The sequence below is a fragment of the Pseudomonas sp. SDO5591_S426 genome (assembly GCF_054070755.1).
Genome location: NZ_JBSVXD010000008.1, coordinates 1 through 57,671 on the forward strand (window position 1 = coordinate 1; position 57,671 = coordinate 57,671).

Sequence of the window (57,671 nt, forward strand, 5' to 3'; positions counted from 1 at the left end):
GAGCTGCCGAAGGCTGCGATCTTTTGATCTTATGCAGGCTGTGCGGCGCCGAACGCTCCCTGCCGCGACACCAGAATCACCAGACCAAACGCCCCCGCTGCCATCAACAACGGCAACGCATGCCCGCTGATCCATTGGCTGCCGGCACCGGCGATCAACGGCCCGAGCAGGCAGCCGACGCCCCACAACTGCGCGATGTGCGCGTTGGCCCGAACCAGCGCATCGTCACGATAACGCTCGCCGATCAGAATCAATGACAAGGTAAACAAACCGCCGGCACTGGCGCCGAACAACACCCACAACGGCCAGATCAGCAGCGTGTCGATCAGCAGCGGAATCGCCAGACTCGACACCAGCAGGACGACCGCGCAGCCCGTAAACAACGAGCGCCGCGACACGCGATCGGCCAGCGCGCCAATCGGCAATTGCAGCAAGGCATCGCCGACCACCACCGTGCTGACCATCGCCAAGGCGATTTCCGTGGTGAAGCCCTGGCGCAGGCAATACACCGGCAACAGCGTCAGGATCATCGCTTCAAACGCCGCGAACAGCGACACCGCCCAAGCAATCGCCGGCAGGCCACGGCAGAACGTCAGCAGATCGCCAAAGGTCACACTGCAGGCCTCACTGCTGGGCGCACCGCTGCGACCCAGCAACAGGAACGGTGCCGCTACCAGCAAACCGACTCCGACCCAGAAACCGTAATCGTGCTCGGTGCCCAGAACACCTAACAGGATCGGCCCGGCCAACTGACTCAACGCATAACTGCTGCCGTACAGCGCCACCAACCGACCGCGCCACTCCTCGACCACCAGTTGGTTGATCCAGCTTTCGCCGAGGATGAAAACCAGGGTCAGGATCACGCCGATCATCAAGCGCAGCACCAGCCAGATCGGATAGCTCGGCAACAGCGCCAGCAAACCGATGGACACGGCACCCGCCCACAGGCACAGGCGCATCAGATTGGCCGTGCCCAGGCGCGCTGCCAGATGGCTGGAAATCTTTGCGCCCAGCAACACGCCAATGGCCGGCATCGCCGCCATGACACCAATGGCAAACGAGCCGTAGCCCCAGCTTTCCAGGCGAAACGACACCAGCGGCATGCTGACGCCCAAGGCCAGGCCAACACTCAAGACAGACGCCAACACGGCGAAATACGTCGCCCAACGCATGTTCCACGCTCCTGTGGATATTATTTTTCAGACGGCACAAAACACTGTGGGAGCGAGCTTGCTCGCGATAGCGGTTTCACATTCAACATTGAAGTCGACTGTTACACCGCTATCGCGAGCAAGCTCGCTCCCACAGGGGATCAGCGTCGTTTGGGAGCCTGATTTGGAGCAGGCTCCCTCACTGACTTACAACTTGATCCAGGTCGCCTTCAGCTCGGTGTACTTGTCGAACGCGTGCAGCGACTTGTCGCGACCGTTGCCGGACTGCTTGAAGCCACCGAACGGTGCCGTCATGTCGCCGCCGTCATACTGGTTGACCCACACGCTACCGGCACGCAATGCGCGGGCGGTGAGGTGAGCCTTGGAGATGTCGGCAGTCCAGACCGCAGCGGCCAGACCGTACGGCGTGTCGTTGGCGATCGCGACGGCTTCTTCAGCGTTGTCGAAGGTGATGACCGACAACACTGGCCCGAAGATTTCTTCCTGGGCGATTTTCATCGCGTTGCTCACACCGTCGAAAATCGTCGGCTCAACATACGTGCCGCCCGTTTCCTGCAGGATGCGCTTGCCGCCAGCGACCAGTTTGGCGCCGTCGGTGTGGCCCGACTCGATGTAAGACAGCACGGTGTTCATCTGCTGGGTATCCACCAGCGCACCGACGTTGGTCGCCGGGTCCAATGGGTTGCCCGGCTTCCAGGTTTTCAGCGCCTCGATCACCAGCGGCAGGAATTTGTCCTTGATCGAACGCTCCACCAGCAGGCGCGAGCCGGCGGTGCAGACTTCGCCCTGGTTGAAGGCGATGGCGCCGGCAGCGGCTTCGGCCGCTTCTTGCAGGTTCGGCGCATCGGCGAACACGATGTTCGGGCTCTTGCCGCCGGCTTCGAGCCAGACGCGCTTCATGTTCGATTCGCCGGAGTAGATCAGCAGCTGCTTGGCGATCTTGGTCGAACCGGTGAACACCAGGGTGTCGACGTCGTTATGCAGGGCCAGGGCCTTGCCGACGGTGTGACCGTAACCTGGCAGTACGTTCAGCACGCCTTTCGGGATGCCGGCTTCAACGGCCAGCGCCGCGATGCGGATGGCGGTCAGCGGCGATTTTTCCGACGGTTTGAGGATCACCGAGTTACCGGTGGACAGTGCCGGGCCGAGTTTCCAGCACGCCATCATCAGCGGGAAGTTCCACGGCACGATGGCGCCCACCACGCCGACCGGCTCGCGGGTCACCAGACCCAGCTGATCGTGCGGAGTAGCGGCTACTTCGTCGTAGATCTTGTCGATGGCTTCGCCGCTCCAGCTCAGGGCTTGCGCCGCGCCGGGAACGTCGATGTACAGGGAGTCGCTGATTGGCTTGCCCATGTCCAGGGTTTCAAGCAGGGCCAGCTCTTCGGCGTGCTGCTTGAGCAGGCCGGCGAAACGGATCATGGTGGATTTGCGCTTGGTCGGCGCCAGGCGCGACCAGACGCCGGAATTGAAGGTGGCGCGAGCGTTTTCCACAGCGCGCTGGGCATCGGCGGCGTCACAGCTGGCAATCTTGCCCAGCAGACGGCCATCGACCGGGCTGATGCACTCGAAGGTCTCGGCGGAGACAGCGTCGGTGTATTCGCCGTTGATGTAGGCACGGCCTTCGATCTTCAGATCGCGAGCACGTTGTTCCCAGTCGGCACGAGTCAGGGTGGTCATGCGAGTGTCCTCCTCTTATTGAATACGACACCCGCGATCTTCGCGGGCGCTGTCAGGAATTCTGCCCGGCCAGCCTGCTTTCGGCCCAAGGCAACCGTCACCCTAAACCAGCGGCAGGTGAAGTTTCAATATATTTGACATATCGCCGGCAAACGGCCTTGCGATGTTCATTTTAATAAACATAGACTTTGCGCTGACCAACCACTCGCGCCGTAAATACGGGAGATAAAAACAATGAGCATCCAGAACGTCGTCGACTTCAGCCAAGCCACCACCGCCGCCGAGCGCTACCGCCCGGACCCGGCCAAAGTGCTCAAGGGCGACCCGGAGCAAGCGGTCTACAACCACTACAACAGCCCGTGCGGCCAGTTGAACGCAGGTGTGTGGGAAGGCGCCGTCGGCCAGTGGACGGTGAATTTCACCGAGCATGAATATTGCGAGATCGTGCAGGGCGTTTCCGTGCTGCGTGACAGCGATGGCAATAGCAAGACCCTGCGCGCGGGCGATCGCTTCGTCATCCCGGCTGGCTTCAAAGGCACCTGGGAAGTGCTGGAGCCGTGCCGCAAGATCTATGTGGCGTTTGAGCAAAAGGCATAAGCCGCCGCCAATCGAAACAGGCGCTCATATTCTGCCGCTGGCCAATTCAAGCGGCACCGGATAAGACTACGCGCAGGCGCCACGCAGTTCATCGCCGGGATGGTTTGCACAGGACGTGCAGCCACCGGGCGAAGTGAGCGACCTGCCCCAATAAATTTGCAAGGAGGCAAACATGCCCGTCTTACCTGATCAATGCGATCTCGCCATCGCCCAATACACCATCGGCCAGAAATGCACCCCGCAGCTTCTCGAAGAAGTGCGCGCCCTGGCCAATGGGGCTCCCGTGCGCGCCACAGGACCGAAGTACCCTTCGAGCTGGGACCTGCGCCCGCGGCGCATCAACCTGCATACCAATGCCGATCGAATCATTGTCAGCATCAACTGTGGCTGATCCCTGATCAACACTGACGAAACACCTTGATCCACGCGCAACAAAAAAGGCCCGTATCTCGCGATACGGGCCTTTTTCGTAAGAGGGAAAAATCAATTACTTGATTTTGCCTTCTTTGTAGATCACGTGCTTGCGAACAACCGGATCAAATTTCTTGATCTCGATTTTGTCCGGCGTAGTGCGCTTGTTCTTGTCGGTAGTGTAGAAGTGACCAGTACCGGCGCTCGAAATCAAACGAATCAATTCACGCATGATTAGCTCCCTTAGATCTTGCCAGCTTTGCGGATTTCGGCCAGCACGGCAGTGATGCCACGCTTGTCGATGATACGCATGCCTTTGGCAGATACGCGCAGACGCACGAAACGTTTCTCTTCTTCAACCCAGAAGCGGTGATGCTGCAGGTTCGGCAGGAAACGACGACGGGTTTTGTTGTTTGCGTGGGAAATGTTATTCCCAGTTACCGGACCCTTACCGGTAACTTGACATACTCTAGACATGCCTCAGCCCTCTAAAACCACATGCCCAACCCGGCATGGGTTGGCCGCTTAATCTCTCAGTCATTTGGCGCCAGGCGCCGCGTTTCTTTAGAGGTCTTACCGGCTACACCTACAGTGAAGGAACCGGGCCCCTAGAAAAGAGCGCTGCTTTATACCAGAAAGACTGGAGAGCAACAACATTCGCTGTGCCTTGAATGGATAAAAACCCCACTTTTCGCGCGTCAGGCGCTTTGGATAAAGGCTGTCGTCGATTCCGACCGCTCGTCGCAGAGAAACGCTCGACACGCCAATCCAGGGTTTTTCCAATCGAGGCACACTCAAATCAGGCGCCTATAGTCCCCTCAAAATGAAAAAGGGGATAGTCATTTGCAAAGGAGCCCACTAGGGTAAGCCTTTTCCAGACTGCACTTGCAGATGGGCCTTCGATCTGTAAAGGAATCCGACCATGCGCCTCGCTGCCTTACCGCTGTTGCTTGCCCCGCTTCTGCTGAGCCCACAGGCCTTCGCCGCCGCCCTGAGCGTCTGCACCGAGGCCAGCCCGGAAGGGTTCGACGTGGTGCAATACAACTCGCTGACCACCACCAACGCCTCGGCCGACGTGCTGATGAATCGCCTGGTGGACTTCGACACCGCCAGCGGCAAAGTGGTCGCCAGCCTCGCCGATAGCTGGGAAGTCAGCCCTGACGGCCTGGTCTACATCTTCAAACTGCATCCGCAGGTGAAATTTCACCGCACCGAGTATTTCAGCCCGACGCGCGAGTTGACCGCAGAAGATGTGAAATTCAGTTTCGACCGCATGCTCGACCCCGCGCACCCGTGGCACAAAGTCGCCCAGAGCGGGTTCCCGCACGCTCAGTCGATGCAATTGCCGGCGCTAATCAAGAAAATCGACGCACTGGATCCGCTGACTGTGCGCTTCACCCTGGATCACCCCGACTCGACGTTCCTGCCAACCCTGAGCATGGGCTTCGCCTCGATCTACTCGGCCGAATATGCCGACAAACTACTCAAGGGCGGCACGCCGGAAAAGCTCAACAACCAGCCAATCGGCACCGGCCCGTTCGTCTTCACACGATTCCAGAAAGACGCGACGATCCGCTACAAGGCCAATCCCGATTACTTCCGAGGCAAGCCCGAGGTCGATCCGCTGATCTTCGCCATCACCCCGGACGCCAACGTGCGTTTGCAGAAGTTGCGCCGCAATGAGTGCCAGATCGCCCTGTCGCCCAAACCACTGGACGTACAGGCCGCGCTGAAAGAACCGACCTTGAAAGTCGAAAAGACTGACGCCTTCATGACCGCGTTCGTCGCCCTCAACAGCCAGCACCCACCGCTGGACAAGCCAGAAGTGCGCCAGGCGATCAACCTCGCCTTCGACAAGGCCAATTACGTCAAAGCCGTGTTCGAAGACACCGCCGAACCCGCCAGCGGACCGTACCCGCCCAACACCTGGAGCTATGCCAAAGGTTTGCCGGGCTATCCCCATGACGTTGAGAAAGCCAAGGCGTTAATGGCCAAGGCCGGGCTCAAGGACGGTTTCCAGACCACCATCTGGACCCGCCCGTCGGGCAGCTTGCTGAACCCCAACCCGAGCCTCGGCGCCCAACTGCTTCAGTCCGATCTCGCCGAGATCGGCATTCAGGCCGAAATCCGTGTGATCGAATGGGGTGAGTTGATCCGTCGCGCCAAGGCGGGCGAGCACGACATCCTGTTCATGGGTTGGGCCGGCGATAACGGCGACCCGGACAACTTCCTCACGCCGCAGTTTTCCTGCGCGGCGGTCAAGTCCGGCACCAATTTCGCCCGCTACTGCAACCAGGATCTGGACAAGCTGATCAGCGCCGGCAAGACCACCGGCGAGCAAGGTGTGCGGACCAAGCTCTACGAACAGGCACAGGCGCAGATCCAGCAACAGGCGCTGTGGTTGCCGCTGGCCCATCCGACGGCTTTCGCGTTGACGCGCAAGGATGTCGAAGGTTACTCAGTCAGCCCGTTTGGGCGGCAGGATTACTCGAAGGTCAACATCAAATAACCCGCTATACACAAAACTTGTAGGAGTGAGCCTGCTCGCGATTGCTTTCTTTCAGTTACCGTCCAAGTGACTGACACGACGCCATCGCGAGCAGGCTCACTCCTACACTGGATTTGTATTCTCCCTTCAGATCTACATCCACCCATACTCCGCCATCGACAACGGATCGCCGTCCCCGATGATGAAATGGTCGAGCACCCGAACATCGATCAACTCCAGCGCCTTTTGCAAACGCTTGGTCAGCACCCGATCAGCCTGACTCGGATCAGAATTGCCCGACGGGTGGTTGTGACAGAGGATCAACGCCGCGGCGTTGTTGGCCAAGGCACGCTTGACCACCTCTCGCGGATGAACACTGGTGTTGTCGATGGAACCGCGAAACAGCGTCTCAAACGTCAGCACCTGATGCTTGGAGTCGAGAAACAGGCAGCCAAAAACCTCATGTGGCTCATGACGCAGCATCGACTTCAGGTACTCGCGAACCGCATGCGGATTTTCCAGTGCCGACTTTTGGCGCGCCCGCTCGGCCAAATGCCGCCTGCTCATTTCTTGAGCAGCCTGCAACTGGGCAAATTTCGCCGGTCCGAGCCCCAACTGCTTGCTGAACGTTTCCTGATCGGCCTCAAGCAGCGAACGCAGGCTGCCAAACTCGTTCAACAGATGTCGCGCCAGATCTACGGCGCTTTTACCCACTACGCCTGTTCGCAAGAAAATCGCCAGCAACTCGGCATCAGAAAGACTTCCCGAGCCCTGTTCAAGCAACCTCTCCCGCGGCCGCTCAGCCGCCGGCCAATCACGAATACTCATAGCACCTCCCTGTCTGTGGGCGCCGCTGTTCCGTAGCGGTCGCTGTGATATCGTAGCCCATCTTTTTTGCGGGCGAATTCACTCCTGGGGAGGGGGTTTCGCCACGCAGTCATCAACGAAATGAAAGGCAGGCCTATGCAGCGGCTGTATCGGAAACGCATTGTTCTGGGCGTCGGCGGCGGCATCGCTGCCTACAAGAGCGCCGACCTGGTTCGCCGCCTGATGGACCAGGGCGCCGAAGTGCGCGTGGTCATGACCCGTGGCGGTGCCGAGTTCATCACCCCGCTGACCATGCAGGCATTGTCCGGGCACCCTGTGCACCTGAACTTGCTGGACCCTGCGGCCGAAGCCGCCATGGGCCACATCGAACTGGCCAAATGGGCCGATCTGGTATTGATCGCCCCGGCCACTGCGGACCTGATCGCGCGTCTGGCCCAAGGCATTGCCGATGATTTGCTGACCACATTGGTGCTGGCCACCGATGCGGTGGTCGCCGTCGCCCCAGCCATGAACCAGGCCATGTGGCGCGACCCGGCCACCCAGGCCAACCTGCAAACCCTTGAAAGCCGCGACCTGAAAGTCTTCGGTCCGGCCTCCGGGAGCCAGGCCTGCGGCGACGTTGGCCTGGGGCGCATGCTCGAAGCCACCGACCTCGCGCAACTCGCGGCGGACTGCTTCCAGCGTCAGGCACTGACCGGCAAACACGTGGTGATTACCGCAGGCCCGACCCAGGAAAACATCGACCCGGTGCGCTACATCACCAACCACAGCTCCGGCAAAATGGGCTTCGCCCTGGCCGAAGCCGCGGTAGAAGCCGGCGCCCGAGTCACCCTGATCAGCGGCCCAGTGCACCTGCCGACCCCGGATCGCGTCACGCGCATCGACGTAGTCAGCGCCCGCGACATGCTCGCCGCGTGCGAATCCGCGATCCCCTGCGATGTGTTCATCGCCTCGGCTGCGGTCGCGGACTACCGTCCGGAAGTCGTTGCCCCGCAAAAACTCAAGAAAGACCCTACAAGCGGCGACGGCTTCGTCCTGCAAATGGTGCGTAACCCGGACATCCTGGCCACCATCGCGACCCGTCCCGACCGTCCGTTCAGTGTCGGTTTCGCCGCCGAAACCGAACACTTGCTCGACTACGCTGCCCGCAAGTTGAAAGACAAGAACCTCGATTTGATCGTCGCCAACGACGTCGCCAACCCGAGCATTGGCTTCAACAGCGAAGAAAACGCCTGCAGCGTGATCGACCGTGAGCTTCACGCCACACTTTTCGCCCAGACCAGCAAGAGCAAGATTGCTCGCCAGCTGATCACTTTTATCGCCGAACGTCTGAACCAGGTTTAATTTACATGCACGCTATGCAAGCCAAGATCCTCGACCCACGCATCGGTACCGAATTCCCGCTGCCGCAGTACGCCACGCCAGGCTCCGCCGGCCTCGACCTGCGCGCCATGCTGGAAAAAGACACCGTGATCAAACCGGGTGAAACCGTACTGATCCCTACCGGCCTGTCGGTTTACATCGGTGACCCGAATCTCGCCGCACTGATCCTGCCGCGCTCGGGCATGGGCCATAAGCACGGCATCGTGCTGGGCAACCTGGTCGGCTTGATCGACTCCGATTATCAGGGCCCGTTGATGGTTTCCTGCTGGAACCGCGGCCAGACCGAATTCACCATGCCGGTCGGCGAGCGCCTGGCACAGCTAGTGTTGGTGCCGGTGGTACAGGCTCACTTCGAGATGGTTGAAGAGTTTGTTGAAACCGAGCGCGGCACTGGCGGTTTTGGCCATACCGGCACTCGCTGATCCGACACGCTGCATTCCTGTAGGAGCTGCCGCAGGCTGCGATTTTTTGATTTTGTTTTTTAAAGTTCAAGATCAAAAGATCGCAGCCTGCGGCAGCTCCTACAGGGGCCTTGCCCTGCCCTCTGGGCTGTCATGGCCCTTTCGCACCACGAACTCTCTGTGGAAAACGCCGTCATACCCTTCAGTTTGAACGTGTCGCCAAATATTTCGGCGACCTGTCCAGCCACTTTCAAGATGGAGCATTTCCACAGATGAGCACCCCCGCCCGCCTCGCCCCCAAGTTCCCCGACAGCATTTTCCGCGCCTATGACATTCGCGGCACCGTCCCGGAGTTTCTGAACGCTGAAACGGCTTACTGGCTCGGTCGCGCCATCGGTGCCCAAACCCTGGCCCAGAATGAGCCGAATATTTCCGTTGGCCGTGACGGTCGCCTGTCCGGCCCGGAGCTGGTGGAGCAATTGATCCAGGGCCTGGCCGACAGCGGTTGCCACGTCAGCGACATTGGCCTGGTGCCGACCCCGGCGCTGTATTACGCCGCCAACGTGTTGGCCGGCAAATCCGGTGTGATGCTGACCGGCAGCCACAACCCGTCGAACTACAACGGCTTCAAGATCGTCATCGCCGGCGACACCTTGGCCAACGAGCAGATCCAGGCCCTGCACGACCGCCTCAAGACCAACAACCTGAGCAGCGGCAAGGGCAGCATCACCAAAGTCGAAATCCTCGACCGCTACACCACCGAAATCGTCCAGGACATCAAACTGGCCCGACGCCTGAAAGTGGTTGTGGATTGCGGCAACGGCGCGGCCGGCGTGATCGCCCCGCAATTGATCGAAGCGCTGAACTGCGAAGTTGTCCCGCTGTTTTGCGAAGTCGACGGCAATTTCCCGAACCACCACCCGGATCCGGGCAAGCCTGAAAACCTCGTCGACCTGATCGCCAAGGTCAAGGAAACCAACGCCGACATCGGCCTGGCCTTCGACGGCGACGGCGACCGCGTTGGCGTTGTGACCAACACTGGCAGCATCGTCTATCCGGACCGCCTGCTGATGCTGTTCGCCCGCGACGTCGTGGCGCGCAACCCTGGTGCCGAGATCATCTTCGACGTCAAATGCACCCGTCGCCTGACACCTTTGATCAAGGAATACGGTGGTCGGTCGTTAATGTGGAAGACCGGTCACTCGTTGATCAAAAAGAAAATGAAACAAACTGGCGCCCTGTTGGCCGGCGAAATGAGCGGGCACATCTTCTTCAAGGAGCGCTGGTTCGGTTTCGACGACGGCATCTACAGCGCCGCGCGGTTGCTGGAGATCCTCAGCAAGGAAAAATCCTCGGCCGAAGAGCTGTTCGCAACCTTCCCGAACGATATTTCTACGCCGGAAATCAATATCCATGTGACCGAAGAGAGCAAATTCAGCATCATTGATGCATTGCATGACGCGCAGTGGGGCGCAGGCGCCGACCTGACCACCATTGACGGCGTGCGAGTCGACTATGCCAAAGGCTGGGGCCTGGTGCGCGCCTCCAACACCACACCGGTGCTGGTGCTGCGTTTCGAGGCCGATGACGAGGCTGAATTGCAGCGCATCAAGGACGTATTCAAAGTCCAGTTGAAGCGTGTTGCACCTGATCTCCAACTACCGTTCTGATTCACCCGGAGCCCTGAATGACCCTCGAACGCGAAGCCGCCGCCAACACCGCCAAGGTCCTGTCCGAAGCGCTGCCTTACATTCGCCGCTATGTCGGCAAGACGCTGGTGATCAAATACGGCGGCAACGCGATGGAAAGCGAGGAGCTGAAAACCGGCTTCGCCCGCGACATCGTGCTGATGAAGGCCGTGGGCATCAACCCGGTGGTCGTTCACGGCGGCGGCCCGCAAATCGGTGACCTGCTCAAGCGTCTGTCGATCGAAAGCCATTTCGTCGACGGCATGCGCGTCACCGACGCCGCCACCATGGACGTGGTGGAAATGGTCCTCGGTGGCCAGGTCAACAAGGACATCGTCAACCTGATCAACCGTCATGGCGGCAGCGCCATCGGCCTGACCGGTAAAGACGCCGAGCTGATTCGTGCGAAGAAGCTCACCGTCACCCGCCAGACGCCGGAGATGACCACCCCGGAAATCATCGACATCGGCCACGTCGGCGAAGTGGTCGGGATCAACACCGACCTGCTGAACCTGCTGGTCAAAGGTGATTTCATCCCGGTGATCGCGCCAATCGGCGTCGGCGCCAACGGTGAGTCGTACAACATCAACGCTGACCTGGTAGCCGGTAAAGTCGCCGAAGCGCTGAAAGCCGAGAAGTTGATGCTGTTGACCAACATCGCCGGCCTGATGGACAAGTCGGGGACGGTCCTGACCGGCCTGACGACCCAGCAGGTCGACGATCTGATCGCCGACGGCACCATCTACGGCGGCATGCTGCCGAAGATCCGCTGTGCACTGGAAGCGGTCCAGGGCGGCGTGGGCAGCTCGCTGATCATCGATGGTCGCGTGCCGAATGCGATCCTGCTGGAAATCTTCACCGACACCGGCGTGGGCACCCTGATCAGCAATCGCAAGCGTCACTGATTCAAAACCTCAAAAAAGATCGCAGCCTTCGGCGGCACCTACGGATGTACGAAAATCCTGTAGGAGCTGACGAAGCCTGCGATCTTTTTTATGCGCGCAGGAATCGTCCGACTTAAGTAAGCGAAACGTCCGACATCCAGAAGGTATCAATCTGCATAGGATCTTCCCTGAATCCACAGGAGATCTTCCCCATGCAAAAAGACCACGTTCCCTACGGCAGCGATGTTTCAGCAGGCACCTATGAGTGCGCAGACTGCGGACGCGAATACACCAATCAGTCAAAGACTTCGCTTCCGCCGTGCCCTGACTTCAAACCAGGCACACACGTGCTCAATGGCTGGAAGATCCTGACCGGCCAAGGCGACGCCGTGGCTGATCCATACCCAAACGAGTCTTCCAAGTGACCACGGGGGACTGAACCATGCAGATCTCGTTCACGATTGATGCCCAGGCCTTCGACCTCGAGCAAAAGGAGCCGGTCAAAAAGACGTTGCGGATTTCCGACGCCGAAATCACCCATGCCCTACAGCGAATAGCCAAGGCGAGCCTGACCGAATACCTGAAAATGCTGGTCGAAGGCGGCATGCCCAGCAGGGCCGATGAAGCTAAACAGGATCGCTTGCTGTACCTGATTCAAAGCTATTTCGGGCAGACCCTGCCGACCGAATCGCAGATATCGACGATTTTCCAGCTGACCCAGAGCCAAAGCAAAACCCTGTTGAAAAACACGGTTTCACGCTTCCGCAATCAATTGGACGAGATCCTGCAGCACAGCATGCGAGCCGTGATCGAGTCTGCGGAGCACGCTCAGACCGTGTATCTGGTGGTGATCAGCTCGGACGTCATTCGCGATGAACTGAACATGCTGATCACACAGAATGAGCCAACGTTCAAACCCATCGTCAAACGCAAAGGCAGCGCCGGGCAGTTCGAAATCAGCGAGGATTCCCACGCGCTGCTCTGCCAGACACTGGGCCTGAATGCCGTTCAGTGACATCGTCGCGGTCAGCGGCTTGCTGCTGACCCTGACCACGTTCATGTTCAATCTGGCTTGGCCCAAGCTGGATGAAGCGCTGGCACTGGATGAAAAACAACCAGGCCCGCTGGCCAGGAAGCGCAGCCAAAGGAAAGTAATGAGCGTTTTGCTGGGCTGCGCGATGCCGCTGACTTGCGCCTTCATGGCGCTGTTTTACGTCAATCTTCCCGCCGCTGTGCGAATCATGAGCAACAGCACGCTGGACCTGTGGAATTTCGACGTAGATCGCACGTTGTATGTGATGCTCGTCTGCGCGCTACTGGTGTTTGTAGCGCTCAACGTTTGGCTGACCATTCGATTGATCGCAAAATGGCACCACCTGCGTTAAGACACCGCCCAAAGAAAAGGCCCTGTAAACAGGGCCTTTCTTATTGGACTAAATCAGACACCGAACTGTGCCCGATAGGCCTCAACCGCTGGCAAATGCTGCTTGAGCTGTGGATCATCGGCCAGGAATTCCAGCACCTGGTTCAACGACACAATGCTGATCACCGGGATGCCAAAGTCACGCTCCACTTCCTGGATCGCCGACAACTCGCCGTTGCCACGCTCCTGACGGTTCAGGGCAATCAATACGCCTGCCGCTTTGGCGCCGTCCTGGGAGGCGATGATCTGCATCACTTCGCGGATCGCGGTGCCGGCGGTGATCACGTCGTCGATGATCAAAACTTCACCCGTCAGCGGTGCGCCGACCAGGCTGCCGCCTTCGCCGTGGGCCTTGGCTTCCTTGCGGTTGAAGCACCAAGGCAGGTCACGGTTGTGATGTTCGGCCAATGCCACGGCGGTGGTCGCCGCCAATGGGATGCCTTTGTAGGCAGGACCAAACAGCACGTCGAAGGAAATGCCGCTCTCGGCGATGGCTGCGGCGTAGAAACGGCCGAGCTGCGCCAGGGCCGAACCCGAGTTGAACAGGCCCGCATTGAAGAAGTAAGGACTGGTGCGCCCGGACTTCAGGGTGAACTCACCGAAGCGCAAAACGCCGCGATCGATGGCAAAACGAATGAAATCGCGCTGATACGCTTGCATGAAAAAAACCCCAAATACCACGGATTTAGCTAATTAGCTTGACGCCGTGTATCATACACGCACGCGATTTTTGGGGCCATTTATGCGGATCATCAGTGTGAACGTCAATGGTATTCAGGCTGCAGTCGAGCGGGGTTTGCTCAGTTGGCTGCAAGCACAGAATGCCGACGTCATCTGCCTGCAGGACACCCGTGCCTCCGCCTTTGAACTGGACGATCCAGCCTTCCAACTGGATGGATACTTCCTTTATGCCTGCGACGCCGAAGTTCCCGCCCAAGGTGGTGTGGCTTTGTACTCGCGGTTGCAACCGAAGGCTGTCATCAGCGGTCTCGGTTTCGAGACGGCCGACCGCTACGGGCGCTACCTGCAAGCCGATTTCGACAAAGTCAGTATTGCAACCTTGTTGCTTCCGTCCGGCATGAACGGCGATGAAGACTTGAACCAGAAATTCAAGCTCATGGACGACTTCGCCAAGTACCTGGACAAGCAGCGGCGCAAACGCCGCGAGTACATTTATTGTGGCTCGCTGTACGTGGCGCAACAGAAACTGGACATCAAGAACTGGCGCGACAGCCAGCAATCTCCTGGCTTCCTGGCGCCTGAACGTGCCTGGATGGACGAGATTGTCGGCAACATGGGTTATGTCGATGCCTTGCGCGAAGTCAGCCGTGAAGGCGACCAGTACAGCTGGTGGCCGGATAACGAACAGGCCGAAATGCTCAACCTCGGCTGGCGTTTCGACTACCAGATCTTGACGCCGGGCCTGCGCCGCTTTGTACGCAGCGCACGCCTGCCACGTCAGCCACGGTTCTCGCAGCATGCGCCGCTAATCGTGGACTACGACTGGACGCTGACGATCTAAACGTTGTCGCTCATAAAAAAATGCCCGTATCGCAAGATACGGGCATTTTTTATGAGCTGTATTTCAGTGACCTGAACTTCAAGCAGCGGCAAAGAATGGTAGCGCGAGGTACAACTTGATCACGATGACATTGATGATGTCGATGAAGAAAGCGCCCACCATAGGCACCACCAGAAACGCTATCTGCGAAGGCCCGTAACGCTGCGTCACCGCTTGCATGTTAGCGATGGCCGTTGGCGTTGCACCCAGCCCAAAACCGCAATGTCCTGCCGCCAGTACTGCCGCATCATAATTGCTGCCCATCACTCTAAACGTCACGAATATCGCAAACAGCGCCATGACCAGCGTTTGCGCCGCCAGAATAATGAAGAAAGGTAATGCCAGTGCAGCCAGATCCCACAACTTGAGTGACATCAGCGCAATTGCCAGGAACATCGACAAGCTGACATTTCCCAGTACAGAAACTTCCCGTTCAAACACCTGATACAAGCCAAGTGCTGAAAGGCTGTTTCGCAAAAGCACACCCACGAACAATACGCAAACGAACGTCGGCAACTCAAATGCGGTTTCGCGGAGCGCGCCATTCATGAGGTTACCCACCATCAAGCTGACGGCAATCAACGCGAGTGTCTCTATAAACGAAAATGGCGTGATCGAACGCTCTTTATTCGGCTGTTCAAAACCCTTTGGCAGTCGTGGCTTATCTTGATTAGAACAACCGGGAACCTGTGTGCGCTTGATAAGCAGCCGGGCGACCGGCCCACCAATCAAACCGCCCAGCACCAGACCAAACGTTGCAGAGGCCATTGCAAGCTCAGAGGCGGAAGCCAAGCCGTACTTTTCACTGAACGTCGCGCCCCAGGCAGCACCGGTTCCGTGACCACCTGCCAACGTCACCGAGCCTGTAAGCAGCCCCATCAAAGGGTCGAGCCCCAAAGCCGTTGCAAGCCCGATTCCCATGGCATTCTGAACCACCAACAACCCGGTGACCGCTAATAGAAACACCCCCACTACGCGTCCGCCCTTCTTCAGGCTGGCGAAGTCTGCACTCAATCCAATAGTGGCGAAGAACGCCAGCATCAAGGGTGTTTGTAGCGAGGTGTCAAACCGCACTTCAATATCGAACAAGCGCAAAGCCAAAAGAACCAAGGCAACCATCAGGCCACCCGCTACAGGTTCAGGGATGTTGTAAGCGCGTAAAAAACCGACCCGTGTGACAAGCCCGCGCCCCAGTAAGAGGACTAAGGACGCGGCGACGAGTGTTCCATAAAAATCGAGCTGAAACATTGGGATATTCTTGGATTATTCATTCAGGGGCGAACTGTTTACCTGGACACGCCTCTTGAACAGGCTGATTGTTCTCAACGCTGATTGTTCTCAACGCTGATTGTTTTAATTTCAGGATCCGTCAATGGTCTGAATATATCGAAATATTTCTAATGAATATTACTTGGGGCAACTTTAACAACCGCCCAGCCTCATTGCCAAGGATATGGAGAGCAATGCGGATATACAGTTGTGACTAAAAGTGTAGGGAAGTAAGCGTAGTTGTCTGGAGAAATAACTTGATAACAAAAAAGCCCCGACGAGTCGGGGCTTCTTTCAATCTCATTGCCTGGCTTACTTAATCAACCGCCATGTGAATGGATACCGATAAGGAAACCCTTCATTGGCTTTCACGCCCGCAATGATCGTCAGCACCAACGCGCCAATGGCGATCAGGCCAAACAGGAAGAACCCGATAATCACCACCATCAGCAGGAAGCAAATGGCGGAGGCAATGGCGACGGTGATCTGAAAGTTCAGCGCCTCCTTGCCTTGTGCGTCGATGAACGGGTCCATCTCGCGCTTCATTTGCCACAGGATCAGCGGGCCGATCAGCGTACCGAACGGAATCCAGATCCCCAGCAAGGCGGACAAGTGACAAAACATCGCCCACTGCCGAACTTCTTTGCTCGGGGTGGGAAGCAACTGTTGCTCGTCACTCATGGCGTCCTCCTTGTCTGTGGCAATCCAGTCAGTCCGCCAGTGCAGCCGTTTGCAGATCGAAGATTTCGTTCATGCCTTTCTTGGCCAGTTCCAGCATCGCGTTCAGCTCTTCAGGCTGGAACGGTGCGCCTTCGGCAGTGCCCTGAACTTCGATGAAGCCGCCAGTGCTGGTCATCACTACGTTAAGGTCGGTCTCGGCAGCCGAGTCTTCCAGGTAGTCGAGGTCGAGTACCGGCTCGCCTTGGTACATGCCTACCGAAACGGCACCGATCATTTGCTTGAGCGGGTCGCCGCCTTTCAGGCCGCCACGCTTCTTGATCACTTTCAACGCATCGACCAGGGCAACCATGGCACCGGTGATGGACGCGGTGCGGGTGCCGCCGTCGGCCTGGATCACGTCGCAGTCGACGTACAGGGTCACATCGCCCAGCTTGGACATGTCCAGCGCAGCGCGCAGGGAACGACCGATCAGACGCTGGATTTCCAGGGTGCGGCCGCCTTGCTTGCCGCGGCTCGCTTCACGCTGGTTACGCTCGCCGGTGGCGCGCGGCAGCATGCCGTACTCGGCGGTCAACCAGCCTTGGCCCTGGCCCTTGAGAAAACGCGGCACACCGTTTTCGACGCTGACCGTGCAGATGACTTTGGTGTCACCGAACTCGACCAGTACAGATCCCTCGGCGTGTTTGGTGTAGTTGCGGGTAATGCGGATCGAGCGGAGCTGATCGGCAGCGCGACCACTTGGACGTTTCATAAGGGATACCTGTACGGGGACGGAAAACTGCGGAGCATTATAGAGCTGCCAGCCACGACTGGGCACTTCTAAAAAAATCCTCTGACGAGCGAAGGCTCTGAACAGCCCGTACCCGACGACCTGCAGCCGTTTGTCACACCGTGTGTTTGGGCGCATCCGCGCCACTGCGCTACAATCCTGCGCCTTTGCTGCCAGTCGGCTTTAATTCATTGATAGCGGATTGCCGGAACGTCAGTTCCGCGCCGATCCGCATTGCGAGGTACCCCCATGGTGCACAGCATGACCGCCTTCGCCCGCGTCGAGAAAGCAGGCGTCCAGGGCACCCTGAGCTGGGAACTGCGCTCGGTCAACAGCCGCTACCTGGAACCCCACCTGCGCCTGCCGGACTCCTTTCGCGACCTCGAAGGCGCCGTCCGTGAAGCCCTGCGCCAGGGCGTATCGCGGGGCAAGCTCGAATGCACCCTGCGCTTCACCGAAGAAAACGCCGGCAAAGCGCTGCAAGTGGATCAGGACCGCGCCGCACAACTGGTTGCCGCCGCCGAGACGATCGCCAGCCTGATCAAGAATCCGGCCGCACTGAATCCGCTCGAAGTCCTGGCCTGGCCCGGCGTGCTGGTGGGTGATGCGACCGACCCGCAAGCCTTGAACGCCGAAGCACTGGCGCTGTTCAACGAAGGCCTGAAAGAACTCAAGGCTGGCCGCGAGCGCGAAGGCGCGGAGCTGGCACGGTTGATCAACGATCGCCTGACGTCCATTGAAGAAGACGTGGTGACCCTGCGCGAACTGGTTCCGCAGATGCTCGCCACCCAGCGCCAGAAGGTCCTCGACCGTTTCGCCGACATGAAGGCCGAGATGGACCCGCAGCGACTGGAGCAGGAAATGGTCATGCTCGCGCAAAAAAGCGACGTCGCCGAAGAACTGGATCGCCTGAGCACTCACATCATCGAAGTTCGCCGGGTGCTCAAGTCCGGCGGCGCTGCCGGGCGACGCCTGGACTTCCTGATGCAGGAGCTCAACCGCGAGGCTAATACACTGGGCTCCAAAGCCTTCGACCCGCGCAGCACCCAAGCGGCGGTCAACCTCAAGGTGTTGATCGAGCAGATGCGCGAACAAGTGCAGAATATTGAGTAAGGCAACCCTGACATGACCCACAGCACCGGCACCCTGTACATCATCTCCGCCCCATCGGGCGCGGGCAAAAGCAGCCTGGTCAAGGCCCTGACCGACGCCAATCCGGAGATCCGCGTTTCGGTCTCCCACACCACCCGCGCCATGCGCCCGGGCGAAGTGGACGGCGTGAACTACAACTTCGTCGCGCGCGAACAGTTCGTGAAGATGATCGAACACGGGGATTTCCTCGAGCGCGCCGAAGTCTTCGGCAATCTCTACGGCACCTCGCAAAGCCACTTACAGCAGACCCTGGATGAAGGCCACGACCTGATCCTGGAAATCGACTGGCAAGGCGCCGAGCAAGTACGCAAGCTGATGCCGCAGGCCCGTTCGGTCTTCATTCTGCCGCCGTCATTGCAGGCCTTGCACCAGCGCCTGACCAATCGTGGCCAGGATAGCGACGAGATCATCGACGGCCGGATGCGCGAAGCCGTCAGCGAAATGAGCCACTATGTCGACTACGACTACCTGATCATCAACGACGATTTCGCCCACGCCTTGCACGATTTGAAGGCGATTTTCCGTGCCAATCAGCTGCAACAAAAGCGTCAGCAGCAGCGCCACGGCAAATTACTGGCTGAATTGCTCGGTTGATCCGCTCTTCCCAAAACAGCTGCAAGAGCTTTACATTGGCACTTGCAGCGCGTTGAAGGGCTTGATCAAAAAATCAGCGCTTCCCTAATCGCTGGTGATTTTTTAAACTGTTGAGTCCGCTCGCCCATCCGGGCAGCGCGCATATTGCATTTGCTACGAGGAAGACCATGGCCCGCGTAACCGTTGAAGACTGCCTAGAACACGTGGATAACCGCTTTGAGCTGGTCATGCTCTCTACCAAGCGTGCCCGTCAACTGGCCACCGGCGGCAAAGAGCCGAAAGTAGCATGGGAAAACGACAAGCCTACCGTTGTCGCCCTGCGCGAAATCGCTGAAGGCCTGATCGACTACGCAGCTATTGCCGAAGCCGAAATCGTTGAAGATGAACCGCTTTTTGCTGCATTTGAGGACGAGTCCAACGAGGCCGTCTAAGCCTATGCCTGGTCGACGTAGCACGGCGCGGGATAAAAGCTTACGGCAGGAGACATCATGCCGAGCATAGACGCCCTCGCCGATCGCTTATCGACCTACCTCGGCAATGACCAGGTCAACCTGGTCCGCCGAGCGTATTTCTACGCCGAACAAGCGCACGACGGCCAACGCCGCCGTAGCGGTGAGGCGTACGTCACGCATCCTCTTGCCGTAGCCAATATTCTTGCCGACATGCATATGGACCATCAGAGCCTGATGGCGGCCATGCTGCATGACGTGATCGAAGACACCGGTATTGCCAAGGAAGCGCTGCAAGCGCAGTTCGGCGAAACCGTAGCCGAACTGGTCGACGGGGTCAGCAAACTGACCCAGATGAACTTCGAGACCAAAGCCGAAGCCCAGGCCGAAAACTTCCAGAAAATGGCCATGGCCATGGCGCGCGATATTCGCGTGATCCTGGTCAAACTGGCCGACCGCCTGCACAACATGCGCACGCTGGAAGTGCTGTCCGGCGAGAAACGCCGACGCATCGCCAAGGAAACCCTGGAAATCTATGCGCCCATCGCCAATCGGCTGGGCATGCACGCCATCCGCATAGAATTCGAAGACCTCGGCTTCAAGGCCATGCACCCGATGCGCTCCGCGCGGATCTACCAGGCCGTCAAACGCGCCCGGGGCAACCGCAAGGAAATCGTCAACAAGATCGAAGAATCCCTCAGTCACTGTCTGGCCATCGACGGCATTCAGGGCGAGGTCAGCGGTCGCCAGAAACACCTCTACGGCATCTACAAGAAAATGCGCGGCAAGCGTCGGGCCTTCAACGAGATCATGGACGTCTATGCGTTCCGGATCATCGTCGACAAGGTCGATACCTGCTACCGCGTGCTGGGTGCTGTGCATAATTTGTACAAACCGTTGCCGGGGCGCTTCAAGGATTACATCGCGATCCCCAAGGCCAACGGCTATCAGTCGCTGCACACCACGCTGTTCGGCATGCACGGTGTGCCGATCGAGATCCAGATCCGCACCCGCGAAATGGAAGAGATGGCCAACAACGGCATCGCCGCCCATTGGCTGTACAAATCCAGCGGTGACGAGCAGCCGAAAGGCACTCACGCCCGCGCCCGCCAGTGGGTCAAGGGCGTGCTGGAAATGCAGCAACGCGCCGGCAACTCGCTGGAGTTCATCGAAAGCGTGAAGATCGACCTGTTCCCGGACGAGGTCTACGTGTTCACGCCCAAAGGCCGGATCATGGAGCTGCCCAAGGGCTCCACGGCGGTCGACTTCGCTTACGCGGTGCACACCGACGTGGGCAATAGCTGCATTGCCTGTCGGATCAATCGTCGTCTCGCGCCGCTGTCCGAACCGCTGCAAAGCGGCTCCACGGTCGAGATCGTCAGCGCCCCCGGCGCGCGGCCGAACCCGGCGTGGCTCAACTTCGTGGTGACCGGCAAGGCCCGTACGCACATCCGCCATGCGCTGAAGCTGCAACGCCGCTCCGAATCCATCAGCCTGGGCGAACGCCTGCTGAACAAGGTTCTCAACGGGTTCGACAGCGCGCTGGAGAAGATCCCGGCCGAACGCGTCAAGGCAATGCTCGTCGAGTACCGCCTCGAACTGATCGAAGACTTGCTCGAAGACATCGGCCTGGGCAATCGCATGGCCTATGTGGTGGCACGCCGACTGCTTGGCGAAGGCGAACAGTTGCCGAGCCCTGAAGGCCCGCTGGCGATTCGCGGGACCGAAGGCCTGGTGCTCAGCTACGCCAAGTGCTGCACGCCGATTCCGGGCGACCCGATTGTCGGCCACCTGTCTGCGGGCAAAGGCATGGTGGTGCACCTGGACAACTGCCGCAACATCAGCGAAATCCGCCACAACCCGGAGAAATGCATCCAGCTCTCGTGGGCCAAGGATGTCACCGGCGAATTCAACGTCGAGCTGCGCGTCGAGCTGGAACACCAGCGCGGCCTGATCGCCCTGCTGGCCAGCAGCGTCAACGCAGCCGATGGCAATATCGAAAAAATCAGCATGGATGAACGCGATGGTCGCATCAGCGTGGTCCAGTTGGTGGTCAGCGTGCACGACCGTGTGCACCTGGCCCGCGTGATCAAGAAACTGCGCGCCCTGACCGGGGTGATCCGCATCACCCGCATGCGTGCTTAAGCCCACTTACAAGGAGTCATTCATGACCAAGACTGTTATCACCAGCGACAAGGCCCCGGCCGCCATCGGTACTTACTCCCAGGCGATCAAGGCTGGCAACACCGTTTACATGTCGGGTCAGATTCCTCTGGACCCAAAAACCATGGAACTGGTTGAAGGCTTCGAAGCCCAGACCGTCCAGGTGTTCGAGAACCTCAAAGCCGTGGCTGAAGCTGCTGGCGGTTCGTTCAAGGACATCGTCAAACTGAACATCTTCCTCACCGACCTGAGCCACTTCGCCAAGGTCAACGAGATCATGGGCAAGTACTTCGACCAGCCTTACCCAGCCCGCGCCGCCATCGGCGTAGCAGCCCTGCCAAAGGGTTCGCAGGTTGAAATGGATGCCATCCTGGTCATCGAGTAATGTGTCCGGCGCAGCCTCGCGCTGCGCCGACTGCTCTGCAGCAAAGTAAGTTTGAAAGGATTCCACCATGCGCAAAGCGCTTGCTCTCTCGCTGCTCGCCCTGTTTTTGGGCGGTTGTGCCAGCAACCCTGCCGACCGTGATATCAGCGGCACCTGGATCAACCAGGTAGCAATCGATGCCGCATCCAAAGGCGTTCCCCTGCGCGAAGCGCTCCAGGCCTATGGCCCGAACCTGGAATGGGACGTCAACACCAAGGCCGGTCAGGCCCGCTACACCAATGGTTTTGAAAATGTCGACGGCAAGCTGCTGGGCGAAGAGTCCGGCGCCTGGAAAGTCGACTTTTATGGCAGTTCCGGTAGTGAACTGAAGCGCGACGGCAAACAATTGAGCCAGGCCGCGACCGAAAACGAACCGGCCCAAGTCTTCGACCGCGCCTTGATCCCGGTGCCGGATGGCGCACCGATTGGCGCCAGCTTCGAACGCGCACTGTATTCGGCGTACATGGGCGGCAGCTGGAAAGTTGTCAGCGGCCCCGGCGAAGGCAGTAGCGTGCAGTTCCAGGCCGATGGCCAAGTGACCGGCCTGCCGGGTGCTGATCGCTATGCGCTGTGCCTGGCCGGCGACTGCGCGTCGATGAGTGGCGGCAACGACAACATGTGGCTGCAACTCAACGGGCAGGGAAACCCCTGGATCTTCGCGCGCAAAGGCAAAGAGCTGGAAATCTTCCAGGCCGTGAACACGGCACAGGCAGACGAAATGCCGCAGTTCACCCCGGGTGATCGCAAGTGGTTGCTGGAAAAGCAGTAAGCAACGCATAACCCATGTGGGAGCGAGCCTGCTCGCGATGGCGATGTAGCAATCAACGAAGATGTTGAATGTTATGGCCTCATCGCGAGCAGGCTCGCTCCTACAGTTGTTTTAGGGTGACTGAAAGTCAGCAGCGCCCTTCAAGGATCGCCGCATACCCTTCGCGAAAACTCGGATACTTCGGCATCCAGCCCAACGCTTTCGCCCGTGCATTACTGCAACGCTTGCTGCCCGTGCGGCGCACGCTGGCGTCATCGGCCCATTCGGTCACGCCCAGATACTCGCGCAACCAGCCCACCACATCCGCCAACGCTGCCGGCGCGTCATCGACACCGATGTAAATATCATCCAGCTTCACCCCACGCCGATCCGCCTCAAGCAGGCACGCCATCAACCCTGCGGCGTCATCGGCATGAATCCGGTTGGCGTATAGCGGTGGATCGACCGCCACGCGATAACCCCGGCGGACCTGAGTCAGCAGCCATTCGCGGCCGGGACCGTAAATACCGGTCAATCGCACAATGCTGGCGGGGATGCCGCTGTTGAGGGCAATTTGCTCGGCTTCGAGCATCACCTGTCCGGAATAGCCAGCCGCTACGGCAGGCGACGTCTCATCAACCCACTCGCCCTCCTGCTGGCCGTGAACGCTGCTGCTGGAAACGAACAGCAGTCGATTGGGCACCTGCCCATAGTCTCCCAGCCACTCCAGCACATGCCGCAAACCCTGGACATAAGCGGCGCGATAGCCGGCTTCATCGTGATCGGTGGCAGCCGCGCAATAGACCAGGTAATCCACCGCGCCGACCGGCCAGGTCTCCGGGCAGTCTTTATTGAACAAGTCGCCGGCAACGCCAATCACGCCCTCGGGCAGGCGCGAGACGTCACGCCGCAGGCCATGAACTTCCCATCCCGCAGTCAACAATTGCGTGGCCAGACGGCTGCCGACATCACCGCAACCGGCGATCAAAACAGAAGGCGCGGACATCAGAAAACTCCCCTTGGAAACGGACAGACTAGCGCTGGCAATGGACGAGCGGCTAGCAATGCAGGAAAAAAAGATACTCTATTACTTCTGTTAACAAGAATTACTTGCAATAATACGCGCCACTTTTGTTCTCGGCCTTTCGAGGCCTGGAAGAACATCACCCGTTTTTTTCTCTCAGGTCCGGCCAGCATGACACGCAATCAATTCCCCGCTTCGCCAACCAAACGACCTCGCGCCTGGAGCGCGGTGGCCGCCCTGCTGCTCAGCTTGATGCTGGCGCCTGTCGCCGCTTTCGCTGACGCACAAGCGCCAGCTACTCCGACCGCTGCCGCTGCACCCGCCGACCACGCCGCCCCGGCCGTGGCGCCTGCCGCGACCGACCCGGCCCACGCAGCACCTGCTGACGAAGCCATCGGCGAAGACGTCCCTGAAGTCCTCGAAGCCGACAACACCCTGGGCATGGCCCATGACCTGTCGCCGTGGGGCATGTACCAGAACGCCGACATCATCGTGAAAATCGTGATGATCGGCCTGGCCATCGCTTCGATCATCACCTGGACCATCTGGATTGCCAAAGGCTTTGAGCTGATGGGCGCCAAGCGTCGTCTGCGCACCGAAATCGTCCACCTGAAAAAAGCCGCCACGCTTAAAGAAGCCAGCGCTTCGGCAACCAAACCAGGCACCTTGGCCAATCTGCTGGTGCATGATGCTCTGGAAGAAATGCATTTGTCGGCCAGCGCCCGCGAAAAAGAAGGCATCAAGGAACGCGTCGCTTTCCGTCTTGAGCGCCTGGTAGCAGCCTGCGGCCGCAACATGAGCAGCGGCACCGGCGTACTCGCCACCATCGGTTCCACTGCGCCATTCGTCGGCCTGTTCGGTACCGTATGGGGCATCATGAACAGCTTCATCGGCATCGCCAAGACCCAGACCACCAACCTCGCCGTCGTGGCTCCCGGCATTGCCGAAGCCCTGCTGGCGACAGCATTGGGTCTGGTCGCGGCGATTCCTGCGGTAGTGATCTACAACGTGTTCGCCCGCTCCATCACCGGTTACAAGGCGCAGGTAGCCGACGCGTCGGCAGAAGTCCTGCTGCTGGTCAGCCGCGACCTCGATCACCAGCCTGAGCGCAGCTCGCAACCGCACATGGTGAAAGTGGGGTAATCGGCCATGGGCCTGCATTTGAAAGAAGGGGCAGACGACGATCTGTCCGAGAACCACGAAATCAACGTCACGCCGTTCATCGACGTGATGCTGGTGCTGTTGATCATCTTCATGGTGGCGGCTCCGCTGGCCACCGTGGACATCAAGGTCGACCTGCCCGCCTCCACCGCCAAACCGGCGCCGCGGCCAGAGAAACCGGTGTTCCTGAGCGTCAAGGCTGATCAACGCCTGTTCCTCGGCGAAGACGAAGTGAAGGCCGAAGCACTCGGCGCCACGCTCGACGCCAGGACCCAGGGCAAGAAAGACACGACGATCTTCTTCCAGGCCGATAAAGGCGTGGATTACGGCGACCTGATGAGCGTGATGGACAACCTGCGCTCGGCCGGTTACCTGAAGGTCGGTCTGGTCGGACTCGAGACGGCAGTCAAAAAATGATCACGACGCGCCATAAGCTGACGCGTTACAGCGGTAGCCTGGCCGTGGTGCTGGGCGTTCACGCGCTGGCCATCGCGCTGGCCGTGAACTGGACCGCCCACCCGCCCATCGAATTGCCGCCTCAGGCAATGATGGTCGAGCTGGCGCCGGTTCCGGCCCCGCCACCGCCTGCACCGCCGAAGGTCATAACGCCGCCACAGCCACCGGCACCGGTGGAAGAACTGCCGATACCGAAGCTCGCCGAAGCACCGAAGGCCGAGATCGCGGTGCCCAAACCGGTCAAGCCCAAGCCGAAGCCTCAGCCGCCCAAGCCTGTGGAGAAAAAACCGGAGCCGCCGAAGGAAAAGCCGTCCGAGGCAAAACCGAGCGAAGCGCCACCGACTCCGTCACAAACTGAGAAATCCGCTCAGCCTGTACCGGGTCCATCGGCTGCTCAGGTCGCGGCCAAGGCCAGTTGGCAAGGCACCCTGCTCGCGCATTTGGCCAAGTACAAAAAGTACCCGGCCAGCGCGCAGGCGCGGGGCAAGCAAGGCACGAACCGTCTGCGTTTCGTAGTGGATGCCGAAGGCAACGTGCTGTCGTACGAACTGGTAGGCGCGTCCGGCACTGCGGATCTGGATCGGGCCACGCTCGATATGATCCGCCGCGCCCAGCCGTTGCCAAAACCACCGGCCGACATGCTGAACAACGGCTCCATCGAAATCGTTGCACCGTTTGTTTACTCGCTGGAAAACCGCCGGCGCTGATACAAGCCGCAACACTGCAAAGGCACCGAAAGGTGCCTTTTGCTTATCTACCAGCGGCAAACACGCATTGCCCGGTGTCACTCGACACACACAGTCTGATAACGTGCGTCTATCGATTGCAGCCGGTATGCTTGGCGCGCAACTTCATGGACGCTTGCTATGACTCTCACAGAATTACGCTACATCGTTACCCTCGCCCAAGAGCAGCATTTCGGCCACGCGGCCGAGCGTTGCCACGTCAGCCAGCCGACTCTGTCGGTGGGTGTGAAAAAGCTTGAAGACGAACTCGGTGTGCTGATTTTCGAGCGCAGCAAAAGCGCCGTGCGCCTGACCCCGGTTGGCGAAGGCATTGTGGCCCAGGCACAAAAAGTCCTGGAACAGGCCCAAGGTATTCGCGAACTGGCCCAGGCCGGCAAGAACCAACTGACCGCACCGCTGAAAGTCGGCGCGATCTACACGGTCGGCCCCTACCTGTTCCCGCACCTGATCCCACAACTGCACCGGGTTGCCCCGCAGATGCCGTTGTACATCGAAGAAAACTTTACCCACGTGCTGCGCGACAAACTGCGCAACGGCGAACTCGACGCGATCATCATCGCCCTGCCGTTCGGCGAAGCCGACGTCCTGACCTTGCAGCTCTACGACGAGCCGTTCTACGTCCTGATGCCGGCCCAGCACCCGTGGACGCAAAAAGAGTCCATCGACGCCAGCCTGCTCAACGACAAGAGCCTGCTGCTGCTCGGCGAAGGTCACTGCTTCCGCGATCAAGTGCTGGAAGCCTGCCCGACGCTGACCAAAGGCAACGACGGCGCCAAGCACACCACGGTCGAATCCAGCTCGCTGGAAACCATTCGGCACATGGTCGCATCCGGGTTGGGCATTTCGATCCTGCCGCTGTCGGCGGTCGACAGCCATCACTACGCCCCTGGCGTGATCGAAGTCCGGCCATTGTCGGCACCGGTGCCGTACCGCACCGTGGCCATCGCCTGGCGTGCAAGTTTCCCGCGTCCGAAAGCCATTGAAATCCTCGCTGACTCCATTCGCCTGTGCTCGGTGGCCAAGCCGTCCGCGCAGGTGGTGGCGGGCTAAGCAAGCGTCATGACCGAGTTGTCGCAAGTGTCGGTGACGGCACTCAAGGGTGTCGGCGAAGCCATGGCCGAGAAGCTGGCCAAGGTCGGCCTGGAGAATCTTCAGGACGTGCTGTTTCACCTGCCCCTGCGCTATCAGGACCGCACACGTGTGGTGCCGATCGGTGCGCTGCGTCCAGGGCAAGATGCCGTGGTCGAAGGCACCGTCAGCGGCGCCGACGTGGTCATGGGCCGTCGCCGCAGTTTGGTCGTCCGCCTGCAGGACGGCACCGGCGGGCTCAGCCTGCGCTTCTACCACTTCAGCAACGCACAGAAAGAAGGTCTTAAACGCGGCACGCGAGTCCGCTGCTACGGCGAAGCGCGGCCCGGCGCTTCGGGGCTGGAAATCTACCACCCGGAATACCGCGCCATCACCGGTGACGAACCACCGCCCGTGGATGAAACCCTGACGCCGGTCTATCCGCTCACCGAAGGCCTGACGCAACAGCGCTTGCGCCAACTGTGCATGCAAACCCTGACCTTGCTCGGCCCGAGCAGCCTGCCCGACTGGCTGCCGACCGAACTGGCCCGCGACTATCAACTGGCGCCGCTGGCCGATGCGATCCGCTACCTGCACAACCCGCCCGCCGATGCCGATGTCGATGAACTCGCCCTCGGTCACCACTGGGCCCAGCATCGCCTGGCCTTCGAAGAACTGCTGACCCATCAACTATCGCAACAACGCCTGCGCGAAAGCATGCGTTCGTTGCGCGCGCCAGCCATGCCCAAAGCTACACAGCTGCCGGCCAAATACCTGGCCAATCTCGGCTTCAACCCGACTGGCGCCCAGCAACGGGTCGGCAATGAAATCGCCTACGACCTCAGTCAGCACGAGCCCATGCTGCGGCTGATTCAGGGCGACGTCGGCGCGGGCAAAACCGTGGTCGCCGCCCTCGCCGCGCTCCAGGCCTTGGAAGCCGGTTATCAGGTCGCGTTGATGGCGCCCACCGAGATTCTCGCCGAGCAGCACTTCATCACCTTCAAGCGCTGGCTCGAACCGCTGGGCATTGAAGTCGCGTGGCTGGCCGGCAAGCTCAAAGGCAAAAACCGTGTCGCCGCGCTGGAACAAATCGCCAGCGGCACACCGATGGTGGTCGGCACTCACGCGCTGTTCCAGGACGAAGTGCAATTCAAGAACCTGGCGCTGGTGATCATCGACGAACAGCACCGCTTCGGCGTGCAGCAGAGGCTGGCATTGCGGCAGAAAGGCGTCGGCGGACGCATGTGCCCGCACCAATTGATCATGACCGCCACGCCGATCCCGCGCACGCTGGCCATGAGCGCCTACGCCGATCTCGACACCTCGATCCTCGACGAATTGCCGCCCGGCCGAACCCCGGTCAACACCGTGCTGATCACCGACACCCGGCGCGTCGAAGTCATCGAACGGGTGCGCAGCGCCTGTGCCGAAGGGCGGCAGGCGTATTGGGTGTGCACGCTGATTGAAGAGTCCGAAGAGCTGACCTGCCAGGCAGCGGAAACCACTTATGAAGACCTCACCGCCGCCCTTGGCGAGTTGAAAGTCGGGCTGATCCATGGCCGCATGAAGCCTGTGGAAAAAGCTGCGGTGATGGCCGAGTTCAAGGCCGGCAACCTGCAACTGCTGGTCGCCACCACGGTGATTGAAGTGGGCGTGGACGTGCCCAACGCCAGCCTGATGATCATCGAAAACCCCGAACGCCTGGGCCTGGCGCAACTGCATCAGTTGCGCGGCCGAGTCGGCCGGGGCAGCGCGGCCAGCCATTGCGTGCTGCTCTACCATCCGCCGCTGTCGCAGATCGGCCGTCAGCGCCTGGGCATCATGCGCGAAACCAACGACGGCTTCGTCATCGCCGAAAAAGATCTCGAACTACGCGGTCCCGGCGAAATGCTCGGCACGCGGCAAACGGGTCTGCTTCAATTCAAGGTCGCCGACCTGATGCGCGACGCCGACCTGCTACCCGCCGTGCGTGACGCTGCTCAAGCTTTGCTGGAACGCTGGCCGGACCACGTCAGCCCATTACTCGACCGCTGGCTGCGCCACGGGCAGCAATACGGCCAAGTGTGAGCACCGTCGCAGTTTCTGGACACTCGGCTTGAGCAAGCTGGTTATACTCCTGCAATTGTTTTAGAACGGATACAGAACCATGACCGAAGTTGCCCTCGCACCCGCCTCCCCGCACGCTCCGTCGGTTATTCGGCTGCTGCTGGGCAAACTGGGCATCGCCTACGAAGAGGTCCTGGATCATCACGGCTTGAACCCGGCGCGCAAGGTCCAGGCCGTACTGCTCGATGACGCCGTCGGCGCGCTCATGGTGCTGTTCCCGCAGAGCCAGTTGCTCGACCTCAACCGCCTCACTGAACTCACTGGCCGCCGCCTCACTGCGGTGCCAACCGAGCGTCTGGAAAAGATGCTCGGCAAGCACAACCTGAGCTTGCTGCCCGGTCTACCGTCGCTGACCAGTTCGCCGTGCCTGTATGAAGAAAGCCTGCTGCGCGAACCCAAAGTGCTGGTCAACTCGGGCGAACCGGGCGTGCTGCTGGAAATCACCAGCGAAGCCTTCAAGTCCATGCTGAACAAGGCCAGCGCCGCCAACTTCGGTGAAAACCTGAGCAGCATCCGCCCGAACCTCGACCGCCCTGACGATGACCGCGAGGAAATCACCCAGGCCGTTCAAGCGTTCACCGCGCGGCGCATCCAGCAACGCCTGGAAGCGACCATCGAAATTCCGCCATTGGCCGAAACCGCGCAGAAGATCATCAAGCTGCGCGTGGACCCCAACGCCACCATCGACGACATCACCGGCGTGGTCGAAACCGACCCGGCGCTGGCCGCGCAAGTAGTGAGCTGGGCGGCATCGCCGTACTACGCCTCGCCGGGCAAGATTCGTTCGGTGGAAGACGCCATCGTGCGGGTGCTGGGCTTCGACCTGGTGATCAACCTGGCGCTGGGCCTGGCCCTGGGCAAAACCCTGAGCCTGCCCAAAGACCACCCGCAACACAGCACGCCGTACTGGCAGCAATCGATCTACACCGCTGCCGTCATCGAAGGCCTGACCCGCGCCATGCCGCGCACCCAGCGCCCGGAAGCCGGCCTGACTTACCTCGCCGGCCTGCTGCACAACTTTGGCTACCTGCTGCTGGCCCACGTGTTCCCGCCGCACTTCTCGCTGATCTGCCGTCACCTGGAGGTCAACCCGCACCTGTGCCACAGCTACATCGAGCAACACCTGCTGGGCATCAGCCGCGAACAGATCGGCTCGTGGCTGATGCGCTACTGGGACATGCCCGATGAACTGGCCACCGCGCTGCGCTTCCAGCACGACCCGGCCTACGACGGCCCTTCCGCCGAATACCCGAACCTGGTGTGCCTGTCGGTGCGCCTGCTGCGCAGCCGTGGCATCGGCTCCGGCCCCGACGAAGACATCCCCGACGCCCTGCTCGAACGCCTGGGCCTGACCCGCGACAAAGCCAACGACGTGGTCAGCAAAGTCCTCGAAGCCGAAGTGCTACTGCGCGAACTCGCCTCGCAATTTTCCCAGGCCTAAAAGCAATCGCGAGCAAGCTCACTCCCACAATGGTTAGGTGAACCCTGTGGGAGCGAGCTTGCTCGCGATGAATGCAACTCGGTCTATCTGAAACGAATCAAGCCTTGGCTTTCGCCTTCTTCGGCTTCAAATACTTGGTCAACCCCTGAAACCAGATCACCAGCGCCGGGTTGCCCCTGATCTGAATCGACTTGTCCTGAATCCCCGTCATGAACGCCAACTGCTTGTTCTTCGCCTGCATCGTGGCAAAGCCGTACGCGGCATCTTTAAAGGCAATGGCAAACGCAGGCTCGGCAATCACCCCGGCCTTGCTGGTGATGCGCTGATCTTTCACGCGGAAATGCCGCGCCACTTTCCCGTCCAGGGTTTGCAGCTGAAACACCAGCTCCTTGTCCCCCAACTGCTGCTGGAACGCAGGATTGGTCCGGCTGGCCTTGCCCATCAACAAACCCAGCATCCACAGCAGAAAACGAAATTTCATGCGCAAGCCTCAAGAGAAAAATGAACGGCTGGCGCAGTGTAGCGACTTCAAACGAGAACACCACTATCGAGTTGCGTTAGAAGAAGATAAGCCATTTGTCTTGCATGATGACTGCCAAGTCATGCTTATTGTTGTCCTACACTTTCCTTCCCACACGAGCAGACCAGCATCGCAACAAGAGCGGTTGCCAGTTGAAGGAGTCATACAGCTCCGGGACTGTAATGATGCGTTGCGAAGCATCGAAACTCAGCGCCGCACGTAGCGCAGGCCAGCAGTGTTTCGGCAGAGTCCGCGGGGCAAGCAGCTCTCGGTCCAGACGTTCATCTCGCGCACGGATTGAAGGCAAGCGATTGAACGGGTGTTTGCCTCCCGCCAATTCATACAACACGCAGGCCACGGCGTAAATGTCCGTACCGGTGGACAGCGGCTGGCCTTCGAGCAGTTCCGGGGCAGCGTAGCCTGGGGTCCAGGCATTGATGCGATTGCGACTCAACTGTGCCAGCCCCGGCATGACACCTTCCATTGACTGGCCCAGACCAAAATCAAACAATCGCACACCGTCTTCGCTGACCATCACATTGCTCGGCTTCAAGTCACCGTGCAGCACACCACGGCTGTGGGAATGAGCCAATGCGTCGAGCAATGGAAGCGCGATGTCACGCAATTCTGGCCACGATAAACCCAGAGGCCGGTCACAGAGCAGCCTGTCCAGGGTCAGGCCGCGCATCAGCTCCATGGTGAAGAATGCTCGTCGGCAACAGGTGTCCACTTCAAAGCTGTGCAAGCGCAGTACGTTCGGATGATGCAAGCGCCGAGTCATGGCGAACTCGCTGTAGAGTAAAGCGCTGGCATCCGGGGATTCGGCAAGCTCTTCGCCGAGCATTTTCAGCGCAACATAAGGCTCAGGATCACCGAACTGTTCGTGCAACAAGTCCCGTGCACGGTAGACAACACCCATGCCACCGGCGCCGAGCAACCGCTCGAGGCGGTAACGCCCCACCAGTACGTCTGGCAACTCTATGGTGCGAGCCTGAGACGTCAAAACATCACGGGGCGCGGGCACGGCTTTGGCGAAGGCAAAATAGGTCAGGTCGGCGATTTCTTCTTCGCTGACCGGTAGATTGTCGAGCGACACCGACTCACTCATTGGCGTATCACGACAGCCGTCAGGTTGTCCCGCGCCGGACCGCTCAAGGCTCCGTCGAACAAACGCGCGAGCGCCAAAACCGGTGCATTCAAACTCAAGGCACTACCCAGCGCGTTGCTGTTCAGGCTTTGATACAAGCCGTCGCTGCACAGCAAAAATGTATCCCCCGGATGCACTGCCAACTCCAGTACCTCCAGCGCCAGTTCCTCACCTGCCCCCACTGCCCGGGTCAAGGCGCCGGCATGCGGCTGAGCTCGGGCTTGTCCGGCGCACATCTGTTGCTGGTCAATCAGCTGCTGCATCAACGAATGATCCTTGGTCAGCTGGTACAAGCGTTGCTCACGCCACAGGTAACATCGGCTGTCGCCAACCCAGACGCAGGCCGCGCGACTGCCATCCACCAGCAGCGCGACCACAGTGCTGCCGATGACGTTGTCCTGGTGTCCGGCAATGACCGTCAACTCGTGAACCATGCGTCGGTTGAGCCAATGAAGGCACCGGCTCACGCCTTTGAGACGCTCGTCGAAGGTTTTTCCAATCGGCAACTCCGCCAGGCTGGCAACGATCATCTGACTGGCGATGTCACCTCCCTGGTGCCCGCCCATGCCGTCGGCAACCACCCACAACCCCTGCTGTGGGCAATCGAGAAAAGCATCTTCATTGCGCACTCGGACCTTGCCAGGGTCAGTACGCGCAGCGCTACGCCAGGGTCCGACCATCGCCATCAGAGTTGCACCGGCATGCGGAAGGTGCGCAGCACACCCATATCGAACGGGTTCGGCGTGCGTTGACTCGTCAGCAGGTAATTGGCGCGCAGGCCGCCCAGGTCGGCTTTGAGTACAAGTACATCGCGGCCGATCAGGTATTCGGTCTGCATCAAGTCCAACAAACGAAACAGCGACCAGGGTCCGCTGTTCTTCTCAATACCGATCGGGCGGTCGGTCATCCTGTCGAGTACCAGACTGGTGCGGCCGTCTTCGGCGTCGGTCGGCCACTTGAAGGAAGCCGCCACGATCGGGCCGTGGCGATACTCCAGGGACCTGTCGCCAAAGCGGAACTCGGATCGGCTCGCCGTCGAGTCGAGGGTGTACGGTTCGAGCTTGAACTGCACGTGTGGCTCAGCGGGGTTTTCGCTGAAGAAGCTCTGGCGGATTACCTGTACCGAAGCCATCTGATCGAGGTAAACCCGAGACACGGGCAGACTTTGGCCATCGATACTGCGCAAGCGATAGTTGCCTGGGCCGCCACTGACAAATGGACGCATGTAGTTGTCGAAGAAGCGGTCAACGACACCCTGGACCTTGAAGAACTCGCGGAAATCGTTGAGCGCCACGTCGCTGGCGCTGTGTGCGCTGAAGGGGTAGCGCTTGTTGATCGCTTTTCCGTAGAAGCTGTACAGCTCACTTTGATAACGCTGATTCAAATACTGATAGGCATCGCTGAGTACCAGGCGCCAGGCGTCTTCGGCCAGAACGTTGAACCAGACACCAACCGGTCGCGGCAACCGACCTGACGCCATGCGCAGATGACTCAGCGCATCACGCTGGCTGGCCATGCGCGCCTTGGCCAGATCATACGCAGCCTGATCGGGTACCTGTCTGCCGAGAAGGAAATGCGTGCTTGGTATGACAAAGGCGTGATCGATTTCGATGGTTCCCGCAAAGAACTAAGAGTGGTGCTCTGGGATAGACCGATGGAGCCATCGAGGGAACATCCCTATCCGCGGAAAAAGCTTTTTGCAGCTACCGGCATCGAACGCCAGGTGCATGGCGAACTGTCGTTGGTTTACTTGCGCATCATGCGTGAGCTGGCGGTCAGACACGATGTGCCCTTTGACGTCATCGATGAAAATGATCCGAAGATGGCCTTGCCAAGCGAACTGGATCCCATTCACAAAAAGCTGCAGGCGTACGCGTTGGGAGAATCACCAACTCCCGGTTTGACGATCAATGAAGTGGAGTTGTTACGCCGTCGCTATATCCACCTTTCCGCTCACTGGAACGCGGCCAAAGACCTTAACAGCAGCGACATGAATGTCGTCTTTATCAATCGGCCGACAGAAAAACGCCAACGCGTGGTTCACCCCAATGAATAACGCTGCCCGGCTCACAAAAAAAATCGCTGTTCTGCTTTTCGGGTTGTTGTTATCGGGCTGCACGCAAAGTTTTGCGCAGTCGCCTAGTCATGAAGAATGGTTTCTGGGCTTTGGTGCGCCGGACTACATGGAAGTCTGGATTGAAACGGCGGACGTCGTGGATATTCACGAACGACTTCTACGAACAGCTGTAGCCGGCGTTGCCTCAGTCCAAACTCCCCGCAACAACAAAGGGAAACCTGTTGGCTGGCCCGTGAATCCCGGCAGTGGCGCGGGGCATTACATCAGACAGGTTGATCTACCCCGCCTGATCTATGTGCGCTGGCAATCCTTGGCTGAACCGCAAACCTATGAGGCCTACATCGTCATTCCTGAATCCGCTCGGGAAATCATGCGCAAACCGGAAAAGGCCTTTTGCACGGCGGATGCCAAGTGGATCACCGACTATCGCGACGATATCGGGATTGGCTTGGCGCCCGGAGGCATTGCCAAAGTCTGGTTAGGCGGGACCTGCTTGAAGTCGGTTGAAATTGCACGAGTGGAAGGGAGGATCAATCCGAAAGGCCCATATGGAGGTAAGTCAGGTGGCAAGCATCGGCCCCTGACTGAGACATCCAAGGCCTATATCGAAAAATTCGGGATTCCCTATGGTTCTTGGTAACGACAAATCCGATGCTTCGATGATCAAACCGCTGCGGTCAATCAAACGATGTGCAGGCCTGCTTCTCGGATTGCTGTTAACTGGTTGTGCACAAAGCGTCGCTCAGTCCAGTAATGGCTTACCGTGGTTCCTGGCTTTTTCCGCTCCAGCGTATATGGAAGTCTGGATAGAAACCGCAGATGTTGTGGATATCCGCGAACGAGTGTTTCGAGGTGCTGGAGGCGGTATCGCCTCGGTTCCAAGACCACCGAATAACCAGGGCATCGCCCGAGGATGGGTCAGCAGCAATGGCGGTGGTAAAGGTATGTATGTCACTGGCGCCGATCTGCCCCGCCTGATCTACGTGCGCTGGCAATCCTTGGCCGAACCGCAAACCTATGAGGCTTACATCGCCATCCCCGAATCCGCACGGGAAATCATGCGCAAACCGGAGAAGGTTTTTTGCGGAGCAGATGGGAAGTGGATAACCGAGTCCCGTGACAACATCGGTATTGGTTTGGCGCCGGGTGGTATTGCCAAAGTCTGGCTGGGGGGTGCCTGCCTTAAGGCTGTCGAGATACTTCGGGTTGAAGGAACAATAAATCCGAAAGGCCCATATGGAGGCAAGTCCGGTGGCAAGCATCGGCCCCTGACTGAGATATCCAAGGCCTACGTAGAAAAATTCGGGATTCCCTATGGCTCCTGGTAACGCAAAAGCATCTCGGTATTTGTACGCTCCACGTAGTCATTGCATCCAGGTGATGGGTGTTTAAATCCCCTCCATCCTTTCGGATGTTTCCTGCGCAAAGTCGAGCAATCCATGAACTATGCGCACGTCACATTTACCGTTAACCTTTGATCGTCACCGAAAGCTCGGTGAGCGGATGTGCAAGTCCGAAGTCGGGAGCGAATTTTTATTAACTCCAAGGATTTCAGCAATGAACAAGACAACAGCCAACAATCCCAAAAACGAAGCCACATCCCCCTACGAATCTCTGGATTCGAAAAAGCTCCACGAAGCCGCCGAACGCGCCCTCGATCACCATCTCGTCCCACCTAACCAGACACCACCTAAACGCAGCGGCCAACTCTTCAGCGTCTGCCCAGACATCAACACCGAAGCACTCCTGGCCAATGCTTCAGAAGACCTGCTGTCCATCAGCGCCATCGCCGCCGACCTCGCCGACGATGTGGACGGCTCACGCCGCTCTGTAGCCTTGGCGCTCAGCCGCATGGCTGACGGGGTGCATCTGTTGATTGAGCGAGCGCTTGATCATCTGGATGAGCCGGATATGGCGGCGATACTCGCCAGACAACAGCGTCGAGCCTGCTGACTCACCAAGCAGTAAACAACCCCGACTGGCGTGTTCCTGCCCATCGGGGTTTTTTCGTCACCGCACTGCATCACGCAGCGGAAAGCCCCTCGCAACACCACTGCTACTTCCCCGTTTCCGACTCACACGTAGGACGCATCTGATTTGCTCTCTCGGATCTTAAATGCCTCTCTGCCTCAGCACTTCGCACAAGCACAATTCAATGCTGAGTCGGTGAGCATTTCGCTCATGACAGCGCGCCATCCGTTTGGATAACAAGTCCACTCGCGATAGAGGGGTAAGGATTTGACTATTTGGCACAATAAACAAACAGCAGTTGCTTTCAGGTGCTGCTTAGTCGCCATGCTCACACTCGTCGCTAGCTTCCCTGTTCGCGCTGAATTTTCATGCAGCAAGCCCAGCTGCAAAATAGCTGACAATCCCCTTCAGTTATCGGGAACAACTGTAGTCGGGTTGATCTATACGGTACTCGCGCCGTTCATTTTGACCTCAGAAGCCACTACGGATGGCTTCTCGAAACACTACACCCAGGCAGTGAAAGACGACGCCGCCGCTTACATCGCTACCGATGGCGATTTCAACGGCCCAATGCTTGAATCCGCATGGCGGGCTTACCTGGAGCAGCACGCTCATCTTCAGCCAAGCAAAAAAGAGTTTGCCTACAGGGTGCTCGCGATCAATTCATGAAACAGCAAATCCTCCGGGAGCGAACCTGCTCGCTCCCACATGAAAGCATCGGTATAGTGCCGCCCCTCTTCGCATGAGCGGTCGTCGGTAGCGAGACCTCACCCATGCGAAACCCGAACTAATAACAAACCCGCGATATGAAACCGGGACGAACTCTTCGCCTCGCCTGTTGTGCCGTGCGCCAACGGGTGTAACGCGATGTGTCTGTTCTGGTGTGCATTTGCCTACACAAAAAACAGCGAGGAATAATCCATGCTCGAAGTCATTAACGACTTCCTCTCAGGGAAAGTACTGATCGTGCTCATTGTCGGGCTCGGTAGCTACTTCACGATCCGCTCGCGTTTCGTTCAATTGCGTCACTTCTTCCACATGTTCGCGGTGTTCCGCGACAGCCTCAAAAGCAGCGCCGGGCAACTCAGTTCGTTCCAGGCGTTGATGCTCAGCCTCGCCGGCCGCGTCGGTGCGGGCAACATTGCCGGTGTCGGCATTGCCGTGACCCTCGGCGGGCCCGGTGCGGTGTTCTGGATGTGGGTGACCGCGCTGGTCGGCATGTCCAGCAGCTTCTTCGAATGCTCCCTCGGCCAGCTCTACAAGCGCTGCGATTCCGAAGGCCAGTTCCGTGGCGGCCCGTCCTATTACATCCAGCACGGTTTGCAAAAACGCTGGTTGGGGATGCTCATGGCGTTCCTGTTGCTGGTGACTTTCGGGTTCGCCTTCAACGGCCTGCAAGCCCACGCCGTGACCCACTCGTTGAACAACGCGTTCGGTCTGGACACGACCTACACCGGCATCGGCCTGGCCGTGCTGTTGGGCCTGGTGTTCGTCGGCGGGATCAAGCGTATCGCCAAGGTCGCAGACCTGTTGGTGCCGGTGAAAACCCTGGTGTACATCGGCGTGACGATCTACGTGATCGTGCTGCAATTCGACCAAGTGCCGGGCATGCTGATGACCATCGTCAAGAGCGCCTTCGGTCTCGACCAGGCCTTCGGCGGGCTGATCGGCAGCGCGATTGTCATGGGCGTGAAGCGTGGCGTGTTCGCCAACGAAGCGGGCCTGGGCAGTGCGCCGAACGTGGCAGCGGTTGCAGCGGTCGAGCACCCGGTGGCGCAAGGCGTGGTGCAGGCGTTCAGCGTGTTCCTCGATACCTTCGTGATCTGCACCTGCACCGCGTTGCTGATTCTGCTCTCGGGTTTCTACACCCCGGGCTTCGAAGGCGATGGCATTGCCCTGACCCAGAACTCGCTGGCCGCCGTGGTCGGTGACTGGGGCCGGATGTTCATTTCCGTGGCGCTGGCGTTGTTCGTGTTCACCTCGATCCTCTACAACTACTACCTGGGCGAGAGCAACCTGCGCTTTTTGATCGGTGAAAACCGCAAGGCGTTGATGGGCTACCGCGCGCTGGTGCTGGTGCTGATTTTCTGGGGCGCCATCGAGAACCTCGGCACCGTGTTTGCCTTCGCCGACATCACCATGACCCTGCTCGCGTTCGTGAACCTGATCGCGCTGTTCCTGCTGTTCAAGGTCGGCATGCGCATCCTGCGTGACTACGATGACCAGCGTGCCGCCGGGATCAAGACGCCAGTGTTCGACTCCGCCAAGTTTCCGGACCTGGATCTGGATCGTCAGGCCTGGCCGGCGAACCCACCGGCCGCTCCTCAGGCGCAAGCTGAGTTGCACGGTGTGACCGCAGCGCAACGCTGATCGGTAAACGACAGGCGCATCCTCCGCGCCTGTCAGTTAAAGTTCGAAAAACTGTGGGATCGAGCTTGCTCGCGATAGCGCACTGTCAGGCAACATAGCGATGTCTGTCCTACCGCTATCGCGAGCAAGCTCGCTCCCACAGGAACTCATAGTTCCGGAGACCCTCCATGAATTCCTCGACCTACCCTGCCGCCCAGCACGTCATGGTGCTCTACACCGGTGGCACCATCGGCATGCAGGCCAGCGCCAATGGCCTGGCCCCGGCGTCCGGTTTTGAAGCACGGATGCGCGAATACCTGAACAGCCAGCCGGAGCTGGTGGTGCCGCAATGGCGCTTCCGCGAGATGTCGCCACTGATCGACAGCGCCAACATGACGCCGACGTATTGGCAGCAACTGCGCGAAGCGGTGGTCGATGCGGTGGATGTGCAGGGCTGCGACAGCGTGCTGATCTTGCATGGCACCGACACCCTCGCCTACAGCGCGGCGGCGATGAGTTTTCAGCTGTTGGGGCTGCATGCCCGCGTGTGTTTTACCGGTTCGATGTTACCGGCCGGCGTGACCGACAGCGATGCCTGGGAGAACCTCGGTGGTGCGCTGGTTGCCTTAGGCCAAGGCCTGGCGCCGGGTGTGCATTTGTACTTCCACGGCGTACTGCTGGACCCGACCCGCTGCGCGAAAGTACGCAGCTTCGGTCGGCATCCGTTCAAGCGCCTGGAGCGTCAGGGCGGTGGCGTAAAGGCGACTTCGATTCCAACGCAACTGAATTACAACCAACCTAAACAATTGGCGAATGTCGCCGTGTTGCCGTTGTTTCCAGGTGTCAGCGCCGCAATCGTTGATGGCCTGCTCGACAGTGGCATTCAGGGTCTGGTGCTGGAGTGTTATGGCAGTGGCACCGGTCCGAGCGATAACCCCGAGTTTCTCGCCAGCCTCAGTCGTGCGCGAGACAGCGGTGTGGTGGTGGTCGCTGTCACGCAATGCCACGAAGGCGGCGTGGAGCTGGATGTCTACGAGGCCGGCAGTCGACTGCGTGGCGTCGGCGTGCTGTCAGGCGGCGGCATGACCCGCGAAGCGGCGTTCGGCAAGTTGCAGGCGCTGCTGGGTGCAGGGTTGCCGACTGCCGAGGTACGGCGCCTGGTCGAACTGGACCTGTGCGGCGAATTGAGCTGAGTCGCCAGCTCGAAAAACTGCTGGCGTATAAATAACTACCACCTCTGCTGATTGATGCCTCCCTAGCATGGAGTGACCCGAGACTAGTTCTCGGGCAACTCCATCATTTTGAAATGCAGGGATGCACGATGAGCACACCAGCCTTACCCTCCACGCCACAAATTCCCGCCCCCACCGAGGCCTTGATCACCCAACTCAGCGTCGGTCCCGACCTGAGGGAGGTCGCGGCCGTCCTTTTACGCCAACATTTGCAAACGCTGTATCCGGCGCTGGATATCGACCCCGCCATCACCATGCTCGGCACGCCCACGTGGACAATCTTCAACGATGAAATCGTAGCCGGCCCCACCCGGTATCAGGCGTTGACGGAAATCCTCGCCGATCAAACGGTGTCCGCCATTCCAGCCCTTTACATCGAGGGCGAACACTTTCTGGTCCAACAGCCCCTCACTGAACCCGCCATCCATTTGCCGGTGCGGATCGACGAAATCGCCAAACTCATCAATCTGCTCGCCCCGGTAATGCTCTCGGCTTTTCAGCAGCAACAGCTGGCATTCTGGAACGCAGCCAATGGCAGCGACGGTCCGCGCTGGCATGAACTCTCAAGCACCCTGCGCAATTTCTGGAATGTCGATAAGGTCCAGGGCTGGGATGACGATGATTGCAGCATGGCGCGCAACCTGTTCCGTTCCCCGGACCTTGCAAGTCGAAAGCTGGACGACGCCTATCAAAGCAAAGCCTATCTGGTGGGCATCGACCTGGTCGACGGGGAGAACGTGACACACCTGAGCGAAGTGTCGATAGCGATGCTGGTGGGCACGCACAAGGAGCGCACCATCGTCCTCACCCATTCGCTGCTCAAGGGGTATGAAAAATTCGACTCACTGGAACAGTTTGGCCTAACGCTCCCGGATCACTTGAGCACATCCGTGTCCCATCAGGAAATACAGTGGCGGCAGATAGAACCCAACGACAATTTCTTTGATTACCAGGCTTGCGCATTGATCTCGATCCAGATCAATGTCATCGGCTCCCTTGATTTCTCCGATCCCGGGCATGCCAATCCGGGTAAGCCGCTGACCGCGCCGCCGCCCGCACCCGAAACCGTCGAGACCACTTCGAAGCCAGGCCCTGATATTGAATGGTTCAAAGACGCACTGCCCGACTGGCTGAGTTCGGCACCGCTGCCGGACCTGAACAACTTTTCACGGCACTTGAAAGACCTGGCGGCGCTGCACAGCCAGAATGCCGGCAAGTCTTATCTGGACGGCATACTGCCGATCAAGCAGTACGCACTGAACGAGCTCAACGCACTGCATATGCAAAAGACCGTAGAGCATGCCGTCACGGCACAGCAGAAGGCGGACTTCGAGCTTGATTTGGCCATGATTCAGATACGCGTCCAGAGCCCTGTCATCTGGGGCACCTTTGCCGTTCCGGGCAAGATCGACAGCTACACATTCAGCATTGCCGATCTCGCCTTGCAGAACCTGATTGCGTTGCCCAATGGAAACAAGACCCTTCACTCCACCAGGGGCAAAACCCTGCCAGAGTGGTTGACCGTGAAGTATGTCGAAGGCCTTATCACCGAGGCCGATATCGGCAAGGCCTACCCGGCTTTGATAAAAAGCACACTGCTCGACGATCCAAAAGAATCCTCGCGCCGGCAAACCCTGTTTACCCAACACCTGCGAATTCAGTTACCGCTGCTTGCCTTGCAATGTCAGATCCGCGAACAGGCCGGCATCGACGCACGCGGCTACCGCTACGTTGTGGCTGCGATGGAGCCCGATGTGGATAACCGTGTCGTTGAAGGGCAAACCATCGTCATTCGCCCGCTGGCCTTTGTTCCCAAGCGTCGAAAGCATGGCTCCGAGGATGTGGTCGCCAACATGTTCGTGATCGGCCCGCTGGACCCGACAGCCGGCCCATGCCTGTTGTATCGACCGATGCTTGACGAGCCATTGACGCAATACCCCTCACCCACCAATTTGTTGTATGCCATCCAGCAATCCGCCAGCTTGCGCGAATCCGTGTTGGCCTGGCTGCCGGACAGCGCGCGCAGCGATTACGCCAATTACGTTTTCCAGGGTGCATTGCCTTCACCGTGGGCCATTGCCGAATTTCTGGTCGACCCGGAGAAGCTCACGACAATGACCGGGCCGATGATGCTGGGCAAACAGGCATTGGAGGGTGATGTGTTCGCCGCCCTGTTCAAGTCCAACACGGATGCATTGGTTGAGCTCGCGGATCGCGAGTCAGTGTCGAACGCCGAAAACCGCTGGGCCAGCTTCAGGCAGTCTGGTTGGACGCTGTTCAACACGGTGCTGCCTTTTTTGGGGCGTACGGTCGCAATCTCGGCGTGGATCTGGCAGATCATGGACCAGTTTCAACAGCTGCATGACGCGCAGGAAAAAAACGACAAGCCCGAGCAATGGGCGGCACTGACCGACCTGTTGCTCAACCTCGGCATGGCGATCACGCTCCATATCGCCACCCGAAGCACATCGGCCAAGCGCGTGACAAAACCCAACCCCACGTCTGAACCTCCCGTCACAACAGAGCCGGCAGCAAAAACAGTCAGCATCAAACAACTCGCTAAAACCACTGACAGTGAAGCGCCCAACATCCAGCAAACCCTGAACATCAGTGGCGCTGTAAATCGAACGCCCGGCAGTCTGGCAGCCACTCTGGAACGCTTCAAAATCTCACGCCCCGAAGGCCTAGGCGCCGCCAATGCCGAGGAAGGTGTTCATCGGTATCTCTATGGTCTCAACAAAAAATGGCATGCTCCGGTGGGTGCGAATTGGTTCGAGGTTTCGGTGGATGACGAAGGCACGGTCATGATCATCGACCCCAAACAGGCTGATCGCACCGGCCCGGCCTTGACCCACAACCTCAAGGGCCAATGGTTCATCGACACGCGCCTGCGTCTGCGAGGCGGCGGACCAAAGAGCCTGACGAAAATGGCCAAGGCTCAAGCCGCGCTCAAAGCCAAGGAACTGCGTACCAAACTGACGGCGTTTGAAAAACGCAAGAAAGCTGCGCAAAACGAACTGCAACAGGCCCATCAAGCGATCACCAGCGCGAGCGCAGAGACCGTTCAAGCCAAGCGCCAGCTCTACCTTCAAAAACTGGAATCTCAACAAACCGAGTACGCAGTCGCTCTTCGAGACCTCATAACGTTGCATGTGTTTTCGCCCACCGCGGACTTCCAGCAGAAGGCGCTGGGGTACCTGAGCGCCCAACTGGAACTTATCCGTGCGGGCATTGGGGAAAAGCTCATCACCTTCAGTCCCAAATTGCGCGCTGTGCTAAGCCATATCGAACGCCAAGCCGAAGCGCCACAGGAGCGCCAAATCGAAGATGCCCGGCAAATGAGCGAAATGACCCAGGACATGATCACCCGCCTGGAAAGCATTCAATCGCGATTTGCCGAGCTCAGGCCGCTGGAAAGAGAAGGCCTGCGGCTGATCCAGCAGACTCGCGAACGATTACCCGCCTACTCGCTCGATGACCTCAAGACCCTCCAGGTGACGATCGCGCGCAATCTGTGCCTTCCCGAAAGTACCGTTGCGACGCAAGCGCAAGCCTGGTCGACCATTGACCGGATTGTCGACACCGCCGACATCGCCGTGCGGGCGCTGCGCGACACGCTGGATGAGCGCAGCGTGTCGCGTCTGGACGAGCGCGTCGACAGCCTCAACGACCTGGTTGAACAGTTCAACGTCATCGACGAGCGCTTGCTGGATTTCAAGAATACGTACGCTGCACACGTCCTTGAGTCGCCGCTGGAACGGCTGCGCCAACAGCTTGAGGCGTTCAAAAACCGTGCGGTCCACGAACTGGTGCTGCTGATTGAAGAAAGGGATGCTTTACGCGCCAGGCCCACGCTGCCCGTGCAACCGCCGAGGCCCAGGAGGAAGTTCATCAGGACGCGCTACAACGGTGTTCTCATTGGCCAGCCACGTCTCACTGCGCAGGGCCTGGAGACTGATCTGGTGGATATCACGTCACCGCTCACCGACAAGGTCATTGCCACCTTCCACGAGAAAACTCCGGGCGTCTGGGTGGAACGTTTGACGAGCCCAACAACCGAACCCGCAAAGCCGGATTTGCAGATCAGCATCAACAAAGGCCAAGCGTTACTCGACGGACTAGAAGCGTTCAATACGCGCATGGCCGAACAACTGAAGCAGCCAGGACGCTCGCCTGGCGGGATCGAATACCTCTTTCATCAGCATGCGATGGAGCTTGAGCACGCCAGTAGCGCAATTGATCAAGCATTGACCGACCGCAATGTCACCGAGAGCACCACAAACTCCGCCGCGCAGGTCAATAAAGCCCTCAGTGATGCGGTGGATAGTCTCTATGAGCAGGCCACCACCAACATGCTGAGGATGACCAAGGAACAACCACCCACCCCGGCGGGGATTAAATGGCTGGTGGGCGAAAACGCACTGAGCATTGCAAAAACCATTACCCGGCGCCGCGTGAAAACCGGCAGGACGCTGTACCTGGATGAATACAAGCTCACCGATCCGAAAACCCGTGAGGTGCTCTGGTATGCGCATTTCCTGTATTCCACCTCTTGGGTTCCCGCCAAATCCTTCCTCTACGGGCGCCTGAAAACCCCGCAAGAGCAACAAATGGGACCGGCCGCCGACACCGCCACAGGTCTGTATGGAGCGCAACAGCTCGCGTACTACCGCAGCATGATCGGGCTGGAGCAGGCCAGGCAGATCTTCTTCGGGACCGAATGAGTCACCCATAGTTGTTACGTCAGTGCGCCCTCGCCAACGCGAGGGCGCCTCGATCACGGCACGTTACTTGCTCCGTCCCGTTCAAACAAAGACCGGTGCTTCCCATGCTTCACTCCCACCTCACCACGCTCAATGCTGTCTCTCTGGTGCTCAACGCTTTCAAGGACGAAGGCTTGTCCAGCGAGGCGCTGCTGGCCGGCAGCGGCATCAGTGCGGCGGATCTGAACCGCGCCGACACGCGCATCACCACCAATCAAGAGATGCAGGTTTGCGCCAACGCCGTCGCGCTCAAACGCGATATCGGCCTGGAACTGGGCCGACGGATGCACGTCTCCTGCTACGGCATTCTCGGTTACGCGCTGCTCACCAGTGCCACCTTCGGTGACGCTTTGCGGTTGGCGATGCGTTATCCGGCGTTGCTGGGAACACTTTTCGAACTGAGCCTGGAGGACGACGGCGAGCGTGTCTGGTTCGCTGCCGCCGACTACCGCGAGAGCCCGTCCATGGCGACGTTCAATGCCGAGTTCTGCCTGGTATCGCTGAAAGTCACTTGTGACGATCTGCTCGGCCATCCCCTGCCCTTGCTCGGCGCACGCTTCGAGCATGCCGCGCCCGACTACGAAGCGAGCTACGCGCAACACTTCGACTGCCCGCTGCACTTCGACGCACCAAACAATGCCTTCGCCTTCGACAGGCGCTGGCTCGATCAACCGTTGCCGCTCGCTGACGCGATTACCCATCAAACCATGGCCGAGCGATGCCGCAAGCAGAACCTCGAGTTCACCGGGCGCCAGGCGTGGCTGGGGCGTATTCGGCAGTTGCTCAGTGCGCAACTGAACGCCGCGCCAGGGCTGGAAGGCCTGGCCGAGCAGATGAATTGCTCGGCGCGCACGTTACGTCGGCACCTCAAGGATATGGGTTGCAGCTACCAAGAGTTGCTCGATGAACTGCGCTTCGAGCAGGCCAAGCAAATGCTCTGCGAAGATCAGCTGCCGATCTATCAGATTGCCGAGGCGTTGGGTTTCAGTGAGACCGCGAGTTTTCGGCATGCGTTTGTGCGGTGGAGTGGTGTGGCGCCCAGCCAATTCCGGCCACACGGATAACCCTGTGGGAGCGGGCTTGCCCGCGAAGAGGCCTGTACATCCGGCACATCTATATTGGTTGTAATGCCGCCTTCGCGGGCAAGCCCGCTCCCACAGGGTCCGCATTCCACGCGCCATGCCGGGGCCTGGCGCAATAAAAAGGGGCGAATTTCGGTCAGACTTATTGGCCATATCGATCCCCTTTTGGCCTTTCCTGCCGTTCTCCAAATCCGTCTGCGCCGCAAGACTGTGTTCAACCGAATCAGCCTGCGGAGAACAAGAAATGCTGACCATCTACTCGGACGATCACCACCTGCACCACGGCCGTTGCGAATTGATAGACGGGCAACTCAAGCCCTGCTTCGAAATGCCTTCGCGTGCCGACCACGTGCTTTCGCGGGTGCAAAAACAAAACCTCGGCCCGGTCGAAGCGCCGAAGGATTTCGGCCTCGGGCCGATCGAGCGTATTCACAGCCGCGACTATCTCGACTTCTTCAAAGGCGCCTGGGCCCGTTGGACCGAGTTCAACACCGACGGTGACTTACTGCCTTACACCTGGCCCGCGCGAACGTTGCGCCGCATCAAACCCACCAGCCTGCACGGCGAGCTCGGCTATTACAGCTTCGACGGCGGCGCGCCGATTACCGCCGGTACGTGGCAAGCGGCCTATAGCGCAGCGCAAGTTGCCTTGACCGCGCAAGCGGAAATTCAGCGCGGCGCCCGCGCGGCCTTCGCCCTGTGCCGTCCACCGGGACACCACGCTGCCGGCGACTTGATGGGCGGTTATTGCTACCTCAACAACGCCGCCATCGCCGCGCAGGCGTTCCTCGATCAGGGTCACAAGAAGGTCGCGATCCTCGACGTCGACTACCACCACGGCAACGGCACCCAATCGATTTTCTACGAGCGCAGCGACGTGCTGTTCACCTCGATTCACGGTCATCCGGAAGCCGAGTTTCCGTTCTTCCTCGGCTACGAAGATGAGCTGGGTGAAGGCGCTGGCGAAGGCTTCAACTTCAACTATCCGTTGGCTGCCGGTTCAGGTTGGGAGACCTGGAGCGCGGCGCTGGAACAGGCCTGCAAAGAGATCGAAAACTACGGTGCCGACATCGTTGTCGTGTCCCTGGGCGTCGACACGTTCAAGGACGACCCGATCTCGCAATTCAAACTCGACAGCCCGGATTACCTGGCCATGGGCAAACGCATCGCCGGTCTCGGCGTGCCGACGCTGTTCGTGATGGAAGGCGGTTACGCGGTCGAAGAAATCGGCATCAATGCCGTGAACGTTCTCGAAGGTTTCGAAAGCGCTTGATGAGGAAGTAGAAGCATGAAAAGTCTTAAGCGTTTTATGGTTCCAGCCCTGTGCGCCACGGTGCTCAGCGGCGCGGCGCACGCCGAAGAACGAACGTTGCGCGTCTACAACTGGTTCGACTACATCACCCCCAAAGCCCTGGAAGACTTCAAGGCGCAGAACACCCAGACCAAACTGATCTACGACATCTTCGACACCAACGAAGCGCTGGAGGCCAAGTTGTTGACCGGCAACTCCGGCTACGACGTGGTGGTGCCGTCCAACGTGTTCCTCGCCAAACAGATCGAAGCCGGGGTGTTCCAGCCCCTGGACCGCAGCAAGTTGCCGAACTGGAACCACCTCGATCCCAAGCTGATGAAGCTGATCGAGGCCAACGATCCGGGCAACAAATTCGCCGTGCCCTACATGTACGGCACCATCCTCATTGGCTTCAACCCGGACAAGGTCAAGGCCGCCCTCGGTGCCGATGCGCCGGTGGACAGTTGGGACCTGATCTTCAAGGAAGAGAACATCAGCAAGCTCAAGCAGTGCGGCGTCGCCCTGCTCGACTCGCCGTCGGAGATCCTGCCACTGGCCCTGCAACACCTCGGTCTGGACCCCAACAGCAAGAAGCCGGCGGACTACGCCAAGGCTGAAGCATTGTTGATGAAGATCCGCCCGTACGTGACCTACTTCCATTCGTCGAAGTACATGGCCGACATCGCCAACGGTGACATCTGCGTCGCCATCGGTTATTCCGGCAGCTTTTCGCAAGCCGCCAACCGCGCCAAGGAAGCCAAGAACGGTGTGACCGTCGACATGCGTTTGCCGAAGGAAGGTGCGCCGATCTGGTTCGACATGCTGGCGATTCCGAAGGGTGCGAAAAACACCGAAGACGCCTACACCTTCATCAACTACCTGCTGCAACCGCAGGTGATTGCGCCGGTCAGCGATTTCGTCGGTTACCCGAACCCGAACAAGGACGCCACGGAACTGGTCGATCCGGCGATCCGCAACAACCCGAACCTGTACCCGACCGACACGGCGATGAGCACGCTCTACACCCTGCAACCGTTGCCGCGCGATGCCGAACGTGCACGGACCCGCGCCTGGACCAAGATCAAGTCCGGCACCTGACACCCGTTCCGCTCTCGTCGTCATCAAGACCTGCGTTTACGCAGGTCTTTTTTTTGCTCGCGATATTTATATACCGCCAATGCCGTCCCGCCGGTCAATACCTTGCAGTGATACGCGCGCCGTACGTTCAACGGTGCCGCCTCACAAAGGATGTGACCATGACCGAAGTATCCAGCCCTCCCGTCGTACCCGAACTCCCCGCCGATCAAGACGCCCTGCTCACCCAATTGGTGGCGGGGCCATCGATCAGGGAAGTCGCCACCCATGCGCTGCAACCGGCGCTGAAAACGCTGTATCCGCAGCTGTCTATCGACCCCCGCCTGGCGATGGTGGTCACACCGACCTGGGCACTACGCGAACAGCGCGTCGTAGCCGGACCACGACACTTCGAATCACTGACCGATGCCCTGGTACGTCACGGCATTGCGCAAACACCGATGATTTACCTGGAGGGCGAGCACTACCTCACCCTGCAGCCACTGGAGCCGACACCGGCGCAGTTGCCCGTCAGCATCGAAGCCATCGGGCGTTTGCTCAATGAGTTGGCGCCGCTGCTGTTCGATGCATTTCAAGAGCAGCAGGTCGACTACTGGAACCGGCTCACCAGCCCCTCGACCCCGCGCTGGAAGGAGTTGTCCCACTCGCTGCGTGAACTGTGGAACATCGAAACCAACCCGAACTGGGAGAACGAGCAATGCGAGATGGCCCGCAATCTGTTCACCTACCCGGACAAAAACACACGCATGACGCACGACCGCTTTCGGTCTCGCGCTTGCCTGATCGACCTGGACTACAAGAACGAGAGTGTCTCGACCCACCTCAACACCCTGGATATGGCTGTCCTGATCGGAACTGTGGGCAGCCGCACGTTGATCGTCAGCCACACCATTACCCATGGTTTCCAGACCTTCGAGTCGTTGCAGAAATTGGGCGAATCCTTGCAGGCGTACACCAGCGGGCAAATACCCGGGAACACCCTGCAATGGCGCCTGATTGAACCCGAGGGTAATTTTTTCGACCATTTGGCGTGCACCTTGATCGCCCTGCAAGCGGACTCGATTGCCGCGCTGGCAAACAATCGCGAAGAAGCAAATCCCGATCTCGCCCCCCACATCAGTCGCACCACGAACGAGCTCGATCCATCGGACAATCAGGCGCCTTCGCGCTTCAACCTGGTCGAGCAGGCACTGCCAGACTGGATGGCCAGTGCTTCATCTGGCGATCTCACCGCCTACAGCCGTCATCTGATGGATCTGGCGAGCGTACAGAATAAAAACGCCGGGCAGTCCTTCCAGGACGGTATCAAACCGATCCGCGAATACGCACTGGAGCAACTGCGCGATGCCATGCTTTCCGAGCATCCCGAGGCGAAAAATTTACAGCTCGAAAACATCGAGATCGTGATCGACAGCGTCGTGGTCTGGGGCAGTTTTGCGCCGCCCGTGGGGCCGGAGCGCACCACCTTGAACCTGGTCGATCTGGCGCTGCAAAACCTGATCGCCCTGCCGTTGGGCAATAAATCCATACGCAGCACCAGCGCTACGGTGCTGCCGGCGTGGTTGACGGTCAGCTACCTGGAAACGTTGATCGTCAAGGTCGATATCGGGCAAACCTATCCGAAGCTGATCAAAAGCAAACTGCTCGACGATCCCCTTGAAAGCCTGCGCCGTCAGAATTTGTTTACCAGTCGCTTACGCGTCGAGCTGCCACTGCTGGCCTTGCAGCAAAAGATCCGCACTCAGGGTGGGATTGACGAACTGGGCTATCGCTATGTCGCTGCCGTGGTGCAGATCCTCGACGCCAAACGCTGGGTCGACGGACAGGAAATCGTCATTCGTCCGCTGGCATTCACTCCTGCCTGGCGTACAGGGGCATCCACGGATGAAGTGAACAACATGTTCGTGATCGGCCCCCGGCAGATGGACAAAGGACCGTGCCTGCTCTATCGGCCTCTGCTCGACCAGCCCTTGAGCCAATACCCGACGCCGGCCAACCTGATCTATGCCATCCGGCATTCTCCAAAGCTGCGCGAATCCGTACTCGCCTGGCTGCCCGACGAAGTTCGCGCGAATTACGCCGACTACGTGTTCACCGGAGACCTGGCTTCGGTCTGGAGTGTTTCGCAACTGCTGGCCGACCCACTGACCTCGCTGCAAATGAGCGGTCCGCTGACCTTGGGCACTCGAGTCCTCGCTACGGATTACCTCGCCAACCTGTACAAGGCCGACGTCAACGCGCTGGTCGAACTGGCACAACGGCAATCGGTGTCCAACGCGGAAAATCGCTGGGCGACTTTCAAGCAGGCAGCCTGGAAGATCCTCAATGCGGCATTGCCCTTTCTGGGCCGAACTGTCGGAACGGCGGCCTGGATCTGGCAGGTACTCGATGATCTGCAGCAGACCCTCGACACGAGCGAGGAAGGCAACGCCGAACAACGCAAAACAGCCATGACCGACCTGTTGCTGACCCTGGCCATGGTGCTCGCCCATCGCGCCAGCACACGCCGTCCGACATCCCGGGCAATTCGGGAAGAGAGACCGGCAACGCCAACGGTAGAGGTTGCGGAAAAACCGGTAGCGACACCGTTGACCCTGGTTCAACTGCCCGACATCGTCGGCGAGCCCACGGCCACACAGCACCACATTTCAGTCGCCACCGATACCGTCCTGAACCTGAGCAAAACCCTGGATCGCTTCGCGATCACCAAACCCGAAAATCTCACGTCTCCCGATAGCGCAGCGGGTATCCACCAACACCTTTATCGGCACGAAAAAAGCTACTACGCGCCCGTCGGCGAGCGCTGGTTCGAAGTAGCCGTCGAAGAAACCGGTGAAGTGTCGATCATCGATTCAGGGCCCGAGCCCCAAGGTCCTGGCCCCGCACTGATCCGCAATCAGCGCGGCGAGTGGTTCGTCGACACTCGCCTGCGTTTGCGTGGCGGAGGTTTGTCGGCCCGGCGCAAAGCGTTGAAACAGCAAAACCGTCAGCGCATCGCCGAACTCAAGAAACAGTTGAAGGACTTCAACGACCAAAGCGAAAGCGCACGCAAAGAGCTGACGGATGCTTTCAACCAGTTGAAAGCGGCCACCGACCAAACGAAGGCCGGGCTACAGCAGACATTTCTCGAAAAACTCGACCAGCGCACCAGTGACTACGCCGCCCCAATCGAGCAGCTGAATTCGTTGAACCTGCTCGATACGGTTTCCAGTTACCGCAAAGACATGGCCGAAATGCTGGGCACTCAGCTGTTTTTCAACCAGGTATGGCTCGAAGAAAAAACCCCGGCGTTCACTCAAACCCTGCGAGAGACCCTGGCCCTGCTTGAGGCTGAAGAAACGGCTGGTGCCGCCGGTGACCGTGTGACTTATCAAAAAATGGTCGACCTGACCGAAGGTGTAATCGGCAAAATCGAGTTTGCGCAATCACGTTTCCTGTCGCTGAGTCGACTGGGCAGAAGTGCCACCGAAATAGCCAGCACCTACAAGGCAAAACTGCCTGCTTTCACCCTCAACGATCTCAAAGCGCTGCAGGTCTCTCTGGCCCGCGAGGTGTGCCTCAAAGAAGGTGACACTGTCTCGCTGACCGAAGCCCGAAACGATTTAACACGCCTGCTCGACACGACCAACCTGGTAATCCAGACCTCCCAGGAACTGATGCTGGAAGGCAGCACGTGGATCGCGAAAGAACGAATCGAGGCGCTCAATGGCATGCTCGAACAGTTTGCCGCGATCGACCAGTCCTTCGAGGACTTCACTGTCAGCCACAACGACGCGGTGCTGGAGCAACCGTTCAAGCACCTGCGCTCGCGAGTCAGCGAGTTCCAGCAGGACGCCGAGGCCTATCTGGTGCAGTTGTTGCGCGAGCAACAGGCTCTGGAGCCGCGTCCCGGGCCTTCGAGGCCGACACCGGTCTCACGCAAACGGGTAGTCAAAACGCGCTTCAACGGCACGGTCGTTGGCGAAGTTCGTCCTTCGGCGCCAGGAGAACCGGTGCTGTTGGAGGTACGTGCGCCCATGACTGGCAAGGTGATCGCCACCTTTCACGAAAAAACACCTGGCGTGTGGCTTGAACGGGTGTCGGCCAGACGTCGCCGGCCGCAAGCGCAACCGCCGGCGCTCGAGGAGCAAATCATCCATGGCCGGACGATGCTCGATGATCTGGAAAACTTCATCCGCCAAACCGAAACGAGCGCAAAAAAACCAGGCCGTATCCCGGTGGAAATCGAAGAGTTGTTCCAGCACAAAGCCGATCAACTTGGCCAGGCGGCTCGATCCCTGGAACAAGCCGTATTGCGCTCGAACTTGACCGACGGCCCGGCGGATACCGCGTCAACCTTGACCAAGGAATTGACCGAGGCATGCGAGCGACTGTACGCCGAAGGTAACCGGATACGCATCGAGATGACCAAGGACCAACCGCCCACCGCGGCTCGTGTCCAATGGCTGTTGAGCAAAGAGGAAATCGATATTGCGCGCACCGGCGAGCGACGTCGCCTGAAGGGCCCGCGCAAGGACTATCTGCAAGAGTATGAAATTCGTGAGCGCCGCACGCAGAAAACACTGTGGTACGCCCACTTCCACTACACCAGCCTGGATGCGCCGGCCGACGCATTCACCGCCGCGCATTTGAAACTGCGTGAACAACGGCTACTGGCAGGTGCATTCGACCTGCGCTCGGCCACGACCAACCCGCAGGTGATCGCAATCTATCGCAGCGAAATCAGCCCGCAACTGGCGCGCACGCTGTTCTTCGCCCAAGCCTGAACCGTCAAAAAGGAAAATGACGATGATTGAACATCCCCACACTACCGAGCCACCGGTCCTATTGAAAAAAAGCCTGGTCGTCCATCAGACGAGCCAGGGGCCTACCGTCGATGAAGTCGCTTCTCAAATGCTGCGCCAGGGCCTCAAAGCGCTGTATCCCGAACGCGATATCGACCCCGAACACACGATGCTCGCCACACCTCAATGGCAATGGCTGGATGGTTCGCTCGTGGCCATGCCCACGCGATTTGAATCGCTGACTCAAGTGCTGGTGCGTCAGTTCTTCACCTCCACCCACGCCAACTATCTGGAGGGCGAACACTTCCTGACGCTGCACCCGCAGGCCACGCCGGTTGTGCATCTGGACATCGATATCGAGGCCATCGCCAGGTTGCTCAACGATTGCACACCTTTGCTCTTCGTTGCCTTTAGAGAACGCCAACTGGCCTTCTGGAACGATACCGGACACCAGACCCCTCGCTGGCAAGAACTGTCGCAAGCGCTGCGCAAAACCCTCGATGTTCAACACGTCGACGGCTGGGATGGCGACCAGTGCCATGTGGCCCGGGCGGTTTCACTCCACTCGGACAAACTGGAACGGCAAAAAAATGCACCGACGATGTCAGGCATCAAGGCCAGCCTGATTGATATCGACACTGTCGACGCTGAAGGGACAAAACAACACCTGGTCCTCGGTGGCGCCGCGGTACTCACCGGGCGCTACAAACAACGCGATCTGGTGATGATGTACACCGTGGAAAGTGGCTATGAATCGTTCGATTCGCTGGAGTCATTGGGTAAGTCGTTACCGGAGCGCATCGAGGAACAACTGGCCGGTCGAAAATTGCAGTGGCAGTTATTCGAGCCCGACGGTGATTTTTTCGACCATATGGCCTGGGCCCTGATTACCACCCAACTGGACGCGATCGCGGCGATCACCCGCGAAAGCCTCGCTGCTGATGCGGATGACAGTACCGGGCTTCCCGCTCTCCCTGAACACACAACCGTTCAAGAGAAAAACACCCGCAACGATCTGGAGAATTCAATACCCGACTGGCTGCTCGACGCGTCGGCCGCTGATCTGGATCAGTACAGCCGGTCCGTCAACGCATTGGGCAAACTGTACAAGCAGGCCAACAAAGATCTTTTCCAGATTCCTTCGATCGATGCCTTCGCCGGGCAGCGCATGCGCGAAGCGATTTTTACTGACAAGAAATCTGCCGCCGGGCTTCCTCTGGATAACCTTGAGATCACGATCACCAACAGTTTTGAATCCGGCGGACTGACGCTGCCCAACCCTCTCGACATTCACACCGAAACCCTGGGCGAGTACGCCTTGCAAAACGTCGCGCCGTACCAGGCAACCATCCGATTCAATCCGCCGCAACCTGTCCCCGATTGGCTAGACGTGGCCTATCTGACGAAAACCGCGAGCGAGGTCAATGTTGGCCAGAAGTATCCCCAACTGATCAAGGACAAGCTGATCGATGATTCGGTGCAGGCCCGCCTGCAAGAGCAGTTCTACATCAGCCAGTTGCACGCGCTGCTGCCGCTGATTGCCCTGGAGTGCAAGGTCCGCCACATCGGCGGCGTGGATGAGTTGGGTTGTCGCTACATTCGCGAGTGGCTCAAACCGACACCCGGCCACCCGCAACCGGTGGTCATCCGCCCCTTGTGCTTCGTCCACGCCGGGAACACTGAGGGCGACATCGTGGCCAACATGTTCATCATCAGCCCGCGCCACCCTGACGCCGGGCCTTGCCTGCTCTATCGTCCGCTGCTCGAACAGCCGTTGCTGCAATTTCCCTCACCGCAAAACCTGCTGTACGCCCTGCATCAACCGGGCGAGTTGAGGGACTCGGTGCTGGCATGGCTGCCTGACTCGAGCACCAGCTTCAAATACGCCCAATACATATTCCCCGTCGGCCTTCCCAGCCCATGGCTGGGGGCACAGTTACTCGCCGAACCCTGGACTGGGGTGGACTGGGCCGGGCCGGTCGAGTTGTCATCAACGGAGCTGAGTGGCGATGTTTTCGCCGCCCTGTTCCAGACCCATGCCAAGACCATGGCCGAACTCGCCGATCGCCAATCACAATCCAATGCGGAACGACGCTGGGCATTGCTGCGCGACAGCGGCTGGGCACTGTTCAACGTCGCTGCGAATTTTCTCAGCGGACCGGCGGGCGCCGCAGTCTGGGTCTGGCAAAGCATCAATGAAGTCGAGCAAGCCGTGGATGCCCAACAGCACGGCGACAAGTTCACGGAATGGAGCGCGGTCGGGGATTTGCTGCTGACCCTGGGCATCCTCCTCGCCCACCACGCCGCCGTACGGCGCAAGACCGGCCGGCGTCAGGTTGCACCAATAACCGACAGCGTGCCGACCCTGACAGACAGCGCTCCGGTCAAACCTGCAACGCCCACAGTGACACTGCTCCCGATACCATTGACCGGTGAGCTGCCGTCGAGTCATTACTCCTCACTTGAGGCCAATGGCTCCGTACCCCATCGATCCGCCACTGCACTGGCCGAGTATCTGCAGAACCTGACAGTACCGGCGCTCGATCTGAAAGGCCCAACGCTGGAAACCCTCATGCGCGACACCGCGCCTCTTTATCGCCTGGAAGGCAAGACCTACGCTCACGTCGGCGAGCGCTGGTTCCGGGTGGAGGAAAACGACGATCAACAGATCCAGATCGTGTACCCGGATACGCCCTCGAAAACCGGCCCACTGCTGATCCACAACAAACAAGGCCAATGGTTTGTGGACACGCGGCTGCGTCTGCGTGGCGGCGCAGGTGGCCAGAGCCTGCAAAGCCAACTCAAAGCGCAACGCAAGGAAAAGGCGCAACAGCTAAAACAGCTGACCATGGTTCTGCAAACCTTCAAGCGTCAGGAAGCGGCCGGTGCGGCCAAACTGAAGCAGACCCTGGAAGCCATGACGGGCATCACCGGGCCGGCACTCGAGGAAGCGAACCAGCGTTACCTCATTCAGGTGGAAACGCTGGTTGGTGAGTACGACCAGGCGTTGAAAAATCTGCAGCAATGGCGTCTCAAGGGTGGGAGCGCAGGCTATTTCGATGATCTGCGAGCCATGACCACCCAGTTGCAGAAAAATCTCAGTCTGTGGTTCTTGCTCAAACGCAACACCTACGCAAAGCTCACCCGGCAGCTCGCCGGCAATACCATCATTCAATCCAACGCCGAACTGCAGCAACACAGACAGGGTGTCAGAGAGGTATTGGCGCTGAGCCAGGAAATGATTACTCGGCTGCAACTGTCCCAGACTTCGCTGATACCGCTGGAAGTCCTCGGGGGTGCCGGCATGGCCAGCGCGCAACGTATGCGCCAACTGCTCCCGGCGTTCAACGAGTGGGACTTGAAATCCAACGAGATCGGCATGTCCCATGAAATGTGCCTGCGCAGCACTGACAACGCGCAAGCAAATCCGGCGCGTGACCCAGTGGGTACGTTGATCATCGAGGCGGCGACCGCTACCCACCGTCAGGCCGCGATGATCAGAAGCCCAAACAGCGATGAATCTGTAGCACTTCGCATCGAAAGCCTGAGCAGGCTGATCGATGTCTATGCTGACACCGATCAGCGTCTCGCAGATCTTCCCGGCGAATATCCCGAGCACGTAGAGCCAACGGAACTGGAGCGGGTGCGCGGCTTGATCGGTGAGTTCCGGCAACTGGCTCAGGAACAACTGAGTCTGCTGTTGCCCGAGAGCGCGAGCATCGCCCCGCCTGAGACGCCAAAACCCGCTATTGCCGGCCCTTCACGCCCAACAGGTAAAGTCACCAAGAGTCGCCCCCGTGATCCGGCGCCTGCCAAGGCGTCGACATCCGAGGAACCGGCCCTCGACCAGATGCGCCCTGTCGCGCCGCACACCATCCCCGTGCGAGCGCTGGACGACATCGACACGATTGCCAGTGCTTTGACACTGAATGAGGACGTCGATGGTTTCATTACGCGCACGCGCAAAGACGCCTTCAAACCCAATCGTATCCCTGCGGACATGCAAGACTTGTTCGATCAACAAGCCCGGCGTCTGGAGCAAGTCGCGATCAATGTCGACCAGGCCACGACGCGTATGCGTGCGGCCGGCGGGACGCCGCTTCCGGTGGGCAACCTGAGTGCGGAACTCAATGAGGCCGCCACTCGGTTACGCGCCCAGGGAGTCATGATTAGAGCGAGTCTGCTCAAGGAGCGCCAACCCCGGCAGGCCTATTTGCAATGGTTGCTGGACAACGGCCAGGTCCGTATCGACAGGAACGAACAGGGTCGGATCAGAACCAAACAGCGCAGGGATTACTTTCAGGAGTATCGGATTCTCGACAGTGGCAACAAAGATCAGCCGCTGTGGCTGGCGCACTTTCACTACGATTCGCTGGACGCACCGCCGGAGCGGTTTACCGCCGCGCACCTGAAAATTGCCGACGCTCATCTGCAGACTTTCACCGCCGAACGTCGCCAGGCACTGACTACCCTGGCACCCATCGACTATGTGCTGCGGCGCATCAGCGATTCGGCGTTGTTCTTGAATCTCGAACCTAAGCGCTAATGCCTGGACGGGCGGACTGACAACCCGCCCGCTTCATCGGTCCCGCC

At 59.2% G+C, this 57,671-nt stretch carries 49 protein-coding genes and 2 pseudogenes (1 of these 51 running past the window's edge); 36 read left to right on the forward strand and 15 right to left on the reverse strand.

Annotation, left to right across the window (positions count from 1 at the left end; translation table 11 throughout):
* Nucleotides 1–29: 29 nt before the first annotated feature.
* Complete coding sequence (locus ACW9JC_RS03290) at nt 30–1,172, reverse strand: MFS transporter (RefSeq protein WP_457453555.1); 1,143 nt, start codon at nt 1,170–1,172, stop codon at nt 30–32.
* A 186-nt stretch (nt 1,173–1,358) separates the two neighbouring features.
* A complete protein-coding gene (locus tag ACW9JC_RS03295; RefSeq protein WP_338583871.1) occupies nt 1,359–2,852 on the reverse strand; it encodes an aldehyde dehydrogenase in 1,494 nt (497 codons plus the stop codon).
* 234 nt (nt 2,853–3,086) lie between these two features.
* On the opposite strand from ACW9JC_RS03295, the gene ACW9JC_RS03300 reads away from it, so the two are divergent.
* A complete protein-coding gene (locus ACW9JC_RS03300; protein WP_150702384.1) occupies nt 3,087–3,449 on the forward strand; it encodes a cupin domain-containing protein in 363 nt (120 codons plus the stop codon).
* A gap of 172 nt (nt 3,450–3,621) precedes the next feature.
* Entirely contained in the window at nt 3,622–3,840 is a 219-nt protein-coding gene (locus ACW9JC_RS03305; protein ID WP_150753847.1) for a peptidase inhibitor, read from the forward strand.
* 96 nt (nt 3,841–3,936) lie between these two features.
* Here ACW9JC_RS03305 and rpmG read toward each other — a convergent pair whose 3' ends face one another.
* On the reverse strand, nt 3,937–4,092 hold the full coding sequence (gene rpmG / locus ACW9JC_RS03310) for a 50S ribosomal protein L33 (RefSeq protein WP_007894709.1): 156 nt from the start codon (nt 4,090–4,092) through the stop codon (nt 3,937–3,939).
* A gap of 11 nt (nt 4,093–4,103) precedes the next feature.
* Nucleotides 4,104–4,337, reverse strand: a complete 234-nt coding sequence (rpmB, locus tag ACW9JC_RS03315) for a 50S ribosomal protein L28 (RefSeq protein ID WP_034147715.1) — start codon at nt 4,335–4,337, stop codon at nt 4,104–4,106.
* 445 nt (nt 4,338–4,782) lie between these two features.
* On the opposite strand from rpmB, the gene ACW9JC_RS03320 reads away from it, so the two are divergent.
* On the forward strand, nt 4,783–6,369 hold the full coding sequence (locus ACW9JC_RS03320; RefSeq protein ID WP_457453558.1) for an ABC transporter substrate-binding protein: 1,587 nt from the start codon (nt 4,783–4,785) through the stop codon (nt 6,367–6,369).
* A gap of 132 nt (nt 6,370–6,501) precedes the next feature.
* Here ACW9JC_RS03320 and radC read toward each other — a convergent pair whose 3' ends face one another.
* Nucleotides 6,502–7,176, reverse strand: a complete 675-nt coding sequence (gene radC / locus ACW9JC_RS03325; protein ID WP_448109778.1) for a RadC family protein — start codon at nt 7,174–7,176, stop codon at nt 6,502–6,504.
* 135 nt (nt 7,177–7,311) lie between these two features.
* Between radC and coaBC the strand changes: the two genes are divergently transcribed.
* The 7 genes and pseudogenes from coaBC (at nt 7,312) to ACW9JC_RS03360 (ending at nt 12,917) form a co-directional block, all read left to right on the forward strand.
* Entirely contained in the window at nt 7,312–8,520 is a 1,209-nt protein-coding gene (gene coaBC / locus ACW9JC_RS03330) for a bifunctional phosphopantothenoylcysteine decarboxylase/phosphopantothenate--cysteine ligase CoaBC (RefSeq protein ID WP_457453560.1), read from the forward strand.
* Between the two features lie 5 nt (nt 8,521–8,525).
* Complete coding sequence (gene dut / locus ACW9JC_RS03335) at nt 8,526–8,981, forward strand: dUTP diphosphatase (protein WP_457453562.1); 456 nt, start codon at nt 8,526–8,528, stop codon at nt 8,979–8,981.
* Between the two features lie 245 nt (nt 8,982–9,226).
* Nucleotides 9,227–10,630, forward strand: a pseudogene (locus ACW9JC_RS03340) (phosphomannomutase/phosphoglucomutase); the annotation flags it as partial.
* A gap of 17 nt (nt 10,631–10,647) precedes the next feature.
* Complete coding sequence (gene argB, locus ACW9JC_RS03345; RefSeq protein ID WP_053163877.1) at nt 10,648–11,553, forward strand: acetylglutamate kinase; 906 nt, start codon at nt 10,648–10,650, stop codon at nt 11,551–11,553.
* Nucleotides 11,554–11,744: 191 nt separating this feature from the next.
* Entirely contained in the window at nt 11,745–11,957 is a 213-nt protein-coding gene (locus ACW9JC_RS03350; protein WP_338583877.1) for a hypothetical protein, read from the forward strand.
* 17 nt (nt 11,958–11,974) lie between these two features.
* Nucleotides 11,975–12,547: a hypothetical protein gene (locus tag ACW9JC_RS03355; RefSeq protein WP_338583879.1), complete on the forward strand. Its 573-nt coding sequence runs from the start codon at nt 11,975–11,977 to the stop codon at nt 12,545–12,547.
* Entirely contained in the window at nt 12,534–12,917 is a 384-nt protein-coding gene (locus ACW9JC_RS03360; RefSeq protein WP_457453565.1) for a hypothetical protein, read from the forward strand. The genes ACW9JC_RS03355 and ACW9JC_RS03360 overlap by 14 nt, the downstream gene beginning before the upstream one ends.
* 53 nt (nt 12,918–12,970) lie before the next feature.
* On the opposite strand, the gene pyrE is transcribed toward ACW9JC_RS03360, so the two are convergent.
* Nucleotides 12,971–13,615, reverse strand: coding sequence for an orotate phosphoribosyltransferase (pyrE, locus tag ACW9JC_RS03365; protein WP_034147724.1), 645 nt, complete (start codon nt 13,613–13,615; stop codon nt 12,971–12,973).
* 82 nt (nt 13,616–13,697) lie between these two features.
* Between pyrE and ACW9JC_RS03370 the strand changes: the two genes are divergently transcribed.
* Nucleotides 13,698–14,477 carry an exodeoxyribonuclease III gene (locus ACW9JC_RS03370; RefSeq protein WP_008062840.1) on the forward strand — a complete coding sequence of 260 codons (780 nt, stop codon included), beginning with the start codon at nt 13,698–13,700 and terminating at the stop codon, nt 14,475–14,477.
* Between the two features lie 78 nt (nt 14,478–14,555).
* On the opposite strand, the gene gltS is transcribed toward ACW9JC_RS03370, so the two are convergent.
* The 3 genes from gltS to rph form a co-directional block, all read right to left on the reverse strand.
* Nucleotides 14,556–15,764, reverse strand: a complete 1,209-nt coding sequence (gltS, locus tag ACW9JC_RS03375; RefSeq protein ID WP_457453567.1) for a sodium/glutamate symporter — start codon at nt 15,762–15,764, stop codon at nt 14,556–14,558.
* A 333-nt stretch (nt 15,765–16,097) separates the two neighbouring features.
* Nucleotides 16,098–16,466 carry a DUF4870 domain-containing protein gene (locus ACW9JC_RS03380; protein WP_338583883.1) on the reverse strand — a complete coding sequence of 123 codons (369 nt, stop codon included), beginning with the start codon at nt 16,464–16,466 and terminating at the stop codon, nt 16,098–16,100.
* Between the two features lie 28 nt (nt 16,467–16,494).
* Nucleotides 16,495–17,217, reverse strand: a complete 723-nt coding sequence (gene rph, locus ACW9JC_RS03385) for a ribonuclease PH (RefSeq protein ID WP_338583884.1) — start codon at nt 17,215–17,217, stop codon at nt 16,495–16,497.
* Between the two features lie 267 nt (nt 17,218–17,484).
* Between rph and ACW9JC_RS03390 the strand changes: the two genes are divergently transcribed.
* From ACW9JC_RS03390 to ACW9JC_RS03415, 6 genes are all read left to right on the forward strand, one after another.
* Nucleotides 17,485–18,348 carry a YicC/YloC family endoribonuclease gene (locus ACW9JC_RS03390; protein WP_416129486.1) on the forward strand — a complete coding sequence of 288 codons (864 nt, stop codon included), beginning with the start codon at nt 17,485–17,487 and terminating at the stop codon, nt 18,346–18,348.
* Between the two features lie 12 nt (nt 18,349–18,360).
* Entirely contained in the window at nt 18,361–18,981 is a 621-nt protein-coding gene (gmk, locus tag ACW9JC_RS03395; protein ID WP_338583886.1) for a guanylate kinase, read from the forward strand.
* 167 nt (nt 18,982–19,148) lie between these two features.
* The gene (gene rpoZ, locus ACW9JC_RS03400; RefSeq protein WP_007921129.1) at nt 19,149–19,412 is read left to right on the forward strand and encodes a DNA-directed RNA polymerase subunit omega; all 264 of its coding nucleotides are present in this window, start codon (nt 19,149–19,151) and stop codon (nt 19,410–19,412) included.
* A gap of 57 nt (nt 19,413–19,469) precedes the next feature.
* The gene (spoT, locus tag ACW9JC_RS03405; RefSeq protein WP_416129484.1) at nt 19,470–21,575 is read left to right on the forward strand and encodes a bifunctional GTP diphosphokinase/guanosine-3',5'-bis pyrophosphate 3'-pyrophosphohydrolase; all 2,106 of its coding nucleotides are present in this window, start codon (nt 19,470–19,472) and stop codon (nt 21,573–21,575) included.
* A gap of 22 nt (nt 21,576–21,597) precedes the next feature.
* A complete protein-coding gene (locus ACW9JC_RS03410) occupies nt 21,598–21,978 on the forward strand; it encodes a RidA family protein (protein WP_003229509.1) in 381 nt (126 codons plus the stop codon).
* A gap of 67 nt (nt 21,979–22,045) precedes the next feature.
* Nucleotides 22,046–22,786 carry a hypothetical protein gene (locus ACW9JC_RS03415; RefSeq protein ID WP_457453569.1) on the forward strand — a complete coding sequence of 247 codons (741 nt, stop codon included), beginning with the start codon at nt 22,046–22,048 and terminating at the stop codon, nt 22,784–22,786.
* 127 nt (nt 22,787–22,913) lie between these two features.
* On the opposite strand, the gene ACW9JC_RS03420 is transcribed toward ACW9JC_RS03415, so the two are convergent.
* Nucleotides 22,914–23,771 carry an SDR family oxidoreductase gene (locus tag ACW9JC_RS03420; RefSeq protein WP_457453571.1) on the reverse strand — a complete coding sequence of 286 codons (858 nt, stop codon included), beginning with the start codon at nt 23,769–23,771 and terminating at the stop codon, nt 22,914–22,916.
* Nucleotides 23,772–23,960: 189 nt separating this feature from the next.
* Here ACW9JC_RS03420 and exbB point away from each other — a divergent pair, with 189 nt between their 5' ends.
* The 6 genes from exbB (at nt 23,961) to ACW9JC_RS03450 (ending at nt 30,767) form a co-directional block, all read left to right on the forward strand.
* Nucleotides 23,961–24,932, forward strand: coding sequence for a tonB-system energizer ExbB (exbB, locus tag ACW9JC_RS03425; protein WP_457453572.1), 972 nt, complete (start codon nt 23,961–23,963; stop codon nt 24,930–24,932).
* 6 nt (nt 24,933–24,938) lie between these two features.
* Nucleotides 24,939–25,367 carry a TonB system transport protein ExbD gene (gene exbD / locus ACW9JC_RS03430; RefSeq protein ID WP_102673741.1) on the forward strand — a complete coding sequence of 143 codons (429 nt, stop codon included), beginning with the start codon at nt 24,939–24,941 and terminating at the stop codon, nt 25,365–25,367.
* Complete coding sequence (locus ACW9JC_RS03435) at nt 25,364–26,113, forward strand: energy transducer TonB (protein WP_338583893.1); 750 nt, start codon at nt 25,364–25,366, stop codon at nt 26,111–26,113. Before exbD ends, ACW9JC_RS03435 begins: the two co-directional genes overlap by 4 nt.
* A 159-nt stretch (nt 26,114–26,272) precedes the next feature.
* The gene (locus ACW9JC_RS03440) at nt 26,273–27,202 is read left to right on the forward strand and encodes a LysR substrate-binding domain-containing protein (protein ID WP_457453575.1); all 930 of its coding nucleotides are present in this window, start codon (nt 26,273–26,275) and stop codon (nt 27,200–27,202) included.
* A gap of 9 nt (nt 27,203–27,211) precedes the next feature.
* Nucleotides 27,212–29,287: an ATP-dependent DNA helicase RecG gene (gene recG / locus ACW9JC_RS03445; RefSeq protein ID WP_457453576.1), complete on the forward strand. Its 2,076-nt coding sequence runs from the start codon at nt 27,212–27,214 to the stop codon at nt 29,285–29,287.
* A gap of 79 nt (nt 29,288–29,366) precedes the next feature.
* On the forward strand, nt 29,367–30,767 hold the full coding sequence (locus ACW9JC_RS03450; protein WP_416130481.1) for an aminoacyl-tRNA deacylase and HDOD domain-containing protein: 1,401 nt from the start codon (nt 29,367–29,369) through the stop codon (nt 30,765–30,767).
* A gap of 97 nt (nt 30,768–30,864) precedes the next feature.
* On the opposite strand, the gene ACW9JC_RS03455 is transcribed toward ACW9JC_RS03450, so the two are convergent.
* From ACW9JC_RS03455 to ACW9JC_RS03470, 4 genes and pseudogenes are all read right to left on the reverse strand, one after another.
* Nucleotides 30,865–31,248: a helicase gene (locus tag ACW9JC_RS03455; protein WP_457453578.1), complete on the reverse strand. Its 384-nt coding sequence runs from the start codon at nt 31,246–31,248 to the stop codon at nt 30,865–30,867.
* A gap of 136 nt (nt 31,249–31,384) precedes the next feature.
* Nucleotides 31,385–32,395 (reverse strand): serine/threonine-protein kinase, encoded by a 1,011-nt coding sequence (locus ACW9JC_RS03460; RefSeq protein WP_457453579.1) that lies wholly within the window; start codon nt 32,393–32,395, stop codon nt 31,385–31,387.
* Nucleotides 32,392–33,120: a PP2C family protein-serine/threonine phosphatase gene (locus ACW9JC_RS03465; protein ID WP_457453581.1), complete on the reverse strand. Its 729-nt coding sequence runs from the start codon at nt 33,118–33,120 to the stop codon at nt 32,392–32,394. The genes ACW9JC_RS03460 and ACW9JC_RS03465 overlap by 4 nt, the downstream gene beginning before the upstream one ends.
* Nucleotides 33,120–33,986 (reverse strand): annotated as a pseudogene (locus ACW9JC_RS03470) (type VI secretion IcmF C-terminal domain-containing protein); the annotation flags it as partial. The gene ACW9JC_RS03465 and the pseudogene ACW9JC_RS03470, both read right to left, overlap by 1 nt.
* Between ACW9JC_RS03470 and ACW9JC_RS03475 the strand changes: the two are divergent.
* The 13 genes from ACW9JC_RS03475 (at nt 33,921) to ACW9JC_RS03535 (ending at nt 57,624) form a co-directional block, all read left to right on the forward strand.
* Complete coding sequence (locus ACW9JC_RS03475; protein ID WP_457453582.1) at nt 33,921–34,490, forward strand: hypothetical protein; 570 nt, start codon at nt 33,921–33,923, stop codon at nt 34,488–34,490. The pseudogene ACW9JC_RS03470 and the gene ACW9JC_RS03475 sit on opposite strands and share 66 nt — an antisense overlap.
* Nucleotides 34,483–35,151 (forward strand): DUF2931 family protein, encoded by a 669-nt coding sequence (locus ACW9JC_RS03480; protein WP_457453584.1) that lies wholly within the window; start codon nt 34,483–34,485, stop codon nt 35,149–35,151. The genes ACW9JC_RS03475 and ACW9JC_RS03480 overlap by 8 nt, the downstream gene beginning before the upstream one ends.
* Nucleotides 35,152–35,170: 19 nt before the next feature.
* Entirely contained in the window at nt 35,171–35,839 is a 669-nt protein-coding gene (locus ACW9JC_RS03485; RefSeq protein WP_457453611.1) for a DUF2931 family protein, read from the forward strand.
* A gap of 229 nt (nt 35,840–36,068) precedes the next feature.
* Nucleotides 36,069–36,464 (forward strand): DUF6124 family protein, encoded by a 396-nt coding sequence (locus tag ACW9JC_RS03490; protein ID WP_457453585.1) that lies wholly within the window; start codon nt 36,069–36,071, stop codon nt 36,462–36,464.
* A 342-nt stretch (nt 36,465–36,806) separates the two neighbouring features.
* Complete coding sequence (locus ACW9JC_RS03495; protein WP_457453587.1) at nt 36,807–37,151, forward strand: DUF2388 domain-containing protein; 345 nt, start codon at nt 36,807–36,809, stop codon at nt 37,149–37,151.
* A 252-nt stretch (nt 37,152–37,403) separates the two neighbouring features.
* Nucleotides 37,404–38,852 (forward strand): alanine/glycine:cation symporter family protein, encoded by a 1,449-nt coding sequence (locus ACW9JC_RS03500; RefSeq protein WP_338583903.1) that lies wholly within the window; start codon nt 37,404–37,406, stop codon nt 38,850–38,852.
* Nucleotides 38,853–39,019: 167 nt separating this feature from the next.
* Nucleotides 39,020–40,024, forward strand: a complete 1,005-nt coding sequence (locus ACW9JC_RS03505) for an asparaginase (RefSeq protein ID WP_457453589.1) — start codon at nt 39,020–39,022, stop codon at nt 40,022–40,024.
* Between the two features lie 128 nt (nt 40,025–40,152).
* Nucleotides 40,153–44,787, forward strand: coding sequence for a hypothetical protein (locus ACW9JC_RS03510; protein WP_457453591.1), 4,635 nt, complete (start codon nt 40,153–40,155; stop codon nt 44,785–44,787).
* A gap of 104 nt (nt 44,788–44,891) precedes the next feature.
* Nucleotides 44,892–45,890: an AraC family transcriptional regulator gene (locus ACW9JC_RS03515; RefSeq protein WP_338583906.1), complete on the forward strand. Its 999-nt coding sequence runs from the start codon at nt 44,892–44,894 to the stop codon at nt 45,888–45,890.
* 262 nt (nt 45,891–46,152) lie between these two features.
* On the forward strand, nt 46,153–47,181 hold the full coding sequence (locus ACW9JC_RS03520; protein ID WP_338583907.1) for a histone deacetylase family protein: 1,029 nt from the start codon (nt 46,153–46,155) through the stop codon (nt 47,179–47,181).
* A 15-nt stretch (nt 47,182–47,196) separates the two neighbouring features.
* Entirely contained in the window at nt 47,197–48,297 is a 1,101-nt protein-coding gene (locus ACW9JC_RS03525; RefSeq protein ID WP_457453594.1) for a polyamine ABC transporter substrate-binding protein, read from the forward strand.
* A 158-nt stretch (nt 48,298–48,455) separates the two neighbouring features.
* Nucleotides 48,456–53,060: a hypothetical protein gene (locus ACW9JC_RS03530; protein WP_457453596.1), complete on the forward strand. Its 4,605-nt coding sequence runs from the start codon at nt 48,456–48,458 to the stop codon at nt 53,058–53,060.
* A gap of 22 nt (nt 53,061–53,082) precedes the next feature.
* Nucleotides 53,083–57,624, forward strand: coding sequence for a dermonecrotic toxin domain-containing protein (locus ACW9JC_RS03535; RefSeq protein ID WP_457453597.1), 4,542 nt, complete (start codon nt 53,083–53,085; stop codon nt 57,622–57,624).
* A gap of 33 nt (nt 57,625–57,657) precedes the next feature.
* On the opposite strand, the gene pdxR is transcribed toward ACW9JC_RS03535, so the two are convergent.
* Nucleotides 57,658–57,671: the end of a MocR-like pyridoxine biosynthesis transcription factor PdxR gene (gene pdxR / locus ACW9JC_RS03540; protein ID WP_457453598.1), read on the reverse strand. It continues 1,540 nt past the right edge of the window; the window shows 14 of its 1,554 coding nt (coding positions 1,541–1,554); its start codon lies off the right edge, out of view — the gene reads right to left on this strand; its stop codon occupies nt 57,658–57,660.

What these genes read in the sequence shown, in the direction of transcription:
- ACW9JC_RS03495 (WP_457453587.1), top strand. Translation starts at nt 36,807, where the DNA reads ATGCTCACACTCGTCGCTAGCTTCCCTGTTCGCGCTGAATTTTCATGC.
- rpmG (WP_007894709.1), bottom strand. Translation starts at nt 4,092, where the DNA reads ATGCGTGAATTGATTCGTTTGATTTCGAGCGCCGGTACTGGTCACTTC.
- rph (WP_338583884.1), bottom strand. Translation starts at nt 17,217, where the DNA reads ATGAAACGTCCAAGTGGTCGCGCTGCCGATCAGCTCCGCTCGATCCGC.
- ACW9JC_RS03350 (WP_338583877.1), top strand. Translation starts at nt 11,745, where the DNA reads ATGCAAAAAGACCACGTTCCCTACGGCAGCGATGTTTCAGCAGGCACC.
- ACW9JC_RS03530 (WP_457453596.1), top strand. Translation starts at nt 48,456, where the DNA reads ATGACCGAAGTATCCAGCCCTCCCGTCGTACCCGAACTCCCCGCCGAT.
- argB (WP_053163877.1), top strand. Translation starts at nt 10,648, where the DNA reads ATGACCCTCGAACGCGAAGCCGCCGCCAACACCGCCAAGGTCCTGTCC.
- gltS (WP_457453567.1), bottom strand. Translation starts at nt 15,764, where the DNA reads ATGTTTCAGCTCGATTTTTATGGAACACTCGTCGCCGCGTCCTTAGTC.
- ACW9JC_RS03485 (WP_457453611.1), top strand. Translation starts at nt 35,171, where the DNA reads ATGATCAAACCGCTGCGGTCAATCAAACGATGTGCAGGCCTGCTTCTC.
- ACW9JC_RS03435 (WP_338583893.1), top strand. Translation starts at nt 25,364, where the DNA reads ATGATCACGACGCGCCATAAGCTGACGCGTTACAGCGGTAGCCTGGCC.
- ACW9JC_RS03480 (WP_457453584.1), top strand. Translation starts at nt 34,483, where the DNA reads ATGAATAACGCTGCCCGGCTCACAAAAAAAATCGCTGTTCTGCTTTTC.
- exbD (WP_102673741.1), top strand. Translation starts at nt 24,939, where the DNA reads ATGGGCCTGCATTTGAAAGAAGGGGCAGACGACGATCTGTCCGAGAAC.
- ACW9JC_RS03525 (WP_457453594.1), top strand. Translation starts at nt 47,197, where the DNA reads ATGAAAAGTCTTAAGCGTTTTATGGTTCCAGCCCTGTGCGCCACGGTG.
- ACW9JC_RS03370 (WP_008062840.1), top strand. Translation starts at nt 13,698, where the DNA reads ATGCGGATCATCAGTGTGAACGTCAATGGTATTCAGGCTGCAGTCGAG.
- rpmB (WP_034147715.1), bottom strand. Translation starts at nt 4,337, where the DNA reads ATGTCTAGAGTATGTCAAGTTACCGGTAAGGGTCCGGTAACTGGGAAT.
- ACW9JC_RS03390 (WP_416129486.1), top strand. Translation starts at nt 17,485, where the DNA reads ATGGTGCACAGCATGACCGCCTTCGCCCGCGTCGAGAAAGCAGGCGTC.
- spoT (WP_416129484.1), top strand. Translation starts at nt 19,470, where the DNA reads ATGCCGAGCATAGACGCCCTCGCCGATCGCTTATCGACCTACCTCGGC.
- ACW9JC_RS03420 (WP_457453571.1), bottom strand. Translation starts at nt 23,771, where the DNA reads ATGTCCGCGCCTTCTGTTTTGATCGCCGGTTGCGGTGATGTCGGCAGC.
- ACW9JC_RS03300 (WP_150702384.1), top strand. Translation starts at nt 3,087, where the DNA reads ATGAGCATCCAGAACGTCGTCGACTTCAGCCAAGCCACCACCGCCGCC.
- ACW9JC_RS03490 (WP_457453585.1), top strand. Translation starts at nt 36,069, where the DNA reads ATGAACAAGACAACAGCCAACAATCCCAAAAACGAAGCCACATCCCCC.
- ACW9JC_RS03290 (WP_457453555.1), bottom strand. Translation starts at nt 1,172, where the DNA reads ATGCGTTGGGCGACGTATTTCGCCGTGTTGGCGTCTGTCTTGAGTGTT.
- ACW9JC_RS03355 (WP_338583879.1), top strand. Translation starts at nt 11,975, where the DNA reads ATGCAGATCTCGTTCACGATTGATGCCCAGGCCTTCGACCTCGAGCAA.
- ACW9JC_RS03520 (WP_338583907.1), top strand. Translation starts at nt 46,153, where the DNA reads ATGCTGACCATCTACTCGGACGATCACCACCTGCACCACGGCCGTTGC.
- ACW9JC_RS03450 (WP_416130481.1), top strand. Translation starts at nt 29,367, where the DNA reads ATGACCGAAGTTGCCCTCGCACCCGCCTCCCCGCACGCTCCGTCGGTT.
- ACW9JC_RS03510 (WP_457453591.1), top strand. Translation starts at nt 40,153, where the DNA reads ATGAGCACACCAGCCTTACCCTCCACGCCACAAATTCCCGCCCCCACC.
- coaBC (WP_457453560.1), top strand. Translation starts at nt 7,312, where the DNA reads ATGCAGCGGCTGTATCGGAAACGCATTGTTCTGGGCGTCGGCGGCGGC.
- ACW9JC_RS03455 (WP_457453578.1), bottom strand. Translation starts at nt 31,248, where the DNA reads ATGAAATTTCGTTTTCTGCTGTGGATGCTGGGTTTGTTGATGGGCAAG.
- ACW9JC_RS03505 (WP_457453589.1), top strand. Translation starts at nt 39,020, where the DNA reads ATGAATTCCTCGACCTACCCTGCCGCCCAGCACGTCATGGTGCTCTAC.
- recG (WP_457453576.1), top strand. Translation starts at nt 27,212, where the DNA reads ATGACCGAGTTGTCGCAAGTGTCGGTGACGGCACTCAAGGGTGTCGGC.
- pyrE (WP_034147724.1), bottom strand. Translation starts at nt 13,615, where the DNA reads ATGCAAGCGTATCAGCGCGATTTCATTCGTTTTGCCATCGATCGCGGC.
- ACW9JC_RS03475 (WP_457453582.1), top strand. Translation starts at nt 33,921, where the DNA reads ATGACTCAGCGCATCACGCTGGCTGGCCATGCGCGCCTTGGCCAGATC.
- ACW9JC_RS03440 (WP_457453575.1), top strand. Translation starts at nt 26,273, where the DNA reads ATGACTCTCACAGAATTACGCTACATCGTTACCCTCGCCCAAGAGCAG.
- ACW9JC_RS03460 (WP_457453579.1), bottom strand. Translation starts at nt 32,395, where the DNA reads ATGAGTGAGTCGGTGTCGCTCGACAATCTACCGGTCAGCGAAGAAGAA.
- ACW9JC_RS03415 (WP_457453569.1), top strand. Translation starts at nt 22,046, where the DNA reads ATGCGCAAAGCGCTTGCTCTCTCGCTGCTCGCCCTGTTTTTGGGCGGT.
- ACW9JC_RS03465 (WP_457453581.1), bottom strand. Translation starts at nt 33,120, where the DNA reads ATGGCGATGGTCGGACCCTGGCGTAGCGCTGCGCGTACTGACCCTGGC.
- ACW9JC_RS03535 (WP_457453597.1), top strand. Translation starts at nt 53,083, where the DNA reads ATGATTGAACATCCCCACACTACCGAGCCACCGGTCCTATTGAAAAAA.
- ACW9JC_RS03500 (WP_338583903.1), top strand. Translation starts at nt 37,404, where the DNA reads ATGCTCGAAGTCATTAACGACTTCCTCTCAGGGAAAGTACTGATCGTG.
- ACW9JC_RS03295 (WP_338583871.1), bottom strand. Translation starts at nt 2,852, where the DNA reads ATGACCACCCTGACTCGTGCCGACTGGGAACAACGTGCTCGCGATCTG.
- dut (WP_457453562.1), top strand. Translation starts at nt 8,526, where the DNA reads ATGCACGCTATGCAAGCCAAGATCCTCGACCCACGCATCGGTACCGAA.
- ACW9JC_RS03515 (WP_338583906.1), top strand. Translation starts at nt 44,892, where the DNA reads ATGCTTCACTCCCACCTCACCACGCTCAATGCTGTCTCTCTGGTGCTC.
- ACW9JC_RS03305 (WP_150753847.1), top strand. Translation starts at nt 3,622, where the DNA reads ATGCCCGTCTTACCTGATCAATGCGATCTCGCCATCGCCCAATACACC.
- ACW9JC_RS03320 (WP_457453558.1), top strand. Translation starts at nt 4,783, where the DNA reads ATGCGCCTCGCTGCCTTACCGCTGTTGCTTGCCCCGCTTCTGCTGAGC.
- ACW9JC_RS03360 (WP_457453565.1), top strand. Translation starts at nt 12,534, where the DNA reads ATGCCGTTCAGTGACATCGTCGCGGTCAGCGGCTTGCTGCTGACCCTG.
- rpoZ (WP_007921129.1), top strand. Translation starts at nt 19,149, where the DNA reads ATGGCCCGCGTAACCGTTGAAGACTGCCTAGAACACGTGGATAACCGC.
- radC (WP_448109778.1), bottom strand. Translation starts at nt 7,176, where the DNA reads ATGAGTATTCGTGATTGGCCGGCGGCTGAGCGGCCGCGGGAGAGGTTG.
- exbB (WP_457453572.1), top strand. Translation starts at nt 23,961, where the DNA reads ATGACACGCAATCAATTCCCCGCTTCGCCAACCAAACGACCTCGCGCC.
- gmk (WP_338583886.1), top strand. Translation starts at nt 18,361, where the DNA reads ATGACCCACAGCACCGGCACCCTGTACATCATCTCCGCCCCATCGGGC.
- ACW9JC_RS03410 (WP_003229509.1), top strand. Translation starts at nt 21,598, where the DNA reads ATGACCAAGACTGTTATCACCAGCGACAAGGCCCCGGCCGCCATCGGT.
- ACW9JC_RS03380 (WP_338583883.1), bottom strand. Translation starts at nt 16,466, where the DNA reads ATGAGTGACGAGCAACAGTTGCTTCCCACCCCGAGCAAAGAAGTTCGG.